The organism is Pseudomonas sp. F-14 TE3482, assembly GCF_053629455.1.
Genome location: NZ_JBRJII010000001.1, coordinates 779083 through 836753 on the forward strand (window position 1 = coordinate 779083; position 57671 = coordinate 836753).

Annotated in this window: 50 protein-coding genes and 1 pseudogene (2 of these 51 only partly in view); 21 read left to right on the forward strand and 30 right to left on the reverse strand. The window is 59.8% G+C overall.

From position 1 onward, the window contains the following. Positions 1-93, forward strand: partial view of a class II poly(R)-hydroxyalkanoic acid synthase gene (phaC, locus tag AB7M26_RS03330; protein WP_123499964.1) — the final stretch only. 1590 nt of this gene lie to the left of the window's left edge; 93 of the gene's 1683 nt are visible here — the last part of the coding sequence; the start codon falls outside the window, past its left edge; it ends in the stop codon at positions 91-93. 59 nt (positions 94-152) lie between these two features. Further along, complete coding sequence (locus tag AB7M26_RS03335; protein WP_123499966.1) at positions 153-770, forward strand: TetR/AcrR family transcriptional regulator; 618 nt, start codon at positions 153-155, stop codon at positions 768-770. Between the two features lie 161 nt (positions 771-931). On the opposite strand, the gene AB7M26_RS03340 is transcribed toward AB7M26_RS03335, so the two are convergent. The 3 genes from AB7M26_RS03340 to AB7M26_RS03350 all read right to left on the reverse strand — a co-directional run bounded on the left by AB7M26_RS03340 (position 932) and on the right by AB7M26_RS03350 (position 2690). Beyond that, the gene (locus AB7M26_RS03340) at positions 932-1732 is read right to left on the reverse strand and encodes a phasin family protein (RefSeq protein ID WP_123499968.1); all 801 of its coding nucleotides are present in this window, start codon (positions 1730-1732) and stop codon (positions 932-934) included. A gap of 10 nt (positions 1733-1742) precedes the next feature. Beyond that, positions 1743-2165 carry a phasin family protein gene (locus AB7M26_RS03345; RefSeq protein ID WP_007899266.1) on the reverse strand — a complete coding sequence of 141 codons (423 nt, stop codon included), beginning with the start codon at positions 2163-2165 and terminating at the stop codon, positions 1743-1745. Positions 2166-2414: 249 nt separating this feature from the next. Next, positions 2415-2690: a polyhydroxyalkanoic acid system family protein gene (locus tag AB7M26_RS03350; RefSeq protein WP_007899268.1), complete on the reverse strand. Its 276-nt coding sequence runs from the start codon at positions 2688-2690 to the stop codon at positions 2415-2417. A 155-nt stretch (positions 2691-2845) separates the two neighbouring features. Between AB7M26_RS03350 and ubiE the strand changes: the two genes are divergently transcribed. From ubiE to AB7M26_RS03400, 10 genes are all read left to right on the forward strand, one after another. Then, positions 2846-3616 carry a bifunctional demethylmenaquinone methyltransferase/2-methoxy-6-polyprenyl-1,4-benzoquinol methylase UbiE gene (gene ubiE, locus AB7M26_RS03355; protein WP_123499969.1) on the forward strand — a complete coding sequence of 257 codons (771 nt, stop codon included), beginning with the start codon at positions 2846-2848 and terminating at the stop codon, positions 3614-3616. Then, positions 3616-4239, forward strand: a complete 624-nt coding sequence (locus AB7M26_RS03360) for a ubiquinone biosynthesis accessory factor UbiJ (RefSeq protein ID WP_123499971.1) — start codon at positions 3616-3618, stop codon at positions 4237-4239. Before ubiE ends, AB7M26_RS03360 begins: the two co-directional genes overlap by 1 nt. Beyond that, positions 4236-5840, forward strand: coding sequence for a ubiquinone biosynthesis regulatory protein kinase UbiB (ubiB, locus tag AB7M26_RS03365; protein WP_123499973.1), 1605 nt, complete (start codon positions 4236-4238; stop codon positions 5838-5840). The genes AB7M26_RS03360 and ubiB overlap by 4 nt, the downstream gene beginning before the upstream one ends. Positions 5841-5930: 90 nt before the next feature. Further along, a complete protein-coding gene (hisI, locus tag AB7M26_RS03370) occupies positions 5931-6332 on the forward strand; it encodes a phosphoribosyl-AMP cyclohydrolase (protein WP_007909357.1) in 402 nt (133 codons plus the stop codon). Continuing rightward, the gene (locus AB7M26_RS03375; RefSeq protein ID WP_007899279.1) at positions 6325-6657 is read left to right on the forward strand and encodes a phosphoribosyl-ATP diphosphatase; all 333 of its coding nucleotides are present in this window, start codon (positions 6325-6327) and stop codon (positions 6655-6657) included. Before hisI ends, AB7M26_RS03375 begins: the two co-directional genes overlap by 8 nt. Positions 6658-6681: 24 nt before the next feature. Next, positions 6682-6960, forward strand: coding sequence for a twin-arginine translocase TatA/TatE family subunit (locus AB7M26_RS03380; RefSeq protein ID WP_123358799.1), 279 nt, complete (start codon positions 6682-6684; stop codon positions 6958-6960). A gap of 10 nt (positions 6961-6970) precedes the next feature. Then, positions 6971-7411, forward strand: coding sequence for a Sec-independent protein translocase protein TatB (gene tatB, locus AB7M26_RS03385; RefSeq protein ID WP_123499975.1), 441 nt, complete (start codon positions 6971-6973; stop codon positions 7409-7411). Then, complete coding sequence (gene tatC, locus AB7M26_RS03390; protein ID WP_007899282.1) at positions 7408-8202, forward strand: twin-arginine translocase subunit TatC; 795 nt, start codon at positions 7408-7410, stop codon at positions 8200-8202. The genes tatB and tatC overlap by 4 nt, the downstream gene beginning before the upstream one ends. Next, positions 8199-8906, forward strand: coding sequence for a 16S rRNA (uracil(1498)-N(3))-methyltransferase (locus AB7M26_RS03395; RefSeq protein WP_008005066.1), 708 nt, complete (start codon positions 8199-8201; stop codon positions 8904-8906). Before tatC ends, AB7M26_RS03395 begins: the two co-directional genes overlap by 4 nt. 220 nt (positions 8907-9126) lie before the next feature. Next, positions 9127-11043, forward strand: coding sequence for a methyl-accepting chemotaxis protein (locus tag AB7M26_RS03400; protein ID WP_429387917.1), 1917 nt, complete (start codon positions 9127-9129; stop codon positions 11041-11043). A 143-nt stretch (positions 11044-11186) separates the two neighbouring features. Here the strand turns inward: AB7M26_RS03400 and mdoH are convergent, their stop codons facing one another. The 18 genes from mdoH to hutC all read right to left on the reverse strand — a co-directional run bounded on the left by mdoH (position 11187) and on the right by hutC (position 34514). Beyond that, positions 11187-13757: a glucans biosynthesis glucosyltransferase MdoH gene (gene mdoH, locus AB7M26_RS03405; RefSeq protein WP_123499979.1), complete on the reverse strand. Its 2571-nt coding sequence runs from the start codon at positions 13755-13757 to the stop codon at positions 11187-11189. Further along, positions 13750-15555: a glucan biosynthesis protein G gene (locus AB7M26_RS03410; RefSeq protein ID WP_123499981.1), complete on the reverse strand. Its 1806-nt coding sequence runs from the start codon at positions 15553-15555 to the stop codon at positions 13750-13752. Before AB7M26_RS03410 ends, mdoH begins: the two co-directional genes overlap by 8 nt. Before the next feature lie 321 nt (positions 15556-15876). Further along, positions 15877-16314, reverse strand: coding sequence for a D-aminoacyl-tRNA deacylase (gene dtd / locus AB7M26_RS03415; protein ID WP_123499983.1), 438 nt, complete (start codon positions 16312-16314; stop codon positions 15877-15879). Then, complete coding sequence (gene pip / locus AB7M26_RS03420; protein WP_008068824.1) at positions 16311-17282, reverse strand: prolyl aminopeptidase; 972 nt, start codon at positions 17280-17282, stop codon at positions 16311-16313. Before pip ends, dtd begins: the two co-directional genes overlap by 4 nt. Before the next feature lie 105 nt (positions 17283-17387). Next, a complete protein-coding gene (locus AB7M26_RS03425) occupies positions 17388-18317 on the reverse strand; it encodes an alpha/beta hydrolase (protein WP_123499984.1) in 930 nt (309 codons plus the stop codon). A 185-nt stretch (positions 18318-18502) separates the two neighbouring features. Continuing rightward, complete coding sequence (locus AB7M26_RS03430; RefSeq protein WP_123499986.1) at positions 18503-19450, reverse strand: choline ABC transporter substrate-binding protein; 948 nt, start codon at positions 19448-19450, stop codon at positions 18503-18505. Between the two features lie 311 nt (positions 19451-19761). Then, a complete protein-coding gene (hutG, locus tag AB7M26_RS03435) occupies positions 19762-20565 on the reverse strand; it encodes an N-formylglutamate deformylase (RefSeq protein WP_123499988.1) in 804 nt (267 codons plus the stop codon). A 10-nt stretch (positions 20566-20575) separates the two neighbouring features. Next, positions 20576-21781 carry an imidazolonepropionase gene (gene hutI, locus AB7M26_RS03440; RefSeq protein WP_123499990.1) on the reverse strand — a complete coding sequence of 402 codons (1206 nt, stop codon included), beginning with the start codon at positions 21779-21781 and terminating at the stop codon, positions 20576-20578. A 17-nt stretch (positions 21782-21798) separates the two neighbouring features. Beyond that, complete coding sequence (locus AB7M26_RS03445) at positions 21799-23208, reverse strand: amino acid permease (RefSeq protein ID WP_429387921.1); 1410 nt, start codon at positions 23206-23208, stop codon at positions 21799-21801. Between the two features lie 110 nt (positions 23209-23318). Further along, positions 23319-24851, reverse strand: a complete 1533-nt coding sequence (hutH, locus tag AB7M26_RS03450) for a histidine ammonia-lyase (protein WP_123499994.1) — start codon at positions 24849-24851, stop codon at positions 23319-23321. A gap of 117 nt (positions 24852-24968) precedes the next feature. After that, a complete protein-coding gene (gene hutH / locus AB7M26_RS03455; protein WP_123499996.1) occupies positions 24969-26492 on the reverse strand; it encodes a histidine ammonia-lyase in 1524 nt (507 codons plus the stop codon). Between the two features lie 169 nt (positions 26493-26661). Continuing rightward, positions 26662-27492 carry a quaternary amine ABC transporter ATP-binding protein gene (locus AB7M26_RS03460; protein ID WP_007907824.1) on the reverse strand — a complete coding sequence of 277 codons (831 nt, stop codon included), beginning with the start codon at positions 27490-27492 and terminating at the stop codon, positions 26662-26664. After that, on the reverse strand, positions 27489-28340 hold the full coding sequence (locus AB7M26_RS03465) for an ABC transporter permease (RefSeq protein WP_123499998.1): 852 nt from the start codon (positions 28338-28340) through the stop codon (positions 27489-27491). The genes AB7M26_RS03460 and AB7M26_RS03465 overlap by 4 nt, the downstream gene beginning before the upstream one ends. A gap of 71 nt (positions 28341-28411) precedes the next feature. Continuing rightward, entirely contained in the window at positions 28412-29380 is a 969-nt protein-coding gene (locus AB7M26_RS03470) for an ABC transporter substrate-binding protein (protein WP_123500000.1), read from the reverse strand. Positions 29381-29448: 68 nt separating this feature from the next. After that, positions 29449-30921: a purine-cytosine permease family protein gene (locus tag AB7M26_RS03475; protein ID WP_123500002.1), complete on the reverse strand. Its 1473-nt coding sequence runs from the start codon at positions 30919-30921 to the stop codon at positions 29449-29451. Positions 30922-31073: 152 nt separating this feature from the next. Beyond that, positions 31074-32762, reverse strand: a complete 1689-nt coding sequence (gene hutU / locus AB7M26_RS03480) for a urocanate hydratase (protein ID WP_038978575.1) — start codon at positions 32760-32762, stop codon at positions 31074-31076. A gap of 500 nt (positions 32763-33262) precedes the next feature. Beyond that, complete coding sequence (locus AB7M26_RS03485; protein ID WP_123500004.1) at positions 33263-33835, reverse strand: HutD/Ves family protein; 573 nt, start codon at positions 33833-33835, stop codon at positions 33263-33265. Positions 33836-33845: 10 nt separating this feature from the next. Continuing rightward, positions 33846-34514 (reverse strand): histidine utilization repressor, encoded by a 669-nt coding sequence (hutC, locus tag AB7M26_RS03490; protein ID WP_232252242.1) that lies wholly within the window; start codon positions 34512-34514, stop codon positions 33846-33848. Between the two features lie 200 nt (positions 34515-34714). On the opposite strand from hutC, the gene AB7M26_RS03495 reads away from it, so the two are divergent. Continuing rightward, positions 34715-36079 (forward strand): formimidoylglutamate deiminase, encoded by a 1365-nt coding sequence (locus AB7M26_RS03495; protein ID WP_123500007.1) that lies wholly within the window; start codon positions 34715-34717, stop codon positions 36077-36079. 115 nt (positions 36080-36194) lie between these two features. Here the strand turns inward: AB7M26_RS03495 and AB7M26_RS03500 are convergent, their stop codons facing one another. Together AB7M26_RS03500 and AB7M26_RS03505 are read right to left on the reverse strand one after the other, a co-directional pair. Continuing rightward, positions 36195-36764 (reverse strand): lipocalin family protein, encoded by a 570-nt coding sequence (locus AB7M26_RS03500; RefSeq protein ID WP_008068806.1) that lies wholly within the window; start codon positions 36762-36764, stop codon positions 36195-36197. 33 nt (positions 36765-36797) lie between these two features. Then, positions 36798-37052: a hypothetical protein gene (locus tag AB7M26_RS03505; protein ID WP_007907841.1), complete on the reverse strand. Its 255-nt coding sequence runs from the start codon at positions 37050-37052 to the stop codon at positions 36798-36800. 292 nt (positions 37053-37344) lie between these two features. Here AB7M26_RS03505 and AB7M26_RS03510 point away from each other — a divergent pair. Both AB7M26_RS03510 and AB7M26_RS03515 read left to right on the forward strand, forming a co-directional pair. Then, a pseudogene (locus AB7M26_RS03510) lies at positions 37345-38367 on the forward strand (HAMP domain-containing protein); the annotation flags it as partial. Positions 38368-38460: 93 nt separating this feature from the next. Beyond that, complete coding sequence (locus AB7M26_RS03515; RefSeq protein WP_370694726.1) at positions 38461-39225, forward strand: methyl-accepting chemotaxis protein; 765 nt, start codon at positions 38461-38463, stop codon at positions 39223-39225. 133 nt (positions 39226-39358) lie between these two features. Here AB7M26_RS03515 and AB7M26_RS03520 read toward each other — a convergent pair whose 3' ends face one another. The 5 genes from AB7M26_RS03520 to AB7M26_RS03540 all read right to left on the reverse strand — a co-directional run bounded on the left by AB7M26_RS03520 (position 39359) and on the right by AB7M26_RS03540 (position 48875). Continuing rightward, positions 39359-39961: a DUF924 family protein gene (locus AB7M26_RS03520; RefSeq protein WP_123500011.1), complete on the reverse strand. Its 603-nt coding sequence runs from the start codon at positions 39959-39961 to the stop codon at positions 39359-39361. A gap of 3 nt (positions 39962-39964) precedes the next feature. After that, on the reverse strand, positions 39965-40975 hold the full coding sequence (locus tag AB7M26_RS03525) for a class 1 fructose-bisphosphatase (RefSeq protein WP_123500013.1): 1011 nt from the start codon (positions 40973-40975) through the stop codon (positions 39965-39967). 263 nt (positions 40976-41238) lie between these two features. Next, the gene (locus AB7M26_RS03530) at positions 41239-42606 is read right to left on the reverse strand and encodes a DUF3999 domain-containing protein (RefSeq protein ID WP_123500015.1); all 1368 of its coding nucleotides are present in this window, start codon (positions 42604-42606) and stop codon (positions 41239-41241) included. After that, positions 42603-46190, reverse strand: a complete 3588-nt coding sequence (locus tag AB7M26_RS03535) for a DUF2339 domain-containing protein (protein ID WP_123500017.1) — start codon at positions 46188-46190, stop codon at positions 42603-42605. The genes AB7M26_RS03530 and AB7M26_RS03535 overlap by 4 nt, the downstream gene beginning before the upstream one ends. A gap of 234 nt (positions 46191-46424) precedes the next feature. Beyond that, the gene (locus AB7M26_RS03540) at positions 46425-48875 is read right to left on the reverse strand and encodes a glycogen/starch/alpha-glucan phosphorylase (protein ID WP_123500018.1); all 2451 of its coding nucleotides are present in this window, start codon (positions 48873-48875) and stop codon (positions 46425-46427) included. 268 nt (positions 48876-49143) lie between these two features. Here AB7M26_RS03540 and AB7M26_RS03545 point away from each other — a divergent pair, with 268 nt between their 5' ends. Then, positions 49144-49581, forward strand: a complete 438-nt coding sequence (locus AB7M26_RS03545) for a YkgJ family cysteine cluster protein (RefSeq protein WP_008005123.1) — start codon at positions 49144-49146, stop codon at positions 49579-49581. A 216-nt stretch (positions 49582-49797) separates the two neighbouring features. Here the strand turns inward: AB7M26_RS03545 and typA are convergent, their stop codons facing one another. Next, a complete protein-coding gene (typA, locus tag AB7M26_RS03550) occupies positions 49798-51618 on the reverse strand; it encodes a translational GTPase TypA (RefSeq protein WP_007907857.1) in 1821 nt (606 codons plus the stop codon). A 139-nt stretch (positions 51619-51757) separates the two neighbouring features. Continuing rightward, positions 51758-53212 (reverse strand): tRNA uracil 4-sulfurtransferase ThiI, encoded by a 1455-nt coding sequence (gene thiI / locus AB7M26_RS03555; protein WP_008005335.1) that lies wholly within the window; start codon positions 53210-53212, stop codon positions 51758-51760. Between the two features lie 330 nt (positions 53213-53542). Here thiI and glnA point away from each other — a divergent pair, with 330 nt between their 5' ends. From glnA to glnL, 5 genes are all read left to right on the forward strand, one after another. Beyond that, on the forward strand, positions 53543-54949 hold the full coding sequence (glnA, locus tag AB7M26_RS03560) for a glutamate--ammonia ligase (protein ID WP_007907861.1): 1407 nt from the start codon (positions 53543-53545) through the stop codon (positions 54947-54949). A 134-nt stretch (positions 54950-55083) separates the two neighbouring features. Further along, complete coding sequence (locus AB7M26_RS03565; protein WP_123500022.1) at positions 55084-55632, forward strand: chorismate mutase; 549 nt, start codon at positions 55084-55086, stop codon at positions 55630-55632. A 92-nt stretch (positions 55633-55724) separates the two neighbouring features. Next, positions 55725-56240, forward strand: a complete 516-nt coding sequence (locus AB7M26_RS03570) for a DUF4124 domain-containing protein (protein ID WP_123500024.1) — start codon at positions 55725-55727, stop codon at positions 56238-56240. Then, positions 56237-56842 (forward strand): DUF4124 domain-containing protein, encoded by a 606-nt coding sequence (locus AB7M26_RS03575; RefSeq protein WP_429375672.1) that lies wholly within the window; start codon positions 56237-56239, stop codon positions 56840-56842. Before AB7M26_RS03570 ends, AB7M26_RS03575 begins: the two co-directional genes overlap by 4 nt. A 418-nt stretch (positions 56843-57260) precedes the next feature. Then, positions 57261-57671: the 5' end (the start) of a nitrogen regulation protein NR(II) gene (gene glnL, locus AB7M26_RS03580; RefSeq protein ID WP_008068785.1), read on the forward strand. Its footprint extends 675 nt past the window's final position; 411 of the gene's 1086 nt are visible here — the first part of the coding sequence; its start codon is at positions 57261-57263; its stop codon lies off the right edge, out of view.

Consider the following 57671-nt stretch of genomic DNA (forward strand, 5'->3'; position numbering starts at 1 on the left):
TCCGGCGCACAACACGAAACCCGGATGACCCTCGGCAACCAGAACTATCCACCGATGGAGGCGGCACCCGGTACTTACGTGCGCGTGCGCTGACGTTTAACGAACCACGGCCACCAATGGCCGTGGCATGACTCGACCATTAAGAAGACTGGATGAAAACCCGCGACCGGATTCTCGAATGTGCCCTGCAGTTGTTCAATCAGAAGGGCGAACCGAATGTGTCCACCATGGAAGTGGCCAACGAAATGGGCATCAGCCCGGGCAACCTCTACTACCATTTCCACGGCAAGGAACCGCTGATCCTCGGACTGTTCGAGCGCTTCCAGGCCGAGTTGACGCCCTTGCTCGACCCACCGTCCGATGTGGAATTGGCGCCTGAAGATTACTGGCTGTTCCTGCACCTGATCATCGAACGCCTGGCCCATTACCGGTTTCTGTTCCAGGACCTGTCGAACCTTGCCGGCCGCCTGCCGAAACTGGCCAAGGGGATACGCAACCTGCTCAATGCGTTGAAGCGCACACTGGCTTCATTGCTGGCGCAATTGAAAGCTCAAGGTCAGTTGGTCAGTGACACCCAGGCGCTGGGGCAACTGGTGGAACAAATCACCATGACGTTGCTGTTCTCACTGGACTATCAGCGAATTCTCGACCGTGAAGGTGAAGTGCGACTGGTGGTGTATCAGATCATGATGCTGGTGGCGCCGCACTTGCTGCCGCCTGTCAAGGTTGCGACCGAGCGGTTGGCGTTGCAGTACCTCGAAGAGCATTAAGATCAAAAGATCGCAGCCTTCGGCAGCTCCTACAGGGAATTGCATACACCGGTAGGAGCTGCCGAAGGCTGCGATCTTTTTTCGACAGACGAGCCAAATCTTGAATCTTCAAAACAAAAACGCCCGACCTTCGCAGGCCGGGCGTTTTTTTAGTCCTGAAATCAGGACTGACTGGTTGGCGTCGATGGAGCCGGCGCAGCAGTCGGGGTTACAGCAGGTGTCGGAGCAGTGGCGGAGTTCGCCGTGCTGACCGGGGTTACCGGCTTGGCGGCAGCCACTACTGGTTTCGGTGCAGCCGCTTTCGGGGCGGCCGGTTTTTTCACTGCAGGCTTCTTGGCTGCTGGCTTTTTCGCAGCGGCGGGTTTGGCTGCTGCGGTTTTAGCTGCAGGTTTGGCCGCCGGTTTAGCGGCTGGTTTTGCGGCCGCTTTGGCTGCAGGTTTCGCCGCGGCAGTTTTGGTTGCCGGTTTGGCGGCAGCCTTGGCCAATGGTTTGGCTACGCTTTTGGCCGCTGGTTTGGCCGCCGCGGTTTTCGCCGCAACAGGCGCAACCTTGGCACCGGTGAGTTTTTCGATTTGCTTGGTCAGGGTATCGACCTTGCTGTGCAGTGCCTTGACCTCATTGCGGCTCGGTACACCCAGGCGCGAAATGGCGCTGTTCAGACGCTTATCGAAAGCCCCTTCCAGCTCATCCCATTTGCCCAGTGCACGATCTTTCACGCCGCTGATGCGCGACTTGGCCGACGAAGCGGAGTCCTTGGCGGCATCGACTTTCTTGCCGACAGCGCTCTTGGTGAGCTTCTCGGCTTTCTCGCCGTCCTTAACCAATGTATCGAAGAGCTTGCTGCCGTCAGTGTCGATCTTCGAGTACACGCCTAAACCAGCCAGCCAGATCTTGCGGGAGTAGTCTTCGACCTTCCCGATCCACGAGCTGCCTTCTTTTTCAGTATTCTTTTTACCAGCCATCCCGTTCTCCTTAAGATTTACGCGCGACACGTTCGAGCAATGCCGTCAGCTCATCGAGCTTAGCAGAGAGTGTCTCAACGTCATGTTTAGACGGAATGCCGATACGATTCAAGGCACTTGCGATACGTGTATCGAAAGCCCTTTCGACTTTGTCGAGTTGAAGTTCGACTTTGCCTTTGAAAGTGCTCACTTCACTCTTGGCTTCATCGATCTCGGCATTGGCCGCTTCAAGTTTTTCAGTGACTACTTTTTTGCCTTTCTTTTCAACAGCTTGACCAGCCTTGATCAGCTCTTGAACGTACTCGCTACCCTCTTGGCCGACCTTGGTATAAGCACCCAGGCCAGCAAGCCAGATCTTGCGGGCATACGATTTGACGTCGCCCAGAGCGTTAGTTTCAACGTCGACTTTTTTCTTCAAAATAACTTTGGCCATGGTGCACCTCACGCGCAGAAGGGTCGAGGAACTGCCCGCAGAGAGTCGGGCTCAGGCACAAAGTAGTGAGAATAATTAGAAACGGCACCCTAACAAGTGACACAAACCTTCGGGCGCACCACAAACAAATGTGGGAGCGGGCTTGCCCGCGAAGAGGCCTGTATATCCGCAATATCTCCTGCGGCAGGAATATCGTCTTCGCGGGCAAGCCCGCTCCCACAGGGTTTCTCATTTCACAGAAAGAATGGATCAAGCCAACGCTTTATCCAGAGCCCTTTCAATTTCCGATTTGATCGTGCCGCTCATGGCAGACATCAACAGGCCCAGTTCGACATCGACCTTGATCGAGTCCTCGCCCACATATACCGCCCCTTTTACGCCCGAGCGTCTGAGGTTCAGAGTGTCGCCAGACCACTGCGGCTCCAGGCCATATTGTTCGGACAGTTTCTGCGCCAACTTGTCGGCCTTCTCGCGGGCCGCTTCCTTACCCAGGCCGTGGGCACGCTCAACACTAATACGGGCCATCGAATGACTCCTGCTTTATCGTGACTTGCTCAAGACATCTTGACCCTGCATGCGTCAAAACGTCCCGGTAGTTGCCTATCTTACCTTCAGCCTTGCCAAGACAAAGCAGGCCACCGGGATTAGAATGTCCCGCATTCTCTTTTGGTGACAGCGATATGACTGATCAGCGCAAAGGCAGCGATGCCGAACCCACCACTCACTTCGGCTTCAAAAACGTTCCGGAAAGCCAGAAAGCGGAAAAAGTCGCTGAGGTTTTCCACTCGGTAGCCGCCAAGTACGACCTGATGAACGACCTCCTGTCGGGCGGCATGCACCGCCTGTGGAAGCGCTTCGCGATCGAGCTGTCGGGCGTGCGCACCGGTAACCGCGTGCTGGACATCGCCGGCGGCACCGGCGACCTGACCAAAAAGTTTTCGCACCTCGTTGGCCCGACGGGCCAGGTCGTTCTGGCCGACATCAACGAATCCATGCTCAAGGTCGGTCGTGACCGCCTGCTGGATCTGGGTGTGTCCGGCAACGTCGAATTCGTCCAGGCCGACGCTGAAAAGCTGCCGTTCCCGGACAACCATTTCGATTGCGTGACCATCGCTTTCGGCCTGCGCAACGTTACCCATAAAGAAGACGCCCTGCGCTCGATGCTGCGCGTACTGAAACCGGGCGGCCGTTTGCTGGTGCTGGAATTCTCCAAACCGACCAACGCACTTATGTCCAAAGCCTACGACGCCTACTCGTTCGCCTTCATGCCGCTGATGGGCAAGCTGATCACCAACGACTCGGAAAGCTATCGCTACCTGGCCGAATCGATCCGCATGCACCCGAATCAGGAAACCCTGAAGTCGATGATGGTCGAAGCCGGTTTCGACCGCGTGACGTACCACAACATGACCGCAGGCATCGTCGCCCTGCACCGCGGCATCAAGCCCTGATGCTGCTGGCCGGCCTGCTTGCCAGCGTTGAGCTCGGCCTGAACCGGGTGCTGCGTCTCGACAGCACGGCGCTGCCGCGGCTGGCGCATTTGAGTGGCAGGGTGATTGCCGTCGACTGCCGCAGCCCGGCGCTGCAACTGTTCATCCTGCCCAGCGATGAAGGCCTGATGCTCGCCTCCCAATGGGAAACCGGTGCCGACTGTACCTTGCGCGCACCGGCCTCAAGCCTGCTGAAACTGGCGACGAGCAAGGACAAGACTTCGGTTCTGCATGCGCCAGAAGTCGAACTCGACGGCGACAGCGGCGTGCTGCTGGAACTGGCGGCGATCCTTCAGGACCTTGAACTGGATTGGGAGTACGAACTCTCCCGCTGGCTGGGACCTGTGGCCACGCAACTGGTCGGCGGTCACCTGCGCAGTCGCGCACGCTGGTATCAGCAAGGGGTCGCCAGCCTGAACCAGAACCTGGGCGAATACCTGGCCGAAGAATCGCGCGCCCTCGTCGGTCAGCGCGAAGCTGACGCCCGTTTTAATGAACTGGACCAGATCAAGCTCGATCTGGAACGTCTCGAGGCGCGTTTCGAGCGCCTTTTCCGATCCCTCGACCCAAGCGATAACGCATGAAGCTGCTTGCCGTCCGCCGTTTGTTGCGCATCCAGCGCGTTGTGATTCGCTACCGCCTCGATGACCTGCTGTTCGCCCTGCCATTGCCCTGGTTTCTGCTGGCGCTGCGCTATGCCTTGCCGTGGCGCTGGTTTCCGCGCAAGACACTGGACCTGAGCCGTGGCGCGCGACTGCGCCTGGCGTTGCAGGACCTGGGGCCGATTTTCATCAAGTTCGGCCAAATCCTGTCCACGCGCCGCGACCTGCTGCCCGAAGACATCGCCGATGAACTGATGAAGCTGCAGGACCGCGTGCCGCCGTTCGACTCGCAAGTGTCGGTCCGGCTGATCGAAGAGCAGCTCGGCAAAAAAATCAGTGAAGTCTTCAGCCGCTTCGACGTCGAACCGCTGGCCTCGGCTTCGGTGGCACAAGTGCATGCCGCGCAGCTGAAAACCGGCGAAGAAGTCGTCGTCAAAGTGATCCGCCCGGGGCTGAAACCGATCATTGCCCAAGACCTGGCATGGCTGTTCATTCTTGCCCGCGCTGCGGAAAAACTCTCGGCCGACGCTCGCTTGCTGCACCCGGTAGACGTGGTCAGCGACTACGAAAAAACCATCTACGACGAACTCGACCTGCTGCGCGAGGCGGCTAACGCCAGCCAGCTGAAGCGCAATTTCGAGGGCTCGCCGCTGCTGTATGTGCCGCAAGTCTATTGGGACTGGTGCCGGCCGAAAGTGCTGGTGATGGAGCGCATCTACGGGATTCAGGTCACCGACCTCGCGACCCTGGCCGACCAGCGCACCGACATGAAAATGCTCGCCGAGCGCGGCGTGGAGATCTTCTTCACCCAGGTGTTCCGCGACAGCTTCTTCCATGCCGACATGCACCCCGGCAACATCTTCGTCAGCACCGTGCAACCGTGGAGCCCGCAGTACATTGCGATCGACTGCGGCATCGTCGGCAGCCTGACCCCGGAAGACCAGGACTATCTGGCGCGCAACCTGTTCGCGTTCTTCAAGCGTGATTACCGGCGTGTCGCGCAGTTGCACATCGATTCGGGCTGGGTGCCGGCGGAAACCAAACTCAACGAATTCGAAGCAGCGATCCGTACCGTGTGCGAGCCGATCTTCGAAAAACCGTTAAAAGATATTTCCTTCGGCCAGGTGCTGATGCGCCTGTTCCAGACCGCTCGACGTTTCAACATGGAAGTCCAGCCGCAGTTGGTCTTGCTGCAAAAAACCCTGTTGAACATCGAAGGCCTGGGCCGTCAGCTGTACCCGGACCTCGATCTGTGGAACACCGCCCAGCCGTTCCTCGAACGCTGGATGCGCGAACGCGTCAGCCCCAAAGCCTTGTTAGGTAACGTGCAGAGCCAGTTCGAGCAGATCCCGCACCTGGCCAACATGGCCCGCGACCTGCTCGAGCGCATGTCCCAGCCCCACGCCAACGACCCGCCTCCCCCTTGGCACAAACGCAAGGATGACTGGTTCCTGCGGTTGCTCGGCACCGCTCACCTGGCGGGTGGCACGATACTCGCCGCCGGTGGCCCGTTGAACGAACTGGGGCACTGGCCCGCCGGAATCATGGTGGCGGTCGGCTTGTATCTGGTCGTTCGCCGATAGCCAGTTGGATGATCGGCTGGCACACTGTTTGAACGCTGAATTTGAACATTGGCCTCAACTATTGAAGTAGAGCCCGCGTCGGAGTCGAAGATGAAAAACTGGCTGGACGAGATCAAGTGGGACGCCGACGGCCTGGTGCCGGCGATTGCCCAGGATCACAAGACCGGACGCGTCCTGATGATGGCCTGGATGAACCGCGAAGCACTGGAATTGACCGCCGCCGAGAACCGTGCCATTTACTGGTCACGTTCCCGTGGCAAGCTGTGGCGCAAGGGCGAAGAGTCCGGCCATGTGCAAACCCTGCATGAGATGCGCCTGGACTGTGACGCTGACGTGATCATCCTGATGGTTGAGCAGATCGGCGACATCGCCTGCCATACAGGCCGTCAGAGCTGCTTCTATCGCGTCTTCGAAAACGGCGACTGGAAAACCGTCGACCCGGTGCTGAAAGACCCGCACGCTATCTATTCCGCAGGACACAAACATGAGTGACACTTTGACCCGTCTGGCTCAAGTACTGGAAGAGCGCAAAGGCGCCGCCGCCGATAGCTCGTATGTCGCCAGCCTGTACCACAAGGGTTTGAACAAGATTCTGGAAAAAGTCGGCGAAGAGTCGGTCGAAACCATCATTGCCGCCAAGGATGCCGCCATCAGCGGTGACTGCAGCGATGTGATCTACGAGACCGCCGATTTGTGGTTCCACAGCATGGTCATGCTCGCCCAGTTGGGGCAGCATCCACAGGCTGTGCTCGATGAACTGGATCGTCGCTTCGGTCTGTCCGGACACGCCGAGAAAGCCTCTCGCCCGTCCGCCTGAACAACTATTAGAGAGGAACGCAACATGGGCATTTTTGACTGGAAACACTGGATCGTCATCCTGGTTGTCGTGGTGCTGGTGTTCGGCACCAAGAAACTGAAAAACCTCGGCACTGACGTGGGCGAGTCGATCAAGGGCTTTCGTAAAGCCATGAACGACGACGAGAAACCGGCCGACCCGACAGCGACCCCGGCCCAACCGGTTCCACCTGTTCAGCCACAGACCACACAGTCCGTGAACCCGCCGCACACCATCGACGTGCAGGCGCAAAAAGTCGAAGAGCCGATCCGCAAAGACTCGTGAGCACTGACTAATGTTTGGTATCAGCTTCTCTGAACTGCTGCTCGTCGGCCTCGTCGCCCTGCTGGTGCTGGGCCCCGAGCGTCTGCCGGGTGCTGCGCGCACCGCCGGCCTGTGGGTCGGGCGGCTGAAGCGCAGCTTCAACGCGATCAAACAGGAAGTTGAACGTGAAATCGGTGCCGACGAGATTCGCCGGCAACTGCACAACGAGCACATTCTGTCCCTGGAGCAGGAGGCGCGGAAGATCTTCACGCCGACTCAACAGGAGCCGACGCCGGTGGAACCTGTGGCGACGCAGACGATTCATGCGCCAACCGCCGAGGTTATGCCGACTGAAACGGTGAAAGCCGTTGAAACCGTACCGGTTGTTGCGCCTGTAGAACCGACTCCTCCCGCGGCTACGCCTGTTGCGCCAGCCCCTCATGACCCAACATTGCCGCCGCGAGCCCCATGAGCGATCTCCCCGAAAACGACCAGCACATGCCGCTGGTTTCGCACCTCACCGAGTTGCGCACTCGCCTGCTGCGTTGTGTCGTGGCGGTGTTCATCATTTTTGCCGGGCTGTTCGCCTTCACCCAGCAGATCTACACCTTCGTCTCCACGCCGCTGCGCCAGTACCTGCCGGCCGGCGCGACGATGATCGCCACCGACGTGTCGTCGCCGTTCCTGACGCCGCTGAAACTAACCATGATGGTCTCGCTGTTCCTGGCGATCCCGGTGATCCTGCACCAGATCTGGGGCTTTATCGCACCGGGCCTGTACAAGCATGAGAAGCGCATCGCAGTGCCATTGCTGGTCTCCAGCATTCTGCTGTTCTACACCGGCATGGCCTTCGCCTATTTCCTGGTGTTCCCGCTGATCTTCAAGTTCTTCGCCGCCGCCACCCCGGCCGGCGTGGAAATGATGACCGACATCACCAGCTACCTCGATTTCGTCATGACGCTGTTCTTCGCCTTCGGCGTGGCGTTCGAGATTCCGGTAGCTGTGGTGCTGCTGGTATGGATCGGCGTGGTCAACGTCGCCTACCTGAAGAAAATCCGCCCTTATGTGATCATTGGCTGCTTCGTGGTCGGCATGATCCTGACGCCGCCGGACATCTTCTCGCAGACGCTGCTGGCTGTACCGATGTGGTTGCTGTTCGAGATCGGCATCCTGTTCGGCAGCCTGATCAGCAAGCGTGGCGAGCACCCGGACGATCAGCCGGCTGACGATCACAACGACCAGCCGCCAGCGACCCAAGCGTGAACCTGCTGCTCCTCGAAGAGGCCGACTTCATTGCGGCCGACCGGGCGATCTTGCGCGATCGCCGGTTGACCCACATGCAGGAAGTCCACCGCTCGGTGGTCGGCGACAGCCTGCGAGTCGGGCGTATCGGCGGCTTGATGGGCTCGGCCGAGTTGCTGCGCCTGGACGCCGATGAAGCCGAGTTGCGCGTCACCCTCGACCAGCCGCCACCGGCCAAGCTGCCTCTGACTTTGGTGCTGGCTTTGCCGCGACCGAAAATGCTCCGCCGAGTGTTTCAGACCGTGGCCGCCATGGGTGTGCCGCGCATCGTGCTGGTGAACAGCTATCGCGTCGAGAAGAGTTTCTGGCAAACCCCGTTCCTGGAGCCCGAGGCGATTCGCGAGCAATTGATCCTGGGTCTTGAACAAGCCCGCGACAGCGTGCTGCCAGAGGTCGTCATCGAGAAGCGTTTCAAGCCCTTTGTCGAAGACCGTCTGCCGGCCATTACCGAAGGCACCCTCGGCCTGGTCGGTCATCCCGGTAACTACCCACCCTGCCCTCGCGGCCTGGACGAGCCAGTGACCCTGGCTATCGGCCCCGAAGGCGGCTGGATTCCCTACGAAATCGACTTGCTGGGCAAGGCTGGCCTGCAACCGGTGCAACTTGGTGACCGCATCCTGCGGGTTGAAACTGCCGTTACCGCGCTGCTTTCTCGTTTGTTTTAACGTCAAACACCCCTACCTGTGGCGAGGGAGCTTGCTCCCGCTCGGCTGCGAAGCAGTCGTAAAACCGGTGAATGCGGTCTTGCTGATAAAAAGCGCTGGCCGCTTCGCGCCCAAACGGGAGCAAGCTCCCTCGCCACAAGTGGTTACTCCACTACAGATCCCTGCCAGCCGGCCGATACAGTTCCCATAAAACCGATTAATGGTCCGAGGGAGTAGCAGCATGTACCGATGGCTGGCCGAGAAACTGGGAAATGTAAGCGTCAATCGCAAACTGGGTGTCGGCTTCGGTCTGGTGCTGCTTCTGACCTTGTTGATCACCTTCACCGGCTGGACCGGCCTGAGCGGTGTGATCAGCCGTGGCGATACGCTAGGGTTTATTTCCAGCCTCAATGAGCTGACCAAAGACCTGCGTCTCGCCCGCCTGGATTACGACATGCGCCGTGGCGAACAAGGCCCGGGCGCCGTCAACGAGCTGATCGGTCAACTCGATACCGGCCTGAAAACCGCCCGTACGCTGATCGAACAGCCTGCCGACGTGGCCATGATCGACCAGCAATTGGCCGCAGTCAGCGAGTACAAACGCGCCTTCGCTGATATGACTCAGGCCACCGCCACCCGCGAAGATGCTCGCAGCAAATTGGGCGCCACTGCCGATAACGCTGTGGCCCGGGTCGCTGAAGTCGAAAAATCCCTGCTGCAAGGCGACAGTGTCGCCCAGTTCAACAGCGTGATCGACCTGAGCAAACTGATCCAGCAAGCGCGTTTCCAGGTACGCGGCTACACCTACAGCGGCAAGCCCGAAGCCGAGCAGCCAGCGCTGGACGCCATCGGCAATGCTCTGAAAAACCTCGAAAGCCTGCCGTCTAAACTGCCGGAACAACACATCGCCAACCTGCAACAAGCGACCGACTCGCTCAAAGCCTATCGCGCGGCGGTCAGCCAATTCCGCGACTCCCAGGTCGCCAGCGCTGCCGCCCTCAAACGCATGAGCGCGCAAGGCGACATTCTGTTGGACGTCAGCAAAAAGCTCACTGTCTCGCAAACCGTCGCACGTGACACCGATGCGGCACATGCAAAAAACCTGCTGCTGTTGGCCACCGTCCTGGCGTCGGCCTTTGGTTTGTTCGCAGCCTGGGCCATCACACGCCAGATCGTCATTCCCCTGAGCCAGACCCTCAAAGTGGCCGAGCGTGTCGCCGCGGGCGACCTGACTCACAATCTCATTTCAGAACGTCAGGACGAACTGGGTCAGCTACAGCGCGCCATGCAAAGCATGACCCTGGGCCTGCGAGAACTGATCGGTGGCATCAGCGATGGCGTGACCCAAATCGCCAGCGCCGCTGAAGAGCTGTCCGCCGTCACCGAGCAGACCAGCGCCGGGGTCAACAGCCAGAAGGTCGAGACCGATCAGGTGGCCACCGCCATGCACGAAATGACCGCCACTGTGCAGGAAGTCGCGCGCAACGCCGAGGAAGCGTCCGAAGCTGCCATCGCCGCCGACCAACAAGCCCGCGAAGGTGACAGAGTGGTCGGCGAAGCCATCGCCCAGATCGAGCGCCTGGCCGTCGAAGTCGGCAACTCGACCGCCGCCATGGGCGATCTGAAACGCGAAAGCGACAAGATCGGCAGCGTGCTCGATGTGATCAAGTCCGTGGCCCAGCAAACCAACCTGCTGGCGCTCAATGCCGCCATCGAAGCCGCCCGCGCCGGTGAAGCCGGGCGCGGTTTTGCGGTGGTCGCTGACGAAGTCCGCAGCTTGGCCCAACGCACCCAGAAGTCCACCGAAGAAATCGAAGAGTTGATCGTCGGCCTGCAAACCGGCACTCAGCAAGTCGCGACCATCATGGACAACAGCCGCAGCCTGACTGACAGCAGTGTCGAACTGACCCGCCGCGCCGGTGGCTCGCTGGAAAGCATCACTCGAACCGTATCGGCGATCCAGTCAATGAACCAGCAGATCGCCGCCGCTGCCGAGCAACAGAGCGCCGTGGCTGAAGAGATCAACCGCAGCGTGCTGAACGTGCGTGATGTGTCCGAGCAGACCTCGGCAGCCAGTGAAGAAACCGCGGCCTCCAGCGTTGAGCTGGCGCGGCTGGGGACGCATTTGCAGATGCTGGTGGGGCGGTTCAAGGCCTGAGCTGATGCGGGCATCCCGGTTCGCTTGAAACCGGGGTGATGCCATCGCGGGCAAGCCCGCTCCCACAGGATCCGCGCCGAACACAAAGTTGTGCTCAGTCAGATCATCAGCCCAAAAAAAACCCCGCTTTCGCGGGGTTTTCGTTATGCCAATTGAGGCTGCACGCTCACAGGCTTGAGCGGCAACAGCGGCGCATGAGGATCGGCATCCACCGATGTGCGCCAGGCTTGCAGCCACTCGGCGTGGCCTTCGTTCCAGACTTGCTCATGCAAGCGACCCAGTGCCACCGGATCACTCAGCAGGGCCACGCGCTCGTCGTTGGTCAGCCCGGCAGGCCCGACCTTCATCGCATGGCGAACCCGCTCGATGCGCAACCATTCGATCGGCTCGGCCTGACGGTGACGAGACGTCGCCAGCGCACACGCCAAAGCGTTCTGCTGAGGATCGACCACCGACCGGACGAAGCCGTCGTTCAGTGCATGCCAACGGTTTTCGTGGGTGTACTGATCGGTCGCCAGCAATTCCTGTGGCGGGGCATATTCCTCAGGAATCAGGAACAGGCTTTCGTCACGGGACTTCAGGCCCAGGCCGACGCGACTGGAGATCACCGATACCGGGATCGACAACATCAGCGAACCGACGATCGGCACCAGCCACCACAGGAAGCTCGGGTTCAGCCAGATCACCAACAGGGCCCAGAAGAAGCCCAGCAAGGTTTGCGGGCCGTGGCGCTTGACCGCTTCACTCCACGGCGTGGAGTCATCGTCACGTTGCGGTGAGTTCCAGGTCGCGGCCCAGCCGAGGAACGCGGCGAGTACGAAACGGGTGTGGAAGATCATCCGCACCGGCGCCAGCAGCATGGAGAACAACATCTCCAGCAGCATCGACAGCGTCACCTTGAACTTGCCACCGAACTCTTTCGCGCCCTTGGCCCAGATCAGGATGATGCTCAGCAACTTCGGCAGGAACAGCAGCACGATGGTCGTCGAGAACAACGCAATTGCCTTGTCCGGCTGCCATTGTGGCCACAGTGGATAGAGCTGACGCGGTTCCAGGAAGTATTGCGGCTCCATCAACGTGTTGACCGCCAGCAAGGCCGTCGACAACACCAGGAACAAGAACCACAACGGCGCAGACAGGTACGACATCACGCCGGTCAGGAACACCGCACGGTGCACCGGGTGCATGCCTTTTACCAGGAACAGCCGGAAGTTCATCAGGTTACCGTGGCACCAGCGACGGTCACGCTTGAGTTCGTCCAGCAGGTTCGGCGGTAGTTCTTCGTAGCTGCCCGGCAAGTCGTAGGCAATCCATACGCCCCAGCCGGCACGGCGCATCAGCGCAGCTTCGACGAAGTCGTGGGACAGAATCGCACCGGCAAACGCGCCTTTACCGGGCAACGGCGCCAGGGCGCAGTGCTCGATGAACGGCTTCATGCGGATGATCGCGTTGTGACCCCAATAGTGGGATTCGCCCAACTGCCAGAAGTGCAGGCCGGCGGTGAACAACGGACCGTACACACGGGTGGCGAACTGCTGCATACGCGCATAAAGGGTGTCCATACCCGACGCACGCGGCGCGGTCTGGATGATCCCGGCGTCCGGCGTGGCTTCCATCAGGCGCACCAGACTGCTCAGGCATTCGCCGCTCATCACGCTGTCGGCGTCGAGCACGACCATGTACTTGTAGTCACCACCCCAACGACGGCAGAAGTCGTCGAGGTTGCCGCTTTTACGTTTTACGCGGCGACGGCGGCGACGATAGAAGATCTTGCCGAAGCCTTTGCCTTCACGGCAAACGTCCAGCCAGGCCTGCTGCTCGGCAACGCAGATATCGGCGTCGTTACTGTCGCTGAGTACGAAAAAGTCGAAGCGATCCAGGTTACCCGAGGCCGCAACCGATTCGAAGGTCGCCCGCAAACCAGCGAACACCCGCGGCACGTCTTCGTTGCAGATCGGCATCACCAGTGCAGTGCGTGCGTCCTTGGCGATCGGCTCGTTGCCGGCGCTGGCGCCGGAAATGCGGTACTTGTCACGACCGGTGATCAGCTCGAGGAAGCCCATCAGCGCAGTCCAGAAACCGGCCGAGACCCAGCAGAACAGAATCCCGAACATAATCAGAATGCTGGTTTGCAAGGCATATGGCAGCACTTGCGTGGCGGTTTGGGTCAGAGGTTGATGCAGGACTTCTTCAAGATCGACGAACGACCAGCCCTGGTACGGCATGATGCCTTTCATGTACCAGCCGGCGACGATCGTCTGACCGAGCATCAGCACCAGAAGAATGTAGCGTCGGATCGAACCGACGGTGCGCCAGCGAGCCGCCGGCAGCACGTTCTCATCCTTCGGTGGGGCCGGCGGATTGGTGCGACCGGTCAGCCGACGCCAGCCACGCACCAGAATGTTGGTGCGCCACGGCTCGGGCACGACTTTGGTCCGACGGATCGGTGGGGTTGCCTTCAGGCAAACCCGACCACTGGCGTCGAGCACCAGCATTTCCGCGTCCGCCAGTTCTTCGGCGGAGTTCAGGGTCAGGCGCCGGCCAACCGAGGCTTGAGCAGCATCGGTTGGCGCGTCGAACGTCGAGGACGACAGACGTTCGTGCAGTTCACTGAAAGACTTGCAGCCCGCGAGTTCCGCGCGCTGCTCGTCGCTCATCGGCAAATGCGCCAGGTACTCGGCAAGCGTTTGTGGCTGTACGTGTGAATTACTCATCGGCGGGCAACTGATAGCTCCAGGTCTCGGTCAGGACTTGTTCAGTCGGTGCCGATTCCGTTGTGGCTGGGGCCGCTTGGGCAGCGACAGGCTGCTTGGCGTCTTTGTTGTCCTTGTCCTTGGTATCCTTGACTTGCAGGGCTTGTGATTCAGCCTGCTTGGCTTCCTTGTCCTTCTTCTCTTGCTGGCGGGCGGCAATCTTGTCGGCCTTGGCAACGGAAGAACTGGACGCTGGCGCAGCGGTCTTGAGCGCCTCGGCAGGCGTGATGTTCTTGACCAGCGCAGCGCGCATTTCGGTGGCCTTGCCCGGATCCTTGATCTTCATCCGCAAAGTCAGGCGCCAGCCCTTGGTTTCAGGGTTGTAACGGACGCTGTTCTCAACCAGTTCTGCGTTGTCACCAACGCTCACCTGGCTGCGCACTTCAGCATCTTCCGGCAGCACTTGCAGGGACGGGCCTTGGAAATCCACCAGATAGGCCACGCTGCCGTCCGGCTGACGAATCAGGTTCGACTGCTTGACGTCACCCGTGGAACGCAGGGTCTGTTGAACCCAGGCGCTGTCCGGCGAATGCAGGGAGGCTTCGTCGATGGTCCAGTGCATGCGGTAGGCAACGTCCAGGGACTGGCCAGGCTCAGGCAGTTTTTCCGGGCTCCAGAAAGCGACGATATTGTCGTTGGTTTCGTCGGCCGTAGGAATCTCTACCAGATCGACGGAGCCTTTGCCCCAATCGCCTTTCGGTTCGATCCAGGCACTTGGGCGCTTGTCGTAGCGGTCATCGAGGTCTTCGTAGTGACTGAAGTCACGGCCACGTTGCAGCAAGCCGAAACCGCGCGGGTTCTCGATCGAGAAGTTGCTCACCGCCAGGTGTTTCGGATTGTTCAGTGGGCGCCAGATCCATTCGCCGTTGCCGGCATGGATCGAAAGGCCGCTGGAATCGTGCAGCTCGCGACGGTAGTTCAGCACTTTCGACGGCTGGTTGGCGCCGAACAGGAACATGCTGGTCAACGGCGCAACGCCGAGCTTGGTGACTTTGTCACGCAGGAACATCTTGGCTTTGACGTCGACGACCGTGTCGCTGCCTGGACGCAGGGTCAGGCGATAGGCACCGGTGGCACGCGGTGAATCCAGCAGGGCGAAGATCACCAGATGCTTGTCGCCCGGCTTCGGCTGTTGAATCCAGAACTCGGTGAAGCGCGGGAACTCTTCGCCGGACGGCAACGCGGTATCGATGGCCATGCCGCGAGCGGAGAGCCCGTAGGTCTGCCCCTTGCCGATGACGCGGAAGTAGCTCGCGCCAAGCATGGTCATGATTTCGTCTTGCTTGTCGGCCTTGTTGATCGGGTACAGCACACGGAAACCGGCATAGCCCAGCTGTTCGGTGGCTTTAGGATCGAACTTCACGTCGCCGAAATCGAAACGACTTGGGTCGTATTTGATCTCTTCGACGGTGTTGGCCGTGATTTCGTTGATTTTCACCGGCGTATCGAAGTGCATGCCCTGGTGATAGAACGACAGCTTGAAGGGGGTTTTCTGGTTCGCCCATTCGGCTTTTTCCGTGAGGAACCGGATTTTTTGATAGTCCGCGAATTTCATCTCGCGAAATTCATTCGGCAGGTTACTGCGCGGGGCTTCGTACTTTTGCCCGGCCAACTCTTTTGCCTTGACCGATACGTCATCCAGATTGAATGCCCAAAGTTGGCCGGCGCTGAACAGGCAGAGCAGTGCAGAGCCTGCTACCAGAGCGCTTCGAAACCGTTTGGCAGACAATTTTGGTGCATTACAGGGACTAACAATCACGAGCAACCCTCGCCGAAAACAGATCAAAAAACCAACGGCCAGTTAAAGTGCCAGCACGGTGTGCGGTGGAAAAAAACCGACCCTGCGAACGACTCTTGCCAAGTTGGCGAGCATTGTTCCGACTCCTATGGGGCAAAATGATTCCCCAACAGGTCTCGGACAAGTCTCTACCTAAGTCAAAACGGACCAACGAACGCTGATCCCCGTAGCGCGCGATTATCTAGCAGGCCGCGTTACAACGCATCAGGTGGAACCAAGTATTTATCGGGAAAAGCCTCGTTTTTCAGTCGAAATGCACTTAAAAAGATGTTTCAAGCGCTTTCACGTCTGTAACAGGAAGGTTACCGGGCCATCATTGACCAGATGCACCTGCATATCCGCGCCGAATCTACCTGATGCCACAGTGCCATGCATCTGTTTCGCTTTACCTGTTAGATAGTCGAACAGCTCCTCACCCAAACCTGGAGGAGCCGCAGTCGAAAAACTTGGGCGCAACCCGTTTTTGGTGTCAGCTGCCAGGGTGAACTGCGAGACCAGCAGCAACCCGCCGCCTACGTCCGCCAGGGACAGATTCATCTTGCCCTCGGCGTCGCTGAATACTCGATAGTTAAGCAGTTTATGCAGAAGTTTGTCGGCGCTGGTCCGCGTATCGTCGGGCTCGACCGCCACCAGCACCAGCAACCCCTGATCTATCGCGCCAACCACCTCTCCCGCAACCTCGACTCGCGCGCCACGCACGCGTTGTAGCAGGCCCTTCATGCTTCGTCAGGCGACAAGTCGAGCATACGACGGGCCATCAGATCGGCGGCGCGTACCAAGGCATCCGTAATACCTGTTTCGGACGCCGCATGGCCGGCGTCGCGAATCACCTGCAATTCGCTGTTCGGCCAGGCCTGATGCAGTTCCCAGGCGTTGTCCAACGGACAGATCACGTCGTAGCGACCATGGACGATGACGCCGGGCAGGTGGGCGATCTTGGCCATGTCGCGAATCAACTGGTTCGGCTCCAGGAAAGCATTGTTGGTGAAGTAGTGGCACTCGATACGGGCGATGGACAACGCACGCTGAGGCTCGGAGAAGCGGTCGACCACCAGCGGATTCGGCCGCAGGGTCGCAGTGCGCCCTTCCCACATGGACCAGGCCTTGGCCGCGTGCATCTGGGCGATCTGATCGTTGCCGACCAGGCGTTTGTGGAACGCCGACAGTAAGTCATGGCGTTCGTCCTGAGGGATCGGCGCGATGTAGTCCTGCCAGTAATCGGGAAACAAACGACTGGCGCCACACTGGTAGAACCACTCGATTTCCTGGGGACGGCAGAGAAAAATCCCGCGCAGAATCAAACCGTGCACGCGTTCCGGGTGGGTTTGTGCGTAGGCCAGGGCCAGGGTCGAACCCCAGGAGCCGCCGAACAGCACCCATTTGTCGATGCCAAGGTGCTTGCGAATCCGCTCCAGGTCAGCGACCAGATCCCAGGTGGTGTTGTTTTCCAGGCTGGCGTGGGGGGTGGAGCGACCGCAACCACGCTGGTCGAAAGTGACAATGCGATACAGGTTCGGATCAAAATACCGGCGGCTCTGGGCATCACACCCGGCGCCGGGGCCGCCGTGGATGAACACCACCGGCAAACCTTCCGGCGAACCGCTTTCGTCGACATACAGCGTGTGGGTTTTATCGACGGCCAGATCGTGCCGGGCGTGGGGTTTGATCTGCGGGTACAAAGTCTGCATTGCGCGCTCCGTAAGGGGTCGAGGTCATCCCTGGGGGGACTTCTATTATTCTGCCGTCCGGCATCATAAACCCGAATTACGTCAATGAGCATGCCCCTTGCAGCGTCAGAGTTTGTCAGCCGTCGTCTCAGCCAAATAGCCGAGCAGGGTTTCATAGAGCCGGTCGACCTCGGCGACCTGCCCCCGCGCCCGCAAACAGCCGTGAACCAGTCCTTCCCCGTAATAAAGTGTTGCGCCCACGCCAGCTGCGTTGAGTCGCTCGGCGTAAAGCACGCCGTCATCGTGCAGCGGGTCGAACTGCGCCACGGCGATCAACGCCGGTGGCAGACCGCTGAAATCGTCGGCGAGCAAGGGCATCGCATAGGCACCCGGTTGTCGGCTACCACCCAAATACAACGCGAGATAACAATCCAGGTCACTGCTGCTGAGCAATGGCGCATCGGCGCATTCGCTGCGTGACGGCAATCGGTGATCGCCGCCCAGTCCCGGATAGATCAGAACTTGCGCGCACGGCATAGGCTCGTCGGCATCGCGTAAAGCGAGGCACAACGCGGCGGCAAGGTTGCCGCCAGCACTGTCGCCTGCCACCAGGGTGCGCGCAGGGTCGAGCCGAAACGGTCCCGTACGCAGCGTGCGCCAGACACTCAGGCAGTCATCGAACGCCGCTGGAAATGGATGCTCCGGCGCCAACCGATAATCGACGGCGATCACCAGCACGCCGAGCACCGACGCCAGTTCGGCACAGATGAAGGCGTGGGAGTCCAGATCCCCCACCACCCAACCACCGCCGTGCAAGTACACAATGCACGGCCAACCGTTGGTCGGCGGCGTGGCCGGTGGTTGCCAGGAGCGCACGGCAACGCCTGCCAATTGAAAGTCGGCCACCTCAAGCCCCGCAGGATGCGGTGGGGTAAACGCCCGGCACATCTCGCTGTAGGCCTGACGCAAACCGGGGAGGCTGCTGTCGGTGCTGTTGAAGCTGAGGGTTTTCTCGACGAAAGCCGCCATCTGTTCAGAGAGTGGATAAGGAGCCATGAGCCTGCAGCCAGCCAAATAGAGGGAATCAAAAAATTTGAACGATGCAAATCCTGTGGGAGCGTGGCTTGCCCGCGAAGAAAGCACCGCGGTTTTTCAGGTATTACGCGTCATCGTTCTTCGCGGGCAAGCCACGCTCCCACAGGTTCTGCGCCCCCCTCGCCACAGTGATCCCGCTCGACCAGTCAGTTTTTCAAACTGGCCTGAACGGTTGCCACACCCTCCTTGCCATCAAAACTGCTGACCCCTGCCAGCCAGCGCTGAAGATCTTCAGGATGATCACGCAGCCATTGCCTGGCGACATCCTGCGGCGTCTTGCGCTCCATGATCGGCACCATCAACTGACTTTCCTGAGCGGCGGTGAACGTCAGGTTTGCCAGCAAGCGGTTCACGTTCGGACAGCGCTCGGCATAGTCCGGCGCAGTCACGGTGGAAACGGTCGCCGCTCCCTCGTTCGGCCCGTAGACGTCTTCGCTGCCGGTCAGGTAGGTGACGTTCATGTTGATGTTCATCGGATGTGGGGTCCAGCCGACGAACACCACGAACTCCTTTCGATTGACCGCCCTTTGCACGGCGGCGAGCATCCCGGCCTCACCGGACTCGATCAGTTTGAAGTCCTTCAAGCCAAAGTGATTGGTCTCGATCATGGTTTTGATCGTGGTGTTCGCGCCGCTGCCCGGCTCGATGCCGTAGATCTTGCCGCCGAGCTGATCCTTGAATCTGGCGATGTCGGCGAAGGTTTTCAGGCCCGCCGCCGCAACATAGTCAGGCACGGCAAGCGTCGCCTGGGCATCCGAGAGGCTCGGTTTGTCCATGACCTTCACTTGATTGGCAGCCACAAACGGCGCGATGTTTTTGTCCATCGCCGGTTTCCAGTAACCGAGGAAGATATCGAGGCGTTTGTCGCGGATGCCGGCGAAGATGATTTGCTGCACGGCGCTGGTTTGTTTGCTTTCGTAGCCGAGGCCGTTGAGCAACACGTCAGCCATGCCGCTGGTGGCGATCACGTCGGTCCAGTTGACCACGCCCATGCGTACGGTTTTGCAGGATGGCTCGTCACTGGCCAGAACGCTGGTGCTCAGAAAAGCCGTGCCGCAGAGGATTGAGAGACAGCGGGTGAACAGTCGTTTCATCGGGAGAGTCTCGTGCGGCAGATTATTGTGAGGGCCGGTGTCTTCGTGCACCGTGCCCAGAACATTACGCAGCGTCGAGAGGGTAAAAGTGAACTGTGGCGACCGAGATTTGCACGGTGGCGACTGTCCTGATGCGTTATCAAGGCGAACACCAATCTGTGGCGAGGGAGCTTGCTCCCGCTGGGTTGCGAAGCAGCCCCCAAACCATTCAACCGAGTTTTATCAGATACGCCCGACCAGCCGGGTTTACGACGGCTTCGCCGCCGAGCGGGAGCAAGCTCCCTCGCCACAAAAGCCCGCTCGCCACAGGGTTATGCGCTGTAGTGCTTTTCGCCCCAAGCCAGCAACCCTTGCAACAACTCCCTGAGCACCACTTGCGTCGGCGCTGCCAAATCCGGGCGATAACGGAACGGCTCGAACTCTTCCATGTACGTGCACTGGCCCAACTCAAGTTGCACGGCATGGATGTTCTCGGCCGGGTTACCGTAGTGCCGAGTAATGTGCCCGCCCTTGAAGCGACCGTTCAGCACATGGCTGTAATCACCGTGCCGTGCGCAGATGGCCTCCAGTTGGCTGGCCAATTGTGGATCGCAACTGGCGCCGTTGAAGGTGCCGAGGTTGAAGTCCGGCAGTTTGCCGTCGAACAGGTGCGGGATGATCGAGCGGATCGAGTGTGCATCGAACAGCAGCGCGTAGCCGAATTCGGCTTTCAGTCGCGCCAGCTCCTCCTGCAAGGTGCGGTGGTACGGCGTCCAGATCTGTTCCAGATAAGTCGCCCGCTCTGCGGCCGATGGCTCCAACCCTTCGCGGAATAACGGAATACCGTCGAACAGCGTCGCCGGGTATAGGCCGGTGGTGGCGCCGACATATAAAGGCTTGTCGTCGGACGGTCGGTTCAGGTCGATGACAAACCGCGAGTACTCGGCGGCCAGCGTGCTGGCGCCCAGCTCGGCGGCGAATTCGTAAAGCCTGGGGATGTGCCAGTCGGTGTCCGGCAGGCTTTTCGCGTCGGGAATCAACCCGGCTTCGACCGCCGGGGTCAGGCGCAGGCCGGCGTGGGGCATGCTGATCAGCAGCGGCACGCGGCCTTGTTTGAAGTTCAGAACCTTATCCACAACTGCTCTCCTAAACGCTTGTTTCGACGCCGTGACGCACGACGCGTTTTTCCAGGTCACCGCCCAGCCAGTACGACAGGTCGGCCGGTCGATCGATCTGCCAGGCGACGAAGTCTGCGACTTTGCCGGCTTCCAGCGAACCGTGAGTCTCGGCCATGCCCAGCGCGGCGGCGGCATGAATCGTTGCGCCAGCCAGAGCCTCTTCCGGGGTCATGCGCAAACAGGTGCAGGCCATGTTCAACATCAAGCGCAACGACAGCGCCGGCGAAGTGCCAGGATTGAGATCGCTGGCGATGGCCATTTTTACGCCGTGTTTGCGCAGGGCTTCCATCGGCGGCAATTGGGTTTCCCGCAGGAAGTAGAACGCGCCGGGCAGCAACACCGCGACCGTGCCGGACTTGGCCATGGCGATGGCGTCGTCTTCGGTCATGAATTCCAGATGATCGGCGGATAATGCGTGGTAACGCGCCGCCAGGCTCGAACCGTGCAGCGACGACAATTGCTCGGCATGCAGCTTCACCGGCAAACCGAGGTTCTGCGCGGCGACGAAAACCCGTTCGACCTGTTCCGGCGAAAACCCCAGGTATTCACAGAATGCGTCCACCGCATCCACCAGCCCTTCGGCCGCCAGGGCCGGGAGCATTTCAGTGCAGATGTGATCGATGAAAGCATCGGCGCGGTCTGTGTATTCCGGCGGCAAAGCGTGGGCGGCCAGGCAGGTGCTGCGCACGCTGACTGGCAGCTCGGCGCCGAGACGACGAACGACCCGAAGCATCTTGCGTTCGTTGGTCAGGTCCAGGCCATAACCGGACTTGATTTCAATGCTGGTGACGCCATCGCGCATCAGGCTCTTCAGACGCTTGGCGGCGCTGGCGAACAGTTCATCTTCAGTGGCAGCTCGGGTCGCGCGCACGGTGCTGGCGATACCGCCGCCGGCCGCTGCAATTTCCGCATAGCTGACGCCTTGCAGACGCTGCTCGAATTCACCGCTGCGGTTGCCACCGAACACCGTGTGAGTGTGGCAGTCGATCAGGCCCGGAGTGACCCAGGCCCCGTTGAGGTCATTGACGGCCGGGTACTCGCCCGACGGCAGTTCGCCGCGCGGACCAATCCACTCAATGTGCGCACCGGACGTCACGATGGCCGCATCCTCGATGATCGAGTAGGCGCCTTGTGCCATGGTTGCGACGTGGCAGTGTTGCCAGAGAGTTTTCATCCGTGGCCTCCGTTAGGTTATCGATGAGAAAAATCAGGGTCCCGTGCCACCAATGCTGCCTGGCCCGCCGCCGGTTTCACCCAGGTCAGGTAGGCCAGCACCAGCAACACGATCCAGACCACGCCGACGATCAGCGCTGCCTGGGTGTCCGGGAAATAGCCCAGCACGCCAAAGATGAACAGCATGAAGGCAATCGCCGCCATCGGCGCATAGGGCCAGAACGGCACCGGGAATTTCAGTTGGGCGACCTGCTCCGCGCTCATGGAGCGACGCATGGCCACTTGGGTGAACAGAATCATCACCCAGACCCATACCGTGGCGAAGGTTGCGATGGACGCGATCAACAGGAAAACGTTTTCCGGAATCAGGTAATTCAGCAGCACGCCCAACAGCAACGCGACACTCATCACCACCACGGTCATCCATGGCACGCCATTGCGCGACAAGCGGGCAAAGCCCTTGGGCGCATGCCCTTGCTGAGCCAGGCCATACATCATGCGACCCGCGCCGAAGATGTCACTGTTGATGGCCGACACCGCCGCCGAGATCACCACGATATTGAGGATGGTCGCCGCCGAGCTGATACCCAGGTTGTCGAAAATCTGCACGAATGGGCTGCCTTGGCTGCCGATCTGCTGCCACGGAAAGATCGACATCAGCACCAGCATCGTCAGCACGTAGAACAACAAAATACGCAACGGTACGGCATTGATCGCCCTAGGCAGCACGCGCTGTGGGTCTTTGGCCTCACCAGCCGTTACGCCGATGATTTCAATGCCGCCAAACGCAAACATCACCACGGCAAACGAAGCGATCAGGCCACCCACGCCGTTGGGCATGAAGCCGCCATGGCTCCAGAGATTGCTGATGTCAGTCGCCTGGGCGCCCGGCGCGGTGCTGATGCCGAACAGCATGATGCCGAAGCCACCGAGGATCATCGCGACGATGGCCGCGACCTTGAGCAGCGACAGCCAGAACTCCATTTCGCCAAAGACTTTGACGTTACACAGGTTCAAGCCGCCGACCACCGAAACGATGCCCAGGACCCAGATCCAGCGATCGACTTCCGGAAACCAGAAGCCCATGTAGATACCGAACGCGGTGACGTCGGCCATGCCGACGATGACCATTTCAAACGCGTAGGTCCAACCGAGGATGAAGCCCGCCATCGGCCCAAGATAGGTGCTGGCGTACTGGCCGAATGAGCCGGCCACCGGGTTGTGCACCGCCATCTCGCCGAGGGCGCGCATGACCATGAACACCGCCGCGCCACCGATCAGGTAAGCGAGCAGTACCGCCGGCCCGGCCATTTGGATGGCCGAAGCAGAACCGTAGAACAGCCCGGTGCCGATCGCCGACCCCAGCGCCATGAAGCGAATATGTCGGGCAGAGAGCCCGCGTTTCAAACCTTTTGTTGGCTGTTGCATTTTTCGTCCTTAATTATTCTTATCCGACGCAAAATCGAATCGCGAGCAGGCTCGCTCCCACAGGTTCAGCGCAATCCAATGTGGGAGCGGGCTTGCTCGCGAAGAGGCCATTACAGGCTAGGCAACAACTTCGCCGAAACCAGCTCGTTCAGGCAACGAGTCGCCAGAAGCTCGCTAGCAGCATTGATGTCCGGCGCAAAGAACCGATCCTTCTCATAGAACGGCACTTCGGCACGCAGAATGGCACGAGCCTTTTCCAGTTTCGTCGAGGTCTTCAGACCCTCACGCAGATCCAGACCCTGGCAGGCCGCCAACCATTCCACCGCGAGAACGCCGCGAGTGTTTTCCGCCATTTCCCACAGACGCTTGCCGGCAGCCGGGGCCATCGACACATGGTCTTCCTGGTTGGCCGACGTTGGCAGACTGTCCACCGAATGCGGATGAGACAGCGCCTTGTTCTCGCTGGCCAATGCCGCCGCAGTCACCTGGGCGATCATGAAGCCGGAGTTCACGCCGCCATTGGCCACCAGGAATGGCGGCAGTTGCGACATATGCTTGTCCATCATCAGCGAGATGCGGCGTTCGCTCAGGGAACCGATTTCGGCGATGGCCAGGGCCATGTTGTCGGCGGCCATGGCCACCGGCTCGGCGTGGAAGTTACCGCCCGAGATCACATCACCTTCAGCGGCGAACACTAACGGGTTGTCCGATACAGCGTTGGCTTCGACAGCGAGCACTTCGGCGGCCTGACGGAACTGGGTCAGGCAGGCGCCCATGACTTGCGGCTGGCAGCGCAGGGAATACGGGTCCTGAACCTTTTCGCAGTTCTGGTGCGAGTCGGACACTTCGCTGCGCTCGCCCAGCAGATCGCGATAAGCGGCAGCGGCGTCGATCTGGCCTTTCTGACCGCGAGCCGCATGAATGCGTGCGTCAAACGGCGAGCGCGAGCCCAATACCGCTTCGACGGTCAGGGCGCCCAGCGCCACGGCACCGGCGAACAGATCTTCGCCTTCAAACAAGCCACGCAGAGCGTAAGCGGTGGACACTTGAGTACCGTTGAGCAGTGCCAGACCTTCTTTGGCAGCCAGGGTCAACGGGGTCAGACCGGCAACTTTCAGCGCTTCGGTGGCGGGCAGCCACTCGCCTTTGTAGCGCGCCTTGCCTTCACCCAGCAGTACCAGCGACATGTGGGCCAATGGCGCCAGGTCACCGGAGGCGCCGACCGAACCTTTCAATGGAATGTGCGGGTAAACCTCGGCATTGATCAGGGCGATCAGTGCATCGATTACCACGCGACGGATACCCGAGAAGCCACGGCTCAGGCTGTTGACCTTGAGCACCATGACCAGTCGAACCAGCGCGTCGCTGATCGGCTCGCCGACACCGGCGGCGTGGGATAAAACGAGCGAGCGCTGGAGGTTTTCCAGGTCTTCGCTGGCGATACGGGTCGAAGCCAGCAGGCCGAAACCGGTGTTGATGCCATAAGCGGTGCGGTTCTCGGCGAGGATCTGTTCCACGCAGGCAACGCTGGCTTCGATCTGGGCCGAGGCACTGTTGTCGAGGGTGATTTTGACCGGGTGCTGATAAACATCACGCAGTTGGGCAAGGCTCAGTTGGCCGGGAATCAAATTAAGCGCAGTCACATCATTCTCCTTTTGAGAGTTTTATTAACTAACCAGACGCTCCGGAAATTTCCGTTGTCCGTCGCTTCCCGACTTTTTGAGAGGGGCTGGCGCCTTGGCACGCTGGTGTTGTGGATTTCAGTTCAGGTTGGGTAACGCCTTGTGCAACAAAATCGGGTCTTTCAAAACACCGGCAGCGGCAGCAATGTCCGGTGCCAGCCAGCGGTCCTGGTCGTAGGCCGAAACCCGCTCACGCAGCAGGCGCCATGCGGTATCGGTGCCAGTACCAAAACGTTGCTCTTTCAAGAATTCAAAAGCCTGGGATGCCAGCAAATATTCAATGGCGAGGATCTGCGTGCAGTTTTCCAACGCGCGATGCAGCTTCAGCGCCGCGTTGGTGCCCATGCTCAAGTGGTCTTCCTGCAAGCCCGAGGTAACGTAGTTGTCGAGCACCGCCGGTTGCGCCAACTGGCGATTTTCCGCACACAGGGACGCGGCAACGTACTGGACGATCATCATCCCGGAATTCACCCCGGGATTGGCCACCAGAAACGCCGGCAGACCGCTAACGTGCGGGTTGATCAAGCGGTCCAGCCGACGCTCGGCGATGGAGCCGATTTCGGCCATGGCGATCGCCAGCAAATCCGCCGCCAATGCCACTGACTGACCGTGCGGGTTGGCTTGGGACATCACCCGGAAGTTGTCCGGCGTGCCCAGCAGCATCGGGTTGTCGGTGACAGAGTTGAGTTCGGTTTCGATCTGCTTTTTCGCGTGCTCAAGTTGATCGCGAGCGGCGCCGTGGACTTGCGGGATCGAGCGGATGCTCAGCGCATCTTGAGTACGAATGCCCTTGCTGCTGGCAATCACTTCACTGCCATCGAGCAGCGTCCGTAAATTGATGCCGACTTGCTGCATGCCCGGGTGAGGCTTGAGCGCGATGATCTCGGCGTCGAACGCGGCAATCTGGCCACGCTGAGCTTCGAAGCTCATGGCACCGATCACATCGGCCCACTGCACCAGACGCGTCGCATCGGCAATTGCCAGACAGCTGAGACCGGTCATGCATGGCGTGCCGTTGACCAGGCACAAACCATCTTTGGCGCCGAGCTGAACCGGTTGCAGACCTTCCTCGCTCAAGGCCTGCTGCGCGGAAACGATCTGCCCGCGATAGCTGACATTGCCGACACCCAGCAGCGTGATTCCGATGTGGGCCATGTGGGTCAGGTAGCCCACCGAACCTTGGGACGGTACTTGCGGGGTGATGCCGCGATTGAGCAGTGCCAACAGGGCTTCGACCACCCGGCGATGAATGCCGGATTTGCCATGGCTATAGTTGCGAATAGCGGCGCAGATGATTGCGCGGGTCTGTTCGTCGGCCAAGGGTGCGCCGACGCCACAGGCGTGACTGAGCAAGGTGTTGCGCGACAGTTGGCTGAGTTGTTCGCCTTTGAGCGAGACGTTGCACAAGGCACCCAGGCCGGTGTTGACGCCGTAGGCACGCTCGCCGCTGGCGACGATGCGCTGGACGATCGCCTGGGCGTTCTCGATCCGCGCCCAGATCTGGGGCGACAGATCGAGCTGCGCGCCGTGACGAGCGACTGCGACCACATCCTGCCAACGCAACGGGGCGTCGGCGATAACGATTTTTTCAGCCTGGGACATCATTAACCTCGTGCGTACAACCTGAATATTGATGCAGATTTACCGACGCCTTCGCGGGCAAGCCCGCTCCCACAGTGTTCTGTTGTGTGAAGAAAATTTGTGCAACACAACCAATCCCTGTGGGAGCGGGCTTGCCCGCGATGAGGCCCGCCCGATCACCGCAAATTTCTCAAACCACCGCAGCCCGCCGCTGTACGAACCGGTCCACATACTCATCCGCCGGCGAATGCAGGATCTCTCGTGGCGTGCCGACCTGAATCAGGCGGCCATCCTTGAGGATCGCGATGCGGTTGCCGATGCGCACGGCCTCGTCGAGGTCGTGGGTGATGAAGACGATGGTCTTGTGCAGGGTCTTTTGCAGTTCCAGCAACTGATCCTGCATTTCGGCGCGGATCAGCGGGTCGAGGGCGCTGAAGGCTTCGTCCATCAAGATGATGTCGGTGTCCGCCGCCAGGGCGCGCGCCAGGCCCACACGCTGGCGCATACCGCCAGACAGCTGATGCGGGTATTTGTTTTCGTAGCCCTTCAGGCCCACGGTGTTGATCCAGTGCAGCGCGCGCTCGGCGCACATCTGCTTGCTCTCGCCACGCACTTTCAAGCCGTAGGCGACGTTATCCAGCACGGTCTTGTGCGGCAGCAGGCCGAAGCTCTGGAACACCATGCTGATCTTGTGCCGGCGAAACTCGCGCAGGGCTTCCATGTCGTATTGCAGGATGTCCACGCCGTCCACCAGGATCGCGCCGCTGGTAGGGTCGATCAGGCGATTGAAGTGGCGCACCAGGGTCGACTTGCCGGAACCCGACAGGCCCATGATCACGAAGATCTCGCCGGTGCCGATGCTCAGCGACAGGTCGTTCACGCCGACCACACAACCGGTTTCGGCCAAGACCTGGTCCTTGGTCTTTTTCTGGCGAATCATTTCCAGCGCGTCTTTGGAACGGTTGCCGAAAATCTTGAAGACGTTTTTGACTTCAATCTTGCTGATGGCTTCGTTGCTCATTTGCTCACCTCATGCCGTGGCCGACCATACGCCTGAGTAATGCGGTCGATGACCACTGCCAGAATCACGATCGCCAGACCGGCTTCAAGGCCACGTCCGACGTTGAGGGTCTGAATCCCCACCAACACATCTTCACCCAAGCCACGGGCACCGATCATCGAGGCGATTACTACCATCGACAGGGCCATCATGGTGGTCTGGTTGATCCCGGCCATGATGCTCGGCAGGGCCAGCGGCAGTTGCACGCCAAACAGTTGCTGCCAGCGATTGGCGCCGAAGGCGTTGATCGCTTCCATCACTTCACCGTCGACCTGACGAATACCCAGATCGGTCAGGCGGATCAGCGGCGGCGCGGCGTAGATCACTGTGGCGAAAATCGCCGGGACCTTGCCCAGGCCAAACAGCATCAATACCGGGATCAGGTACACGAAACTCGGCATGGTCTGCATGATGTCCAGCAGCGGCATCAGCACCGAACGCAGGCGATTGCTGCGCGCCGAGAGAATACCCAGCGGAATGCCGATCAGCACCGAGATGACCGTCGCCACCATCATCAATGCCAGGGTCTGCATCAGCTTGTCCCAGAGGCCGACCGCACCCACCAGGAACAGCAGACCGACGATGACTGACGTGGTCACGATTTTACGGGTCGCGTGCCAGGCAACGCCCGCCACAATCGCCAGCATCAGCCACCAGGGCGCCGCACGCAGCAGACCTTCGAGATTGACGATGGCCCACAGCAGGGTGTCGGAGATGCTGCGAAACACATCGCCGTAGTTGGTGACCAGCGAATCGACCCAACTGTTGACCCAGTCGGCGATGGAAAAGGTAAAGCTTTCGGGAAACATAAAAAGACTCTCAATCAAGGGGTTGCGATCAAGCATCCGACTGCCGTTACCGACAGTCGGAGACACTCGACCTACAAGGCCGCGTCGATCTTTTTGGCTGCGTCTTCGCTCACCCATGCGTGCCAGACTTCAGGATGTTCCTTCAAGAAGATCTTGGCCAGTTTTGGCGATTCGATCCGCTCTTTGGCCATGCGCCCGAGGTTCTGATTCAGCAGGTCGATTGGCAAGTTGACCTTTTCCAGCACGGCCACCAGTTCCGGGGCTTGCTCGTGGAAGGTCTTGGACAGGCCGACCTTGATGGTCACGCTCTTGTCCACGCCTGGCTTTTCTTCGAGTTTGACCAGGTCGACCTGGCCCATCAGCGGGGTTGGCGACCAGTAGTAGAACAGGATCGGTTCGCCACGCTTGTAGCTCGATAGCACTGCCGCATCCAGCGCCGGGCCGGTGCCTGGGCGGAAGTTGGTGTAGGTGCTTTCCAGACCATAGCTTTTGAGCATTTCGCTGTTGTCCAGCTCACAGGTCCAGCCGGCCGGGCAGTTATAGAAACGGCCCTTGGATGGCTCTTCCTGATCCTTGAACACGGCAGCGTATTTACCCAGATCGGCAATCGCTTTCAGGTCCGGGGCTTTAGGCTCCAGCTTGCGCTTGGCGTCGCCTTCGATCACGTAACGCGGCACGTACCAGCCTTCGATCGCGCCAACGACCGGAGCGCCGACACCGATAACCTTGCCGGCCTTCTCGGCCTTGTTCCAGACTTCGCTACGACCGACCCACTCTTCGGCAAACACTTGAATGTCGTTGCTGCTCAGGGCGTTTTCCATGGTGATGGAGTTGCCTGGCAGGCTGTCGGTCTTGCAGTCGTAGCCTTTCTCCAACACGATTTGCATCACGTCGGTCAGCAGCATGCCGCTTTCCCAGTTCAGGCCGGCGAATTTCACCGGTTTGCCCGATTCGCACCAGCCAGCCGCCTGGGTGGCGCCAGCACTGGCCAGCAGGCCCATGGAAAGCAATGTGGTCAGCAGGGTCTTGTTCGATTTCATTGTTTGACGCTCCTAATCATGAGTTGGCTTACGGCAGTCAAGAGGCATCCAGCCCTGTCCACGTCCAGTCAGGCCTGCGCAGCAGCGCGACCGGCCCCGCTTGTTTCAGGTTGTACATCGCTGTCCTGCTCGACCGGCAGAATCAGGTGATCGGGTACTGCGCTGTGCCATTTTTTCGCGCACACGTAATACAGGCCTGCGGGAAGCACCAGACCGATGATCCAGGAAATATCCACACCGCCCAGAGCGTCCACCAGCGGACCGGTATAGAACTTGGTAGCGATGAACGGCAGTTGCACCAGCACACCGAAGACATAGACGCTGATACCGAGGGGGTTCCAACGGCCATAGCGACCGTTCGGATCGCCCAGCGCCGGCACGTCATAGCGCTCGCGAGTGATGCAGTAGTAGTCCACCAGGTTGATCGCGCTCCATGGCGTGAAAAAGGCCAGCAAGAACAGGATGAAGGACTTGAACGCACCGAGGAACGAGTGCTGACCGAGCAACGCGATCAGGGTCGCAGTGCCAACGATGACCAGCACGAAGACCAGACGCTGTAAGCGCGTTACCCGCAGGTCTCCACGGAAACCGCTGATGATGGTCGCAATGCACATGAAGCTGCCGTAGGAGTTCAGCGTTGAAATGGTGACCTTGCCGAACGCGATGCTGAAGTACAGCAGCGCAGCAGTGGCACCGCTGCCGCTCAAGCCAACGATGTAAGCCACTTCGTGGCCGGCGAATTGCCCGTTGGCCATGGCGGCGGCAAACACACCGAGGATCATCGCCACCTGTGCGCCAATGACCGAACCGGCGCCAGCGGCGAAAAAGGTTTTCACCGAAGACGTGCTGCTCGGCAGGTAGCGTGAGTAGTCAGCCACGTAAGGGCCGAAGGCAATCTGCCAGGACGCCGCGAGCGACACCGCGAGCAGGAAGCTGCTCCAGCTGAAATGGCGGATTTGCAGGAGTGCGCCAACGTCAGTCTGGCTCATCAGGCGACTGAACAGGTAAACGAAGGCAATCACGCCAATGACGCTGGCGACACGGCCGATGAAATGGATCACCCGATAACCGAGCACCGTGACCAGCACGATGACACTGGCGAAGATGAGGATCCCGACGCTGTCGCTGACGCCAAACAACTGGCCCAGCGCCTGGCCGGAAAGCACGGTGCCCGTTGCGGTGAAGCCCAAGTACATCAGGCACACCAGCACGATCGGGATGGCCGCACCATACACGCCGAACTGTACCCGGCTGGAGATCATCTGCGGCAGGCCAAGCTTGGGCCCTTGCGCCGCATGCAGCGCCATTACGCCACCGCCGAGCAGCTGACCGATCAACAGACCAATCAACGACCAAAACACATCACCGCCCAGCACCACGGCCAGGGCCCCGGTCACAATTGCGGTGATTTGCAGGTTGGCACCCATCCACAGAGTGAACTGGCTCAACAGACGACCGTGTCTCTCCGCTTCCGGGATGTAGTCGATCGAACGTTTCTCGATCAACGGTTTACTGCCTGCACGATCGTCATTAACAGCCATGATTCAACCTCTGTGGATTGTTTTAATTGTTCTATCCGGTTTACCTGAACCCTGTGGGAGCGGGCTTGCCCGCGATGACGTCGGCACCTTCAACATCAATTCCAGCATTGCCGCCGCTATCGCTGGCAAGCCAGCTCCCACAGGGATTTGGGTTATTTACCGGTAATCATCGGCAGGTTCAGACCCTGCTCCTTGGCACAGTCGATTGCGATCTGGTAACCCGCATCGGCGTGACGCATGACACCGGTAGCCGGGTCGTTATGCAGTACGCGAGCGATACGCTCGGCCGCTTCGTCCGTACCGTCGCAGACAATCACCATGCCCGAGTGCTGGGAGAAGCCCATGCCGACGCCGCCGCCGTGATGCAGGGAAACCCAGGTCGCGCCGCTCGCGGTGTTGAGCAGAGCGTTGAGCAGTGGCCAGTCGGACACAGCGTCGGAACCGTCCTGCATCGATTCGGTTTCGCGGTTCGGGCTGGCAACAGAGCCGGAGTCCAGGTGATCGCGACCGATCACGATTGGCGCGGACAATTCACCACTGCGCACCATTTCGTTGAAAGCCAGACCCAGCTTGGCGCGCAGGCCCAGGCCAACCCAGCAGATACGTGCCGGCAGACCCTGGAAGCTGATGCGCTCGCGGGCCATGTCCAGCCAGTTGTGCAGGTGGGCGTCGTCCGGGATCAGTTCTTTTACTTTGGCGTCGGTCTTGTAGATGTCCTGCGGATCGCCCGACAGCGCAGCCCAACGGAATGGGCCGATGCCGCGGCAGAACAGCGGACGGATGTAAGCCGGTACGAAGCCTGGGAAGTCGAACGCGTTTTCAACGCCTTCTTCTTGTGCCATCTGACGGATGTTGTTGCCGTAGTCGAAGGTCGGAATACCCATTTTCTGGAATTCGAGCATCGCTTTAACGTGCACGGCCATGGACTGCTTGGCGGCTTTGACCACGGCAGCCGGCTCGGTCTTGGCGCGAGCGCGGTACTCTTCCCAGGTCCAGCCGGCTGGCAGGTAGCCGTTGAGTGGGTCGTGGGCGCTGGTCTGGTCGGTGACCATGTCCGGGCGCACGCCACGCTTGACCAGTTCCGGCAGGATTTCAGCCGCGTTGCCCAGCAGAGCGATGGAAATCGCTTTGCCTTCCTTGGTGTATTTGGCGATGCGGGCCAGCGCGTCGTCGAGGTCGGTGGCTTGCTCATCGACATAACGGCTGTTCAGGCGGAAATCGATGCTGACCTGCTGGCATTCGATGTTCAGCGAGCAAGCACCGGCCAGTGTTGCAGCCAGAGGCTGAGCGCCGCCCATGCCGCCGAGGCCTGCGGTCAGGACCCAACGACCTTTCAGGTCATCGTTGTAGTGTTGGCGACCGGCTTCGACGAAGGTTTCGTAGGTGCCCTGAACGATGCCCTGGCTGCCGATGTAGATCCAACTGCCAGCGGTCATCTGGCCGTACATGGCCAGGCCTTTGGCGTCGAGTTCGTTGAAGTGTTCCCAGCTCGCCCAGTGTGGCACCAGGTTGGAGTTGGCGATCAGCACACGCGGGGCGTTGCTGTGGGTCTTGAACACGCCGACCGGCTTGCCGGATTGCACCAGCAGGGTCTCGTCGTCGTTCAGGTTGGTCAGGCTTTCGACGATCTTGTCGTAGCATTCCCAATTACGTGCCGCACGACCGATGCCACCGTAAACCACCAGTTCTTTAGGGTTCTCGGCGACTTCCGGGTCGAGGTTGTTCATCAGCATGCGCAGCGGCGCTTCAGTCAGCCAGCTTTTGGCGGTCAGCTTGTTACCGCGTGCGGCACGGATTTCTACATTGCGGTATTTAGTAGGTTTCTGGGTATTGTCAGTCACGAAAAAGACTCCTCAGCGATCAATCCAAACCAACCCTGGCGGTGGGCAAGCCAGCCTGTGCGCGTCAACGCGACACAAGCGAATCAGTGGACGTTGCGAGGAGTCTCGAATCGACTCATACGCATACGTCTTTACTTGTACATACAAGCATATGCAATCAAGCGGCCAACTTGCTGGATGGGTGTTCAAGAAAAGTTTTGAAAATGGCTGGAGAGCGCCTGAGTCAAGGGTTCTGGCGAAGATGAAATTTTTCTGGGGGATTTTGCGAAGGGCGTGGCAGCTGTTACTTGAGCGTGGTTTTGCGCCAAGCTGGGGCGTTCGGTAACAAAGTGGTGCGCAATGGGAAACGGCGTGGGCTACTGTTTTTGTGGCGAGGGAGCTTGCTCCCGCTGGGCTGCGAAGCAGACCCAAAAATCGGAGCAAGTGGTGTGTCAGAAGAACCGGGATACTGCATTGACGACTGCTGCGCAGCCGAGCGGGAGCAAGCTCCCTCGCCACAGTTAACCGCGCGCGATCAGCTCGATCACACAGCACTGGCCCTTGATGGAGATATCCAGCAGGCCAACGTTACCGTCCAGTTGCAGGCAATCATGGCGCCCTAACTGAGAGGCGTTGTTACCCACCGTCACTTCAAGCTGTTCAGCCACGCTGAACACCAGCACGGTGCCGGCCGAACTGAAAAACCGCTGCTCACCCTCCAGCCACTGCAACCGCGCGCTATAACGCTGCGGTGCATAAATCAGGTTGAAGTCGCGGATCGGCCCGCCGAGCAATGTACAGGACACATGACTCTCGCCACTGAAAGCAAACGGGTCCAGCGGTAACAACGGCCGCGTGTCCTGGCCGTCGACGCGCAAGGTCATGCCCTCGCCTTGCAGCACGGTGATCACCCGCTCATAGCCGGCAAAGGTGGAAAACCCGCCCGACTCGCCTATGTCGGCAATGGACAGCCGCCAGCCGAAACCCTCAAGGCCGGCACCTCCATCACGGGTGATTTCTTCAGTGCTGCCGCCGCCGTTTTTCCACGGCATGCGCGGGTAGTCTGCTGCGCGTAAAACTTTCAACTGGCTCATTTATGGCTCTTTATTTATGGAACCGTCCTTCCAGACGATGACGGGAACCGGGGTGGATCAAACGGGCGGCGGTCACTGGCTGACGGCCGGACCAGGTGCGGCGACGAATCAGCAGGCACGGCTCGCCCTTTTCAATCTGCAGCAATTTGCATTCAGACGGCTCGGCAAGAATCGCTTCGACCACGTGCTCGCCTTCGGTCAGCGGCGCAACCTGATTCAGATAGGCGTAAGGCGTTTGCAGGGTGAAGTCTTGCTTGAGGTACTCCGGCGCCACCAGCGCGTTGACGAAACGGTCTTCGATTTGCACCGGAATATCGTTTTCGAAATGCACGATCAGCGAGTGAAACACTTTCTGCCCTTCGCGCATGTCCAGCGCCAGGGCCCGCTCGGAACCGGCGGCCTCTTCTTCGAGGGTGATCACCTTGCATGTATGGCGATGGCCACGGGAGGCAATTTCGTCGGCGATGTTGTGCACTTCAAACAGGGCGGACTGGCTTTTCGGTTCGGCGACGAACGTTCCGACGCCTTGCATACGCACCAACAGGCCATCGGCGGTCATCTCGCGCAGGGCGCGGTTGATGGTCATGCGGCTGAAACCCAGCTGGCTGACCAACTCGCTTTCCGACGGAACGCGGTAATGCGGCGGCCAGTTTCCACTGTCGATCTGCTGGGTGATCATCTGTTTGACGCGGGCGTACAAGGGCGCCGGACTGTCGCCCAGATTGGCGCTCAGATTGGCATTCGGCGGCAATGTGGCAGAGGGAGTCGGCACGGTTAATCCTTGTTCATCTGTTAGAGGTTGCTAGCTTGCCGGAGTTTACCGAGCAGGCAAACGTCTGTATATGTATATACAAATAACACACGATGGGGTGCTGAACCATGTCCGCCTTCTTTGCCGAACGCGCGCTGCTGCCTAGTGGATGGGCCAACAATGTACGTCTTGAGGTCAGCGCCGATGGCGTGCTGACCCATATCCAGGCCGATTCTCACGCAGATGACGCCGAACGGCTGAGCGGTCCGCTACTGCCGGGGATGCCGAATTTACACTCCCACGCCTTCCAGCGCGCCATGGCCGGGCTGGCGGAAGTGGCGGGTAATCCGAATGACAGTTTCTGGACCTGGCGCGATTTGATGTACCGGCTCGTCGGAAAAATCAGCCCGGACCAACTCGGCGTCATCGCCCGTCAGCTGTACATCGAAATGCTCAAGGCCGGTTACACCTCGGTCGCGGAATTTCATTATGTACACCACGATACGAGCGGCCAACCGTACGCAGACCCGGCCGAACTGGCGTTGCGCATCAGCCAGGCCGCCAGCTCCGCCGGTATCGGCTTGACCCTGCTGCCAGTGCTCTACAGCCACTCCGGTTTTGGTGGCCAGGCCCCGAACGAAGGTCAGCGCCGCTTTATCAACAGCACCGAAAACTACCTCAAACTCCAGTCGCGCTTGCAGCCGATCCTGGCGCAGCAACCGGCGCAGGCCCTGGGTTTGTGTTTCCACTCGTTGCGCGCGGTCACCCCGCAGCAGATCAGCGAAGTGCTGGCGGCCAGCGACAAGCAGTGTCCGGTACACATTCACATTGCCGAACAACAGAAGGAAGTCGATGACTGCCTGGGCTGGAGCGGTCGCCGTCCACTGCAATGGCTGTACGAAAACACCGACGTCGATCAGCGCTGGTGCCTGGTCCACGCGACCCACGCCAACCCGGAAGAAGTCACCCTCATGGCCAAGAGCCGCGCCATCGCGGGTCTATGCCTGACCACCGAAGCCAACCTCGGCGACGGGATTTTTCCGGCAGTAGACTTGCTGGCACAGGGCGGGCGCATGGGCATCGGTTCCGACAGCCATGTGTCATTGAGCGTGGTGGAAGAATTGCGCTGGCTGGAATACGGCCAGCGTCTGCGCGATCAGCGGCGAAATCGTTTGTATGGCGCGGATCAGCCGATGGTCGGCCGCACACTGTACGACGCCGCGCTGGATGGCGGTGTCCAGGCGCTGGGGCAGCCGATTGGCGCCCTGGAAGTGGGCAAGCGTGCGGATTGGCTGGTGCTGGATGGCAACGATCCGTATCTGGCGACGGCCAGTGGCGACGGGATTCTCAATCGTTGGCTGTTTGCCGGTGGTGACCGTCAGGTGCGGGATGTGCTGGTCAACGGCCAGTGGGTTGTGCGTGACGGGCGGCATGCCGGGGAAGAAGAGAGTAATCGGGCGTTTACCCAGGTGCTGCGCGAACTTCTGGGCTAACACCAAAAACAATGTGGGAGCGAGCCTGCTCGCGATGGGGCCATCAGATTCAACAATGAAGTTGACTGAAGGTCCGCTATCGCGAGCAGGCTCGCTCCCACAGAGTTATGCGTAATCAGTTGGAAGTCTTGGCCATCTTGCTATCCGACGCGCGCCAGATCAGTCGCGTCGTGTCATAACCCTGCTGACGCGCCTTGCTCAGCAGCTCTTCCCGCACCACGCCATTGACCGTCGGGGTGCGTGACAGCAGCCAGAGGTGACGGCGGCTCGGGTCGCCGACAATCGCGGTCTTGTAATCATCGCTGACGTACAACACCCAGTATTCTCCCTTCGCCACACCCGGGATCAGTCGCGAGAACCAGGTATCGAACTCGACCCACAGCTTGTCGGCCTTGCCGGGTACCTGGGGATAAGCCGTGCCTTTGGCCTCTTCCCATTGCCAGTCCGACGTCAGGCAGCGGTTCAGCACCGCCATGTCACCTTCAGGCTTGAGACTGTAATGGGCCTCGGATTGTGCGCAGTTGCGCTGAAAATACACCGGCAGACGCGCCAGTTCGTACCAGGTTCCCTGGTAGCGCTTGAGGTTGACCGTGTTGACGGTCTTGGGTGCCAACGGATCTACGCCAGAAGTGGCGCAGCCGGCCAATACCAGGCCGGCAAAAAGTACGATCAGTAACCGCTTCATTATTTTTTTCTCCCGTGGGCGAATAGCCCCGGTTTACTTCAGGCCTTGGCCAGAAAACATCAGCACTTTGTCACCGGCATACTGCACGCTGATAAAGCTGTTTTTGTCACCCCAGGTGCAACTGGACATGCCGAGTGCGCCGGAGCAATCGGTCGGTTTGCCCAGCAAGGTTTCAACCTCGGCCTTGGGCATGCCGGTCGACAGCTTCGAATAATTTTCCTGATTGATCTTGCCGCACGCTGCCAACAACACGCAGAACGAGAGCAAGGCGATAGATCGCAGCGACATGGTGTAACTCCTGGGGCGTAGGGAATGGCATGGCTGCCAAGCTGAAGCTTAGAAGAGAAAACCCTTGTCTGGTTCCCTGACCCTGCGGCTATTTGTTCGGCCATCCGTCTGCCCTTTACGATAAATCAGCCACTTTTTTATCGCCGCTGAGTATTTCGTCGGTTTTCCCGCAGGCCGCCTAATCTTTGGCGCCGGCCAGTCGACATAGAAGCAGTGTAAAGCCTTCCACTGTGGCAAATTGACACCCCTTGTTGACCAGCCCTTCGCGGTAGCTCATTTAATGACCAGAAACATGAAATTCAGCCACAAAATCCTGCTGGCGGCCGCCCTTGTGGTGGCCGTTGCATTCGCCTGTTTCATCCTGTTCAACGACTACCGCCAGCGGCAGACCCTGCTCAGCAATACCGAGTCCTCGATGCAGGAACTCGGCAGCCTGACCACCAGCAACATTCAGACCTGGCTGGAAAGCCGCATTCAATTGCTGCAATCGCTGTCCCAGCAAATCGCCGTGGACGGCAGCGCCCAGGCCAATCTCAAGCGCGCCATCGATCTGCCGGCCTACACCGGCAACTTTCAGCTGAGCTACTTCGGCGGCACCGATGGCGTGATGTTCTCGGTCCCGGCCGGCAATCGCGCCGCGGACTACGACCCGCGCGCCCGTGGTTGGTACAAGGCGGCCAACAACGCGCAACAGACCATCGTCACCGAACCCTACATTGCGGCATCGTCGGGCAAACTGGTGATTACCGTTGCCACGCCGGTGAAGCACCAGAATCAAATGATTGGCGTCGCCGGTGCAGACATTGATCTGTCCAGCGTCAGCGCAATCATCAACTCGCTGAACTTCGGCGGTCATGGCCATGCATTTATCGTCAGCGCCGACGGCAAGATCCTGATCCACCCGGACAGCAAACTGGTGCTCAAGAACCTGGCTGACGCTTACCCCAACGGGGCGCCGAAAATCAGCCCGGGCCTGAAGGAAGTCGAACTGGACGGCAAAACCCGGTTCATCTCCTTCACTCACGTCAACGGCGTGCCGTCTGCAGACTGGTACGTGGCGCTGGTGCTGGATAAAGACACCGCGTTCTCGATGCTCAGCGAATTCCGCACCTCGGCGATCATCGCCATGGTCATCGCCGTGGTGATCATCATCGCGCTGCTGAGCATGTTGATCCGTGTGCTGATGCAACCGCTGCTGACCATGGGCCGCGCCATGCATGACATCGCCGAGGGCGAAGGCGACCTGACCAAACGCCTGACTATTCACGGCCAGGATGAATTCGGCGCGCTGGGTATTTCGTTCAATCGCTTTGTGGAACGTATTCATACCTCGATCCGTGAAGTGTCCTCGGCCACCGGCCAGGTGAACGAAGTCGCCTTACGGGTTGTCGCGGCTTCTAACTCGTCGATGTTCAACTCCGATCAGCAGGCCTCACGCACCAGCAGCGTGGCTGCAGCAATCAACGAATTGGGCGCCGCCGCCCAGGAAATCGCCCAGAACGCCGCCCTCGCCTCGCAACATTCGAGCGACGCCCGTGCCTTGGCCGAAGACGGTCAGCAAGTGGTGGATAAAACCATCGCCGCCATGCAGCAGCTATCGGCAAAAATCAGTGATTCCTGCGGCAACATCGAAACCCTGAACAGCAACACGGTGAACATCGGCCAGATTCTGGAAGTGATCACCAGCATCTCGCAGCAAACCAACCTGCTGGCGCTCAACGCGGCCATCGAAGCGGCCCGTGCCGGTGAAGCCGGCCGTGGTTTTGCCGTGGTTGCCGATGAGGTGCGCAACCTCGCCCACCGCACTCAGGATTCGGCGCAGCAAGTGCAGAAGATGATCGAAGAACTGCAAGTCGGCGCCCGTGAAGCGGTCAGCACCATGACCGACAGCCAGCGCCAGAGCGAAAGCAGCGTCGGCATCGCCAACCAGGCTGGCGAGCGCCTGGGCAGCGTGACGCAGCGCATCGGTGAGATCGACGGCATGAACCAGTCCGTGGCGACCGCGACCGAGGAGCAAACTGCTGTGGTCGAGTCGATCAACGTCGACATCACCGAGATCAACACGCTGAACCAGGAAGGTGTGGAGAATTTGCAGTCGACGTTGCGTGCGTGTGCTGACCTTGAGCAGCAGGCGGCGCGGTTGAAGCAGTTGGTGGGTAGTTTCAGGATCTAAGGCGCTCTCACCGGCCTCATCGCGGGCAAGCCCGCTCCCACAATAATCTTCGGTGGACACAAATTTTGTGTACGACAGAGATCACTGTGGGAGCGGGCTTGCCCGCGATGGCGTCATCAGCAACAACGAAAAGCTAGAAGCGGGATCCGGGGCCTGAAAGAAACTCAACTTCCTCAGCCGTAGATTCACGCCCCAACACCGCATTGCGATGGGGAAACCGTCCAAACCGCGCAATGATCTTCTGATGCCGCTCGGCATAATCCAGGTTGTCGGCAAACACCGCCCGATCCGCCTCGGGTTGCTGTTTAACCAGATCAAGAAACCGCGAAACCGCTTCGTTCTGCACCGCCAGATTTTCGCAGTGCTCAAACACCAGATAGATAAACACCCGCTGGATCGGCCGCAGTTGCCGATCGAAATCCGCAGCAATGCCTTGCGCTACCAGAGCCTGAGCCCTGAGATCGCCTGAAAAGGATTTGGGGGTATCGCGAAAGATCATTCGCGGAAGTTGATCGAGCAACAGCACCAGGGCCAGCCAACCTTCGGGGCGTTGCGCCCAATCGGTCAATCCGCCGGCCAGTGCCTGCTCGACCTGGTCCCCGAAACGCATCCGCGCTTCGAGGTCCTGGCTGTCGCGCTTGCCGAACCATAACTTGCCCTTGTCAGCCGCTATTTCGTTGGGTGATTCGAAAGATCCAAACCACCATTCGAGTAACGGCTGCCAGGGCGCGGTCATGGTTTATTCCTTGTGATAGGCCGTGACGCGGGCAACTTCTTCTTTCGAACCGAGGAACACCGCAACACGCTGGTGCAGGCCTTCCGGCTGGATGTCGAGGATGCGCTGGTGGCCGTCAGTGGACGCGCCGCCGGCTTGTTCCACCAGGAACGACATCGGGTTGGCTTCGTACATCAGACGCAGCTTGCCCGGCTTGGACGGCTCACGGCTGTCGCGTGGGTACATGAACAGACCGCCGCGGGTCAGGATGCGGTGCACGTCCGCGACCATCGCCGCGACCCAGCGCATGTTGTAGTTCTTTTTCAACGGGCCTTCTTCGCCAGCCAGCAATTCGCTGACGTAGCGTTGTACCGGAGCTTCCCAGTGACGCTGGTTGGACGCGTTGATCGCGAACTCCTGAGTGGACTCCGGGATCTTGATGTCTTCATGGGTCAGCACGAAGCTGCCCATTTCGCGGTCCAGGGTGAAGCCTTTCACGCCGTCGCCCAAGGTCAGTACCAGCATGGTCTGCGGGCCGTAGATGGCATAACCGGCGGCTACCTGCTCGGTGCCTGGCTGCAGGAAAGCCTTCTCGTTCAGAGGTTCGTTCTGGCTCAGGTATTCGTTCGGGCAACGCAGTACCGAGAAGATGGTGCCGACCGGCGCGTTGATGTCGATGTTCGACGAACCGTCCAGTGGGTCGAATACCAGCAGGTACGCGCCTTTCGGGTATTTGCCAGGGATCTGGTAGGCGTTGTCCATTTCTTCGGACGCCATGCCGGCCAGGTGACCGCCCCACTCGTTGGCTTCGAGCAGGATTTCGTTGGAGATCACGTCGAGCTTCTTCTGCACTTCGCCCTGGACGTTTTCAGTGCCCATGCTGCCCAGAACACCACCCAGGGCGCCTTTAGAGACGGCGTGGCTGATTTCCTTGCAAGCACGCGCCACCACTTCGATCAGGAAGCGCAGATCGGCAGGAGTGTTGTTGCTACGGGTCTGCTCAATCAAATAGCGACTCAAGGTAACGCGGGACATGGACGGCTCCGGTGGAATGGGGGGGCTAAAAACCCGCGCAGTTTAACGCGAGTCGGGGCGCATTTCCTCCTATCAGACGTGATACACCCAATAGAGTTCATGTGCGGGGTTGAGCGTAGTTCGAAATGGGGCCTTGATTGGCGACAGGTTTCAATATTTTTGGAGGCCGGAAGGACGCCTTCGCGGGCAAGCCTCGCTCCTACAGGTAATCCACCAATCCTGTGGGAGCGAGGCTTGCCCGCGATCTGGCGCGAAACGCCAGCCTAGGATTTGACGGGTGGCTTGCGCAGCAAGCTGAACGCCATGGCCCCCAAAAACAGCACACTGAGCAACAGCACCGCCCACAACCCGAATTTCTTCCAGTTCGTGTCCGCCACCGCAGGCACGGTCGCCGCCGGAGTCACCACGACCCCACCTTCCACGGTCGCCTTGCCCAACGCCGCCAGCTTCGCCGCGCTGTAATCGGGAATCAGCGTCGACAACGGCAAGCTCGCCGCCTTCACCGTCGCACTCCCCAACGCCAGCGTATAAGGCCCGGCACCGCGTGCCAGGAACACCAGTTGCGTGGAGCGCACGGCAAACCGCACGGTCGGCGCTTCGGCGCCCAGGCCACCGCCGCGCTCATCCACCGTCAGCTTCAATTGCTGCACGGTCTGGCCCGGCAGCTGCAATTCGTTCTGCACCACGTCCTGGCCATTCTGGGTCAAGCGGTAGAGCAAACCGCTGGTCAGCGTTTGCCACGGCAGGCTGGTTTCCCGGCGACCCGACAATGTCACCGGTGCCAGGCTGTTGGGCTGATTCAGCTCGATCTGCAAGCGCTGGACATTCAACCCCATCGGCAATTGCCAGATGTACTCACCGGCCTTCACGCTGGTGCCAGCCAACGGTTGTGACCAGACCAACGGCAGCGGCAAGGTGCGAGGGTTGGTGCTTTCCAGTTGCGCCGACGTCAGCGCTGGCGCCGATTGCGGTGAGCTCCACAGCAAACGCAGATAGCGCGCCGATTGCCCCGGCAGGCCGACCTCATGTTGCTCAACCCGTTCGTCGGCAAACGTCAGACGTGCCACTTGCCCTTCGCCCCACGACTGCCAATGCTGCAAATCGTCGCTGGCTTCGATGCTGAAACGCTGGAAGCCGTCGCGATCGCTGGTCCAATCGAGGATCAATTGCTGTAACGGCGCCTTGATTCGACTGGCATCGAGTAACCAGCCGCGCAGCTCTTCTTCGCCCGCCTCCAACTGGCTGGACGGCTGCACCTCGATCAACGTGCCGTTGGTGTTCGATTGCACGCGGACACTCGGCGCGCGTTCGGTGGCTTCCGCCGAGTTGTACAACGGGAACCACTTCACGTCGTGAAGTGTGCGGTTTTCGCGGGTCTGCGCGGGTTCTCGGGCCAGCGCATAAGCCTGAGGCTCACCGGCGGCGTTGAACACGCGTAGATCGCTGAGATCGGTTTGCCGCGCTTTCAGTTGCACGCCCAAGGGCAATTCCAGGCGATACCACGGGCCTTCGCCACTCACCGACAACGGCACCTGCGCGGCAAAGTCCGCCGGTTTTTCCTGCGCGCCGGCCGACAGCGTCACACCCAACACCACAGCCCCCCACCAGCCCAGGTTCAGTTTCTGACTCAAGACGACACTCCTTCGGTTTCAGGGGCCGGTTTTTCAACATCCGGCACAGCTTCGGCACGCTTGGGTGGCAATGGAGCGAAATAGCCCACCACCAACAGCAACACGCCAACGCCGATAAACGACACGATCCGCGCGAGCCCGCCGCGGTTACTCAATTCAACGAAGAACAGCTTGGCGACCACCAACGCGATCAGCGCCGCGCCGATCAGCCAGACTTCGCGGCGATGACGCAGATGCCCACCGATCATCAGACTCAGGGCCATCAGGGTCCAGACGATGGACAGGCCGGCCTGCACCAACATCGACCCAAGCAGCAGATCCAGCGCGTACGGCACGCCACCCCAATGGTGAGCCGCGCGCATCACCAGCGCGGTGAAGAAGACGAACAGCGAAACCCCGGCGATCACTTGCGTGGCGTTATCGGCGTACTCCTTGCGAATTGCCAGTTGCGCCACGGCGCTGCGAGACCAGATGTAAACGCCGAACAGGGCAAACAGCAGGCCCAGCTCCAGCGGGTTGATCAGTGGCACATATGGCAACGGCTCGGCGGTGCCGTCACTGGCGATGTTCGCCAACCAGAACCAGCCGAGCATCAACAGTGCCAACGGCGCAGCGGCATAGACCCGGTACTCGCGGGGATAAGCCGACACCGGCCATGGCCACGCACGCGGTGCAGCCATCAGCACCAGATACAGGCTCGGCAGAATCGCCCAGCCCAACCAGCGCCAGGCGTTGTACTGTTCCGACAACAGCAGCAGACCGTAACGCAGCTCCAGGGCCAACACGCCGATCAACAGCCAGCAGCCGAGCACATGGGCGGTGCTCAGGGCTGTTGCGGGCAGCGTCGGCGCCAGACGCCGCAGCGAGATGAAATGCACGACAAACACCGCGATCCAAACCAGCCAGCCGAAGTTGGCGGCCGGGTGATAACGCGAATGCCAGGCCGCGAGCAGCACCAAACCGGCAGCGGGAATCAGCAACGTGCAGAGCAAGCCCAGCGACGACCACTTCAGGCGCAGCGCCAATACCGTCCACAGCGCGACACTCACGGCGGCGACGGCCAGCAACAAGGTGGCTTGCAGATTCAACGGCGCAAAGCGCAGCACTTCACTGACCCACGCCAGCGCCCACCAACCCGCGCCCCACACCAGCAATACTTCGGACAAGCGCTGCAGGCTCAACCCATCGAAGGCCGAGGCATGGTTGCCGAGCTGCAAACGCCAGGCCCCGACGAAGGCGGCCAGCCCCAGCACCAGCGGCGTCCAGAAACCGCTATGCGCCAACGGTCGCAACCCTTCGCTGAGCAGCGGGCCGAGCAGGTCTGGCCCGGCGAACAGGAACGCCACGCCGCCGATCACCTGCAACAGCAGACCAAAGACAAAACTCACCCGCTGCTTCAGGTACAGGCTCAACCAGATGATGAACAAACCACTGGCGGCCCACACCGCGCTCGCGGTTTGCCACGGCAACACGAACAGCACCGCGAGGTTGATCAGCACCAGACCGGCCAGCAACACCACTGACAAGCCGCGCAGCAAACGCACGTCGCTGCGCACCATTTCGTCGCGGGCCGCCAGCAACATCCCGGCGATCAATGCCAGCCCGATCAGGGACGCGCTGAGCAAACCGCTCCAACCGGCGCTGAACACCGCGGCAGACTCACCGCCCGCCCCTTGCAGCCGCAACAGGAACAACGCACCGCCAAGCAGTTGCACGGCGAACGCGGTGAACAGGAAGGTTCTCGATTGCAGGCGCAGGCCGACGAACAGCGTCGCCAACCCGGCCAGCGCCCAACTGATCGCCGTGCCATGAGTGAAGAAGAACAGCGGCGCCAGCAGATAGAGGAACGTCAGCCCCAGGCAGGCCAGCACCGGCAGCGCTTGGCGCTCCCACTGCGACGCCTGTTCAGGCAACGCTTTGCGTAATTGGTAGAAGCTGAACAGCAGCGCCACGCCGAGCATCAACGCTCCCAGCGGTGCGCCATCGAGCAGGCTGCTCTCACCAGTCCGCAGCTCACTGAGAAAGGCCAGTGCCGAGCCCAGCTGCAGCAGCAAGGCAAAGGCTCGCGCCAGCGGTCGTTGTTGACGCAGGCCGAGCCAGAATATCCCCGCACCTTCCACCGCCCAGGCGGCTGCGGTCCAACGCGCATCGAGCCCCAAAGGAATCGCCAGGCTGGCGAAGATCACGCCAAGTGCCAGACAGGTTTCCGCCAATAACAGCGCTCGACCGCCCATCAGCAACCGGGCCAGCCCCATGTAAATCATGCCCAGTGCCAAGGCGCTGAAGGCGGCGGCAAATTCCAGATGCTCCACCAGCGCGAACTGCAAACCGAAACCCACCAGCGGAGGGGCGAACAGCATCGTGCCGTCGACGTAATCGCCCTTGCGCGCCGACCAGTGCAGCAACGCCTCGCGGCTGTCGTCCTCGGGCGCATCGCTCATTTCCAGCAGTTTGCGCCGGGCGAACAACAAGCCGATGGCCAGGTACATCAGGAAAAACAGAATCAGGAACGGCTCGGTACTCCACAGCAATTCCGGTGTATAGGAACGCAGGCCCCAGGCCAACCCGATGCCGAAGGTGCCGACAAACCCGATCAGGTTAAGCAGCCGCCAGGCCTTGAACCACGCGATGGCGAGGATGCCGGCATTGAGCAAGGCGAAGTAGCTGAACAGCGCGACATGGTTGCCGGCGCCGGTGGAGGTCAGGATCGGCGCGGCGAAACCACCCAGGGCAGCTGCGGCGGCCAAGCCCAAGGCGTTTTGGGTAATGGCGAGAATCGCCGAGAACACCGTCACCACCACCAACAGCCCCAGTGCAGCCGTGGGGTCGAGCAACGGATGCAGACGCATCGCGGCAAATACGGTCAGGTACAACACTGCAATCCCGGTGCCTTGCAGCATCAACGCGTAATTGCTGTTGCGCAGACGCAGCCACCAGCCCAGCGCGAGCAAGCCCAAGGCCGCCGCCGCGACACCGGCGTAACGCAACTCGACCGGCACCACCATGCCCTCGGTGGCATAGCGCAACAGGAAGGCCAGGCCAAGGAACAACAGCACCACGCCAACTCGCAGCACGGTATTGCCGCCGAACAGCCAGTTGCGCGCGCCGCTGATGGCGCGCTCGATGAAGTTCGGGCCGCGAGACGCCGCCGGTTGTTGTGGTTCACGGGCAATCGGTTCGGGTTTCCAGGCATCAGCGGGCGGCGGACGACTGGCTTCGGTGGTGGCCGCCGTGATGGGTTCAAATTCAGGCGGCAGCTCCCAGATCAGCTCCGGGGATGCGACAGGGGCTTGCTCGAGAATGATTTCAGGGGATGGAACCGGCTCGCCAGCCGCAGGTTCACTGGTTTCAGGTGTTTTGACGCCCGACACTTCCAGCAATGCCAATCGCTGCTCGACCGCATGCAGCGCAACTTGCGCCTGATCGAGCATGCGTCGCTGCTCGGCGGTTTGAGTACTCAAGCGGCCGATGCGGATGGCCTGGCCAATACCCAGCCCGAGCAAAGCGCCCAACAGCGCATCGCTGAACGACTCGTCGAGTAGCCAGCCCAGCAGCAGCCCAATCAGCATGAACATCCATTGCATGGTCGATATCCCTAAGCGGCCCATTGCCTTGTGGCGTTTGCACTGACGTCATCGCGGGCAAGCCTCGCTCCCACAGGTTTTGCACAGGCCGCAAAAACGACATATGACCTGTAGGAGCGAGGCTTGCCCGCGATTGACCGCGCAGCGGTCACCGAAACATCCGGAAAACCTGGCGCTTAGTATATCGGTCCGGCCCAACAACCGTCGGACCTGACTCGCAATTATTGCTAAAAGTTACTCCAGTGCCTTCCAGATATCCGTGGCGTACTCGCGAATGGTCCGGTCGGACGAGAACCAGCCCATCCGCGCGCTGCTCAATACCGCCGAGCGCCACCACTCTTTGGAGTCGTGCCAATGAGCCTCGACCCGCATCTGAGCGTTCCAGTAAGAGTCGAAATCGGCGCAGACCAGGAAGCGGTCATAGTCCACCAGCGAATCAATCAGTGTGGTGTAGCGGGACGGATCGTCTGGCGAGAACACCCCTCCGCGAATCGCTTGCAACACATCGTTGAGTCGATGGGAGGCGGCAATGTCCGGTGCCGCGCTGAACTCATGGTTGAGCTTGCGCGCTTCCACTTGCTCGGCGCTGAGGCCGAAGATGAACATGTGTTCGACACCAATGCGCTCGCTCATCTCCACGTTGGCCCCGTCCAGGGTGCCGATGGTCAGCGCGCCGTTGAGGCCGAACTTCATGTTGCTGGTGCCCGAGGCTTCGAAGCCTGCGGTGGAAATCTGTTCCGACAAATCCGCCGCTGGGATGATGCTTTCGGCCAGGCTGACGTTGTAGTTGGGCAAGAACACCACTTTGAGCAAACCACGCACGGTCGGGTCGTTGTTGACCACCCGGGCGATGTCGTTGGTCAGTTTGATGATCAATTTAGCCTGGTGATAACTGGCCGCCGCCTTGCCGGCGAAGATCTTCACCCGCGGCACCCAGTCGATTTCCGGTTCGGCACGAATCGCCTGGTACAGCGCAACGGTGTGCAGCAGGTTGAGCAACTGACGTTTGTATTCGTGGATCCGCTTGACCTGCACGTCGAACATCGCCGCCGGGTTGATCGCGACCCCCAGCCGTTCATGAATCAGGTATGCCAGGGCTTTCTTGCTGTGCAGCCGCTGTTCGGCGAACTGTTTGCGGAATGCAGTCTTCTCGGCAAACGGTTCCAGCCCTATCAGGCTTTCTTCGGGGTTATCCAGCATATCCGGGCCGAGGGCGTCGACCATCATCGAGGTCAGCTCGGGGTTGGCCTGGTAGAGCCAGCGGCGGAAGGTAATGCCGTTGGTCTTGTTGTTGATTCGCTCCGGATAGAGTTTATGCAATTCGGAAAACACGGTGCTGCGCATCAGTTGCGTGTGCAGGCCGGACACGCCGTTGACGCTGTGAGAACCAAGGAATGCCAGGTTGCCCATGCGCACGCGACGACCGTTGTCCTCCTCAATCAGCGACACCGCACGCAACACGTCGAAATCGTGAACGCCCTTGGCCCGCAATGAGTCGATGTGCTGGGCGTTGATCAAATAAATGATCTGCATGTGCCGTGGCAGCATCCGCTCCATCAAACCGACCGGCCAGGTTTCCAACGCCTCCGGCAACAGCGTGTGGTTGGTGTACGACAGCGTGTCGACCGTAACTTGCCAAGCCGCATCCCACGCCACGTCATAAACGTCGACCAACTGACGCATCAGCTCGGCCACGGCAATCGAGGGGTGAGTGTCGTTGAGTTGAATGGCCGCGTGATCGCCCAGGGTCAGCACCGAGGTGTGCATGTTGCGATGGCGGCGCAACAAATCCTGCAGGGATGCAGCGACGAAGAAGTATTCCTGACGCAGACGCAGTTCCTGGCCGGCCTCGGTGCTGTCCGCCGGGTAGAGCACGCGGGAGATACTTTCGGCCCGGGCCACTTCTGCCACCGCGCCCAGGTGGTCGCCAGCGTTGAAGCGCTCCAGGTGCAACTCTTCCATGGCCCGGGCACGCCACAGTCGCAGCGTGTTGACACTCGCGCCGCGCCAACCGACCACCGGGGTGTCATAGGCAATGGCCCGCACGGTTTCCGCCGGGGACCAGACTTGCCTGGATTTGCCGTTTTCATCGGTCACGGTTTCGACACTGCCGCCGAAGCCGATCGGGTAGGCGACCTCCGGCCGTTCGAACTCCCACGGGTTGCCGAAATCCAGCCAGTGTTCGGTCTGCTCCTGCTGCCAGCCGTCGACGATGGCCTGACGGAACAAACCGTGTTCGTAACGAATGCCGTAACCATGGCCGGCGATGCCGAGGGTCGACATGCTTTCCATGAAGCACGCCGCCAGACGCCCGAGACCTCCGTTGCCCAGCGCCGCATCGGGTTCCAGCAGACGGATGCGTTCGATGTCGACGCCAAGTTCGGTCATGGCTTCGCGGGCTACATCAAGCAGGCCGAGATTGCTCAGGCTGTCATAGAGCAAGCGGCCGATCAGGAATTCAAGGGAGAGGTAATAGACCCGCTTCTGGCCTTTGCGGTAGATCTGCCGGGTGTGGTCCATCCAGTGCTCGACCATGTGATCGCGCGCCGCCAGGGCGATGGCTTCGAACCAGTCGTGGTCGAAGGCGTGATCAGGGTCTTTGCCCACCGCGTAGGTAAGCTTGGTCAAGACGGCGTCGCGGAATGCGGCCACCTCTGCTTCGCGAACAAGTGGTTCTTGAGTCATCGATAAGACCTCGAGCGAGCGTGAAGTTGTCTGAGCCTAGTCGGTCTGACAGACCATTGAGACTCTGGTTCGGCAGTTTTTCCTGTTTGTGCGAGCTATTCGTGTGAGAGAGATCGGCATTAGGTTATCGCGCCCCGAAACAATGCAGGGGCCGTGCCGGACACAGGGATTATTTTGCGCCAAGCGAAAAAATCTGGCGAAAGGTTGTTCAAAAATCCACCAGTCCCGGTATGATCGCGCGCCCTGATGCACACGCTGGTAACAACCGATGATGAAGCCCAACCTGATCGCCGCCGCGGAGATCGATCGCCTCGATACCTGGGCAAAATACTCTGCCCCGATGTGCGGTTCCTGCGTGTCCAGCTGCTGCACCTTGCCGGTCGAGGTCAAGATCAAGGATCTGATCCGTATCGGCATTGTCGACGAATTCGAGCGTGGCGATCCGCCGAAGAACATCGCCAAGCGTTTGCAGAAGGAAGGTATCGTCGAGCGCTATAACCAGAAGTCCGAGATCTTCACCCTTCAGCGCATGAGCAACAACGATTGCCTGTACCTGGATCGCAAGAGCCGTCTTTGCACCATTTATGACAAGCGCCCGGACACCTGCCGCAACCACCCGAAGATCGGACCGCGACCGGGGTATTGCGCGTACAAGCCTAAAGAAGTGGTGCGCGAGAACAATCCGCGGACGCTGGACAAGTTCTGATCCAGAATCCCGCTGCCTGACGGGGCCTCATCGCGGGCAAGCCCGCTCCCACAGGGTTCGGCGCCGAACTCAGATTATGTAACCACCACAAATCATTGTGGGAGCGGGCTTGCCCGCGATGGGGCCCGAACTGACACCGCACAAACACCAGACAAACAAAAACGCCCCCGACCTTGCGGTCGGGGGCGTTTTTTTAAGCGCTAACTAAGTCGAAACTCAGTTACCAGCTTTCTTGGCAGCGCGGGTACGCTCGCTTTCGCCCAGGATCTTCTTACGAAGACGGATGGACTTAGGAGTGACTTCGCACAATTCGTCTTCTTGAACGAATTCCAGAGCCTGCTCCAGGGTGAAGCGGATAGGCGGAACCAGAGCGATGGTTTCGTCTTTACCCGAAGCACGCATGTTGTCGAGCTTCTTGCCTTTGGTTGGGTTGACGCCCAGGTCGTTGTCGCGGCTGTTGATGCCGACGATTTGACCTTCGTACACGTCTTCACCGTGACCCAGGAACAGTTTGCCGCGAGCTTGCAGGGTTTCCAGCGAGTAAGTCAGCGCCTTACCGGTAGCAACCGAAACCAGCACGCCGTTCTGACGGCCGGACATGTCGCCGGACTTCATCACGTCGTAACGGTCGAAGATCGAGGTCAGGATGCCTGCACCGGAGGTCAGGGTCAGGAACTCGTTACGGAAACCGATCAAGCCACGAGCCGGGATGTTGTACTCAAGGCGCACACGGCCCTTGCCATCCGGAACCATGTTGGTCAGGTCGCCTTTACGGATACCGATCTGTTCCATGATCGAACCTTGCGATTCTTCCGGCAGGTCGATGGTCACGTTTTCGTACGGTTCGTGCTTGACGCCGTCAACCATGCGGATGATCACTTCCGGACGACCAACACCCATTTCGAAGCCTTCGCGACGCATGGTTTCGATCAGTACCGAGAGGTGCAGCTCACCACGGCCGGAGACTTTGAACTTGTCGGCGGTGTCGCCTTCTTCAACGCGCAGGGCAACGTTGTAGAGCAGTTCTTTGTCCAGACGCTCCTTGATGTTACGGCTGGTGACGAACTTGCCTTCTTTACCGCAGAAAGGCGAGTCGTTTACCTGGAAGGTCATGGAAACGGTTGGCTCGTCAACGGTCAGCGGCTTCATCGCTTCGACGTTCAGTGGGTCGCACAGAGTGTCGGAGATGAACAGCTGGTCGAAGCCGCTGATGCAGACGATGTCGCCGGCAGCTGCTTCTTCAACGTCGATGCGGTGCAGGCCGTGGTGACCCATCAGCTTCAGGATACGACCGTTACGCTTCTTGCCGTCGGCGTCGATAGCAACAACCGGAGTGTTCGGCTTGATGCGACCACGAGCGATACGGCCAACGCCGATAACACCCAGGAAGCTGTTGTAGTCCAGAGCGGAGATTTGCATCTGGAACGGACCGTCACGGTCGACTTTCGGCGCAGGTACGTTGTCGACGATCGACTGGTACAGCGGGGTCATGTCTTCAGCCATGTCGGTGTGTTCCAGACCGGCAATGCCGTTCAGGGCCGAGGCGTAGACGACTTTGAAGTCCAGCTGTTCTTCGGTAGCACCGAGGTTGTCGAACAGGTCGAAGATCTGGTCCAGAACCCAGTCCGGACGCGCGCCTGGACGGTCAACCTTGTTGATCACCACGATTGGACGCAGGCCGGCTTCGAAAGCCTTCTTGGTCACGAAACGGGTTTGCGGCATAGGGCCGTCTTGAGCGTCAACCAGCAGCAGAACGGAGTCAACCATCGACATTACGCGTTCAACTTCGCCGCCGAAGTCGGCGTGGCCCGGGGTGTCCACGATGTTGATGTGGTAGCCGTTCCAGTTGATGGCGGTGTTTTTCGCCAGAATGGTAATACCGCGCTCTTTCTCCTGGTCGTTGGAGTCCATCACGCGCTCGTCGTTGAGCTCGTTGCGCTCCAGGGTGCCGGATTGACGCAAGAGTTTGTCTACCAGGGTGGTTTTACCATGGTCAACGTGAGCAATGATGGCGATGTTGCGTAGATTTTCGATCACTTGTGTATCTCGATCAGAGGATTCGGTGTGCTGACAAGTCTTGGCAGCGATTTACAGTAGAGTCCGGCAAAGCCGTTACAGCTTGACGGCGGCGTCGGGGGGCCGGTGACGCAGGCCACAGGCAAACAGCCCCGGGCACTTAGCTCGGTCGATAAACGCGCACATTGGCATGCCCCTCACTGAGCAAATGGTGGGCATGCAGGCGACTCATCACGCCTTTGTCGCAATACAGCAGGTACTGGCGAGTAGGGTCCAGTTCCTTGAAACGAGCGTTCAATGCATAAAACGGCATCGTCTGCACCTCAATGCCAGCGAGTTCCAGCGGCTCGTCTTCAGCGGCATCCGGGTGACGGATGTCGATGATGATCTGGCCCGCCAGAGCTTCGCTGACTTCTTCGATCTGCAAATCCTGGCCCAATTCGTCGATTACGCGATCGATCGGCACCAGTTTGGCGTTCTCGAGCGCACGCTCAAGTACCGCCATGTCGAATTCTTTCTCTTCATGCTCCACACGCGGACGCTTGGCGTGGGTCTTTGGGTTCACCGAGATGACCCCGCAGTATTCCGGCATGTGCTTGGCGAAATCGGCAGTACCGATTTCGTTGGCCAGGTCGATGATGTCCTGCTTGTGACTGGCGATCAGTGGACGCAAGACCAGCTTGTCGGTCACGCAGTCGATCACGGACAGGTTCGGCAACGTCTGGCTCGACACCTGGGAAATCGCTTCGCCGGTGACCAGCGCTTCGATCTCCAGCCGATCGGCAATACGGGAAGCAGCGCGCAACATCATACGCTTCAAAACTACACCCATATGACTGTTATCGACTTTCCCGAGAATTTCTCCCAGAACTTCCTCGAACGGCACACTGACAAATAACACGCGTTGAGAGCTGCCGTACTTCTTCCAGATGAAGTGCGCGACTTCCATGACGCCCAGTTCGTGGGCTCGTCCGCCCAGATTGAAGAAGCAGAAATGGCTCATCAGCCCGCGGCGCATGATCTGGTAGGCGGCGACGGTGGAATCGAAGCCACCGGACATCAGTACAAGCGTCTGTTCCAGGGCACCCAGCGGATAACCGCCGATGCTGTTGTGCTGGCTGTGGATCACGAACAACCGTTTGTCGCGAATTTCGATGCGAACTTCGATTTCAGGCTCTTTGAGCGAGATTCCGGCGGCGCCGCACTGACGACGCAGTTGGCTGCCGACGTATTTCTCGACGTCCATGGAGCTGAATTCGTGCTTGCCGGCACGCTTGCAGCGCACCGAAAAGATCTTCCCGGCCAGGGCGTCACCAAAATGCTGTTTGCACTTGGCGACGATGTCGTCGAAGTCGCCCAACGGGTATTCATCGACCTGCAGGAAATGCGCGATGCCCGGCATGCAGCTCAGGCGCTCGGTCATCTCCTTCAGGGCTTTCGGCTCGCTGACGCGGGTTTCCAACTCGAGATTGTCCCACACACCGTTGACCACCACAGCCGGGTCCAGATCGCGGAGCACGGTACGGATGTTTTTGGCCAACTGGCGGATGAAACGCATCCGTACCGGGCGGCTCTTGATGGTGATCTCGGGGAAGACTTTTACGATTAGTTTCATGAAAACAGCGCGCGCTGGGCCAGCCGAAAAAGGGGGGCGCGGATTATAGCGGAAATTGCTCAAGGTTTAACCAGTTAATGTGCAGAAGGTTTTGCGCGCACCAAAACAGGTCATTTATGGAATTAGACGCTACATTACAGGGCGAGGTTTGGCGCTTTTCGAGGCTTTGCACCTTTATAAGCGTGATATTGGGGCAAAAAACCCATGGTGGGGCACTGGCATGCAATTTGCTCCCTTGTGAGGCAGGTTGCCTTGGCAGAGTATTCGCGCCGGCATCACCCACATTCTAAGGGCATCCACTACTAAGCCCGAAGCCACCCGGAGGACACTATGTCGAAGTCGGTTCAACTCATCAAAGATCATGACGTCAAGTGGATTGATCTGCGCTTCACGGACACCAAAGGCACTCAGCACCACGTGACCATGCCGGCTCGCGATGGGCTGGATGAAGCTTTCTTCGAAGAAGGCAAAATGTTCGACGGTTCCTCCATCGCTGGCTGGAAAGGCATCGAAGCCTCCGACATGATCCTGATGCCGGACGACAGCACTGCCGTTCTCGACCCGTTCACCGAAGAGCCAACCCTGATCCTGGTTTGCGACGTGATCGAGCCTTCGACCATGCAAGGCTACGACCGTGACCCACGTGCGATCGCCAAGCGTGCCGAGGAATACCTGAAGTCGACCGGTATCGGTGACACCGTATTCGTGGGTCCAGAGCCTGAGTTCTTCATCTTCGACGAAGTGAAGTTCAAGTCCGACATCTCCGGCTCGATGTTCAAAATCTTCTCCGAACAAGGCTCGTGGATGTCCGACCAGGACGTGGAAGGCGGCAACAAAGGCCACCGTCCAGGCGTCAAAGGCGGCTACTTCCCTGTTCCGCCGTTCGACCACGACCACGAAATCCGTACCTCCATGTGCAACGCCATGGAAGAAATGGGCCTGGTCATCGAAGTTCACCACCACGAAGTGGCGACTGCCGGTCAGAACGAAATCGGCGTGAAGTTCAACACCCTGGTTGCCAAGGCTGACGAAGTTCAGACCCTGAAGTACTGCGTACACAACGTTGCTGATGCATATGGCCGCACCGCGACCTTCATGCCTAAGCCTCTGTACGGCGACAACGGTTCGGGTATGCACGTTCACCTGTCCATCGCCAAAGATGGCAAGAACACCTTCGCTGGCGAAGGCTATGCCGGCCTGTCCGATACCGCTCTGTACTTCATCGGCGGCATCATCAAGCACGGTAAGGCTCTGAACGGCTTCACCAACCCGTCGACCAACTCCTACAAGCGTCTGGTCCCAGGTTTCGAAGCGCCAGTGATGCTGGCTTACTCGGCTCGTAACCGTTCGGCTTCGATCCGTATTCCTTACGTGTCCAGCCCTCGCGCTCGCCGTATCGAAGCTCGCTTCCCGGATCCGGCAGCTAACCCGTACCTGGGCTTCGCTGCACTGTTGATGGCTGGCCTGGACGGCATCCAGAACAAGATCCACCCTGGCGACGCAGCTGACAAAAACCTGTACGACCTGCCGCCTGAAGAGGCGAAAGAGATCCCACAAGTTTGCGGCAGCCTGAAAGAAGCCCTGGAAGAGCTGGACAAAGGTCGTGCGTTCCTGACCAAAGGCGGCGTTTTCAGCGACGACTTCATCGACGCTTACATCGCCCTGAAAAGCGAAGAAGAAATCAAGGTTCGTACCTTCGTACACCCACTGGAATATGAGCTGTACTACAGCTGCTGATCCGGTAGCGCCGCGCTACGCGGCGTGACAAAAGAGAGGCCTCCTTCGGGAGGCCTTTTTTATGGGCGACTGTCTGTCATCGGATGCCCGGTTGCGTGCATCATGGCTTTCATCCGATAAAGCCGAGATGCTCCATGCGCTTACGTCCATGCCTTGCCCTGCTCACCGCCCTGCTGGCCAACAGTGCTTTTGCCAGCCCGGCACCTGCCGCCCTCGCCCCGTTGCTTGGCACCATCGAAGAACGCCTGGCGATTGCCGATCAGGTCGCGCTGAGCAAATGGGACAGCGGCAAACCGGTCGAAGACCGGCAGCGCGAGCGCGAGGTGATTGCCAGCGCCGTCGCCCTGGCACCTGCCTATAAATTGAGCAACGAAGCCGTCGAACAGTTCTTCTCGGCGCAGATCGAGGCCAACAAACTGGTGCAATACGCGCACCTGTCTGACTGGCATGCCCAAGGCAAGGCGCCCAACGATCCCCGCCCCGATCTCGTCGGGCAGATCCGCCCACAACTTGACCGGTTACAAAAACGCCTGCTGCAACAACTGGCCGATTTCAGCCCTTATCGCAACGACCCGCAGTGCCCGTCGTGGCTGGCCAAGGCCAATAAAACCGGCGCCCAAGCGCCATTGCGCGAGCTCGCCCAGGTACGCGCCACCGCCGAGTTGTGCAGCGCCAGCCGCTGAGCCGGTCTGCCGGCGTGCGCTGAAGTGCTCTATGCTGTCGCCATGAACGGAACAGGGCCGGACACTTGCCCAACGGCCAATGGAAGCCTGCAATGCGCTCATTGTTGTTATGCCTGCTTGTGCTGATCGCCCTGCCCGCCGCCGCGCAGATCTACAAATACACCGACGCCAACGGCAACACCGCGTACAGCAATCAACCGCCCGATGGCGTAAAGGCTCAGCCCGTGGAGTTGCCACCGCTCAACAGCGTCGAGCTTCAACCTCCGAGCGAACCTGTAGCGCCTGCGCAAGCCAGTAGCCGCGAACAGCCCGGCAGCGCCTATCAAGTGCTGGAGCTAACCGGCTTGCCCACCGAAGAAGCCCTGCGCGCCAACAACGGCACGTTCACGGTCAGCGCCTTGATCCAACCGCGCCTGCAGGGCGCTCATCGATTGAGGCTGTTACTGGACGATCAACCCTACGGCCAACCGAGCAACGTGCCGATTCTGCAACTGGTGAACATCGACCGTGGCGAACACCGCCTCGCGGTTCAGGTGATCGATGGGCAACACGTCGTGCAGCAGAGCCCCACCGTGACCTTCACCGTACAACGGATGCATAAGCCTTGAGGTGCTGGCTGTTGGTCGCATGCCTGATCAGCCTGCCGGCAATGGCCGAGGTTTTCACCTACATCGACGCCCAGGGCAATCGGGTCTTCACCGATCAGCCGGGCACCCGTAATGCCAAGCGTGTACCACTGGCGACCAGCAATCGGATGTCGGCCAACCCGAGCGGCGCCGCGCCAATGACGGCCGCGAAAAACCAGGCCAAACCACTGTTTCATTACGACATGCTTCGTGTGCTGGTGCCGGACCCGGATGCCACGATCCGTAGCACTGCCGGTGAATTGATCGTCAGCGTTACCAGCGAACCCGGCCTGCAACAGGGCCATCGTTATCGTCTGCTACTGGATGGACAACCCACCGCCGAGCCTGGCCCGAGCCCGGTGTTCGCCCTGAGCAACATCGATCGCGGCAGCCACAACCTGTCGGTGGAAATCCTCGACGAACAGGGCCGTACCGTCGAACGCACGGCCAATCAACCCTTCCACATGCAGCGCATTTCCCTCGCGCAGAAACGTCAGGTCAAACCCTGCGTCCTTACCGACTACGGCCAACGACCGGAATGCCCCCTCAAAGACAAACCCGAAGAAGAAAAAAGCTTCTTTTAGCGCTAACGCCGGTCCGTTAAGACGTAGAACCTGTGGGAGCGTGGCTTGCCCGCGAAGAACGATGACGCGTAATACCTGAAAAACCGCGGTGCATTCTTCGCGGGCAAGCCACGCTCCCACAGGATTCTCGTCGCTCAAAGTTGTTCGCCACAGTTCTGTACTTGGCCCGGGCTCTTCTGCTTCTTTTACTTCGTTCAGGCTTGCGCACTATATTGGTGCAATAGAGTGCACAGTACTCACAACACAACCCATTTTGGTTCGAAAGTACCCGCAAAAACTGGCAAAGCGCCACGCAAGCGAGCGTCAAACGCCCGTTTCAGGCGTTTAACGCTTCTTTTCGGAGCCTTGGTTTGGTTTTTGCATTTTCCTCGTATCAGCGCTTGTTTCTTACGCGCGCTCCGCTCCAAAAGAGGTCCTGATGACCATTAGCGACGCACTACACCGCTTGCTACTCGACAACCTGACCACCGCAACCATTCTGCTCGACGCCGAACTGCGCCTTGAGTACATGAACCCGGCGGCGGAAATGCTGCTGGCCATCAGCGGCCAGCGTAGCCATGGACAGTTCATCAGCGAGTTGTTCACCGAATCCACCGAGGCGCTGAACTCCCTGCGCCAGGCAGTCCAGCAGGCGCACCCGTTCACCAAGCGCGAAGCGATGCTCACCGCCCTCACTGGCCAGACCCTGACTGTCGACTACGCCGTGACACCGATCCTGAGCAATGGCAATACGCTGCTGTTGCTGGAGGTTCACCCGCGTGACCGCTTGTTGCGGATCACCAAGGAAGAGGCGCAGCTGTCGAAGCAGGAGACCAGCAAGATGCTGGTA

Bases quoted from the DNA above. Each gene is read 5' to 3' on its own strand.
- AB7M26_RS03335 (WP_123499966.1), top strand. From the start codon at position 153: ATGAAAACCCGCGACCGGATTCTCGAATGTGCCCTGCAGTTGTTCAAT.
- AB7M26_RS03340 (WP_123499968.1), bottom strand. From the start codon at position 1,732: ATGGCTGGTAAAAAGAATACTGAAAAAGAAGGCAGCTCGTGGATCGGG.
- AB7M26_RS03345 (WP_007899266.1), bottom strand. From the start codon at position 2,165: ATGGCCAAAGTTATTTTGAAGAAAAAAGTCGACGTTGAAACTAACGCT.
- AB7M26_RS03350 (WP_007899268.1), bottom strand. From the start codon at position 2,690: ATGGCCCGTATTAGTGTTGAGCGTGCCCACGGCCTGGGTAAGGAAGCG.
- ubiE (WP_123499969.1), top strand. From the start codon at position 2,846: ATGACTGATCAGCGCAAAGGCAGCGATGCCGAACCCACCACTCACTTC.
- AB7M26_RS03360 (WP_123499971.1), top strand. From the start codon at position 3,616: ATGCTGCTGGCCGGCCTGCTTGCCAGCGTTGAGCTCGGCCTGAACCGG.
- ubiB (WP_123499973.1), top strand. From the start codon at position 4,236: ATGAAGCTGCTTGCCGTCCGCCGTTTGTTGCGCATCCAGCGCGTTGTG.
- hisI (WP_007909357.1), top strand. From the start codon at position 5,931: ATGAAAAACTGGCTGGACGAGATCAAGTGGGACGCCGACGGCCTGGTG.
- AB7M26_RS03375 (WP_007899279.1), top strand. From the start codon at position 6,325: ATGAGTGACACTTTGACCCGTCTGGCTCAAGTACTGGAAGAGCGCAAA.
- AB7M26_RS03380 (WP_123358799.1), top strand. From the start codon at position 6,682: ATGGGCATTTTTGACTGGAAACACTGGATCGTCATCCTGGTTGTCGTG.
- tatB (WP_123499975.1), top strand. From the start codon at position 6,971: ATGTTTGGTATCAGCTTCTCTGAACTGCTGCTCGTCGGCCTCGTCGCC.
- tatC (WP_007899282.1), top strand. From the start codon at position 7,408: ATGAGCGATCTCCCCGAAAACGACCAGCACATGCCGCTGGTTTCGCAC.
- AB7M26_RS03400 (WP_429387917.1), top strand. From the start codon at position 9,127: ATGTACCGATGGCTGGCCGAGAAACTGGGAAATGTAAGCGTCAATCGC.
- mdoH (WP_123499979.1), bottom strand. From the start codon at position 13,757: ATGAGTAATTCACACGTACAGCCACAAACGCTTGCCGAGTACCTGGCG.
- dtd (WP_123499983.1), bottom strand. From the start codon at position 16,314: ATGAAGGGCCTGCTACAACGCGTGCGTGGCGCGCGAGTCGAGGTTGCG.
- pip (WP_008068824.1), bottom strand. From the start codon at position 17,282: ATGCAGACTTTGTACCCGCAGATCAAACCCCACGCCCGGCACGATCTG.
- AB7M26_RS03425 (WP_123499984.1), bottom strand. From the start codon at position 18,317: ATGGCTCCTTATCCACTCTCTGAACAGATGGCGGCTTTCGTCGAGAAA.
- AB7M26_RS03430 (WP_123499986.1), bottom strand. From the start codon at position 19,450: ATGAAACGACTGTTCACCCGCTGTCTCTCAATCCTCTGCGGCACGGCT.
- hutI (WP_123499990.1), bottom strand. From the start codon at position 21,781: ATGAAAACTCTCTGGCAACACTGCCACGTCGCAACCATGGCACAAGGC.
- AB7M26_RS03445 (WP_429387921.1), bottom strand. From the start codon at position 23,208: ATGCAACAGCCAACAAAAGGTTTGAAACGCGGGCTCTCTGCCCGACAT.
- hutH (WP_123499996.1), bottom strand. From the start codon at position 26,492: ATGTCCCAGGCTGAAAAAATCGTTATCGCCGACGCCCCGTTGCGTTGG.
- AB7M26_RS03460 (WP_007907824.1), bottom strand. From the start codon at position 27,492: ATGAGCAACGAAGCCATCAGCAAGATTGAAGTCAAAAACGTCTTCAAG.
- AB7M26_RS03465 (WP_123499998.1), bottom strand. From the start codon at position 28,340: ATGTTTCCCGAAAGCTTTACCTTTTCCATCGCCGACTGGGTCAACAGT.
- AB7M26_RS03470 (WP_123500000.1), bottom strand. From the start codon at position 29,380: ATGAAATCGAACAAGACCCTGCTGACCACATTGCTTTCCATGGGCCTG.
- AB7M26_RS03475 (WP_123500002.1), bottom strand. From the start codon at position 30,921: ATGGCTGTTAATGACGATCGTGCAGGCAGTAAACCGTTGATCGAGAAA.
- AB7M26_RS03485 (WP_123500004.1), bottom strand. From the start codon at position 33,835: ATGAGCCAGTTGAAAGTTTTACGCGCAGCAGACTACCCGCGCATGCCG.
- hutC (WP_232252242.1), bottom strand. From the start codon at position 34,514: ATGATCACCCAGCAGATCGACAGTGGAAACTGGCCGCCGCATTACCGC.
- AB7M26_RS03495 (WP_123500007.1), top strand. From the start codon at position 34,715: ATGTCCGCCTTCTTTGCCGAACGCGCGCTGCTGCCTAGTGGATGGGCC.
- AB7M26_RS03500 (WP_008068806.1), bottom strand. From the start codon at position 36,764: ATGAAGCGGTTACTGATCGTACTTTTTGCCGGCCTGGTATTGGCCGGC.
- AB7M26_RS03505 (WP_007907841.1), bottom strand. From the start codon at position 37,052: ATGTCGCTGCGATCTATCGCCTTGCTCTCGTTCTGCGTGTTGTTGGCA.
- AB7M26_RS03515 (WP_370694726.1), top strand. From the start codon at position 38,461: ATGTTCAACTCCGATCAGCAGGCCTCACGCACCAGCAGCGTGGCTGCA.
- AB7M26_RS03520 (WP_123500011.1), bottom strand. From the start codon at position 39,961: ATGACCGCGCCCTGGCAGCCGTTACTCGAATGGTGGTTTGGATCTTTC.
- AB7M26_RS03525 (WP_123500013.1), bottom strand. From the start codon at position 40,975: ATGTCCCGCGTTACCTTGAGTCGCTATTTGATTGAGCAGACCCGTAGC.
- AB7M26_RS03535 (WP_123500017.1), bottom strand. From the start codon at position 46,190: ATGCAATGGATGTTCATGCTGATTGGGCTGCTGCTGGGCTGGCTACTC.
- AB7M26_RS03540 (WP_123500018.1), bottom strand. From the start codon at position 48,875: ATGACTCAAGAACCACTTGTTCGCGAAGCAGAGGTGGCCGCATTCCGC.
- AB7M26_RS03545 (WP_008005123.1), top strand. From the start codon at position 49,144: ATGATGAAGCCCAACCTGATCGCCGCCGCGGAGATCGATCGCCTCGAT.
- thiI (WP_008005335.1), bottom strand. From the start codon at position 53,212: ATGAAACTAATCGTAAAAGTCTTCCCCGAGATCACCATCAAGAGCCGC.
- glnA (WP_007907861.1), top strand. From the start codon at position 53,543: ATGTCGAAGTCGGTTCAACTCATCAAAGATCATGACGTCAAGTGGATT.
- AB7M26_RS03565 (WP_123500022.1), top strand. From the start codon at position 55,084: ATGCGCTTACGTCCATGCCTTGCCCTGCTCACCGCCCTGCTGGCCAAC.
- AB7M26_RS03570 (WP_123500024.1), top strand. From the start codon at position 55,725: ATGCGCTCATTGTTGTTATGCCTGCTTGTGCTGATCGCCCTGCCCGCC.